General features: G+C 64.6%; 36 protein-coding genes (1 of these 36 running past the window's edge). 31 read left to right on the top strand and 5 right to left on the bottom strand.

What is annotated here, in order from left to right:
• From J7396_RS18370 to J7396_RS18345, 6 genes are all read left to right on the top strand, one after another.
• A protein-coding gene (locus J7396_RS18370; RefSeq protein ID WP_033478832.1) for a DUF885 family protein crosses the window boundary here: on the top strand, window positions 1–749 show its end. Its footprint begins 1,069 nt before the window's first position; 749 of the gene's 1,818 nt are visible here — the last part of the coding sequence; its start codon lies beyond the left edge, outside the window; the stop codon is at window positions 747–749.
• On the top strand, window positions 746–2,623 hold the full coding sequence (locus J7396_RS18365) for a DUF885 family protein (protein WP_008574360.1): 1,878 nt from the start codon (window positions 746–748) through the stop codon (window positions 2,621–2,623). Before J7396_RS18370 ends, J7396_RS18365 begins: the two co-directional genes overlap by 4 nt.
• A 62-nt stretch (window positions 2,624–2,685) precedes the next feature.
• Complete coding sequence (locus tag J7396_RS18360) at window positions 2,686–4,272, top strand: APC family permease (RefSeq protein ID WP_008574362.1); 1,587 nt, start codon at window positions 2,686–2,688, stop codon at window positions 4,270–4,272.
• Entirely contained in the window at window positions 4,262–6,601 is a 2,340-nt protein-coding gene (locus tag J7396_RS18355) for a S9 family peptidase (protein WP_209261868.1), read from the top strand. Before J7396_RS18360 ends, J7396_RS18355 begins: the two co-directional genes overlap by 11 nt.
• On the top strand, window positions 6,601–8,238 hold the full coding sequence (locus J7396_RS18350) for a DUF5597 domain-containing protein (protein WP_209261867.1): 1,638 nt from the start codon (window positions 6,601–6,603) through the stop codon (window positions 8,236–8,238). Before J7396_RS18355 ends, J7396_RS18350 begins: the two co-directional genes overlap by 1 nt.
• A gap of 90 nt (window positions 8,239–8,328) precedes the next feature.
• Window positions 8,329–8,625, top strand: coding sequence for a hypothetical protein (locus tag J7396_RS18345; protein WP_031423173.1), 297 nt, complete (start codon window positions 8,329–8,331; stop codon window positions 8,623–8,625).
• A gap of 296 nt (window positions 8,626–8,921) precedes the next feature.
• Here J7396_RS18345 and J7396_RS18340 read toward each other — a convergent pair whose 3' ends face one another.
• Complete coding sequence (locus J7396_RS18340) at window positions 8,922–10,493, bottom strand: S53 family peptidase (protein ID WP_071118340.1); 1,572 nt, start codon at window positions 10,491–10,493, stop codon at window positions 8,922–8,924.
• A 471-nt stretch (window positions 10,494–10,964) separates the two neighbouring features.
• Here J7396_RS18340 and J7396_RS18335 point away from each other — a divergent pair, with 471 nt between their 5' ends.
• The 7 genes from J7396_RS18335 to J7396_RS18305 all read left to right on the top strand — a co-directional run bounded on the left by J7396_RS18335 (window position 10,965) and on the right by J7396_RS18305 (window position 31,539).
• Window positions 10,965–13,322: a Tat pathway signal protein gene (locus J7396_RS18335; protein WP_209261866.1), complete on the top strand. Its 2,358-nt coding sequence runs from the start codon at window positions 10,965–10,967 to the stop codon at window positions 13,320–13,322.
• Between the two features lie 489 nt (window positions 13,323–13,811).
• On the top strand, window positions 13,812–16,628 hold the full coding sequence (locus tag J7396_RS18330; protein WP_209261865.1) for a TonB-dependent receptor: 2,817 nt from the start codon (window positions 13,812–13,814) through the stop codon (window positions 16,626–16,628).
• A gap of 396 nt (window positions 16,629–17,024) precedes the next feature.
• A complete protein-coding gene (locus J7396_RS18325) occupies window positions 17,025–21,383 on the top strand; it encodes an Ig-like domain-containing protein (protein ID WP_209261864.1) in 4,359 nt (1,452 codons plus the stop codon).
• Window positions 21,380–22,966 carry a family 43 glycosylhydrolase gene (locus J7396_RS18320; RefSeq protein WP_184420071.1) on the top strand — a complete coding sequence of 529 codons (1,587 nt, stop codon included), beginning with the start codon at window positions 21,380–21,382 and terminating at the stop codon, window positions 22,964–22,966. Before J7396_RS18325 ends, J7396_RS18320 begins: the two co-directional genes overlap by 4 nt.
• Before the next feature lie 342 nt (window positions 22,967–23,308).
• Window positions 23,309–25,630, top strand: coding sequence for a S9 family peptidase (locus J7396_RS18315; protein ID WP_209261863.1), 2,322 nt, complete (start codon window positions 23,309–23,311; stop codon window positions 25,628–25,630).
• Window positions 25,631–26,121: 491 nt separating this feature from the next.
• Entirely contained in the window at window positions 26,122–29,016 is a 2,895-nt protein-coding gene (locus J7396_RS18310; RefSeq protein ID WP_209261862.1) for a TonB-dependent receptor, read from the top strand.
• A 147-nt stretch (window positions 29,017–29,163) separates the two neighbouring features.
• Complete coding sequence (locus J7396_RS18305; protein ID WP_209261861.1) at window positions 29,164–31,539, top strand: glycoside hydrolase family 127 protein; 2,376 nt, start codon at window positions 29,164–29,166, stop codon at window positions 31,537–31,539.
• Between the two features lie 74 nt (window positions 31,540–31,613).
• Here the strand turns inward: J7396_RS18305 and J7396_RS18300 are convergent, their stop codons facing one another.
• The gene (locus J7396_RS18300; protein WP_083347918.1) at window positions 31,614–31,931 is read right to left on the bottom strand and encodes a hypothetical protein; all 318 of its coding nucleotides are present in this window, start codon (window positions 31,929–31,931) and stop codon (window positions 31,614–31,616) included.
• 457 nt (window positions 31,932–32,388) lie between these two features.
• Window positions 32,389–34,293, bottom strand: coding sequence for a molecular chaperone HtpG (gene htpG / locus J7396_RS18295; RefSeq protein ID WP_209261860.1), 1,905 nt, complete (start codon window positions 34,291–34,293; stop codon window positions 32,389–32,391).
• Between the two features lie 174 nt (window positions 34,294–34,467).
• On the opposite strand from htpG, the gene rsmD reads away from it, so the two are divergent.
• From rsmD to J7396_RS18260, 7 genes are all read left to right on the top strand, one after another.
• Window positions 34,468–35,157 (top strand): 16S rRNA (guanine(966)-N(2))-methyltransferase RsmD, encoded by a 690-nt coding sequence (rsmD, locus tag J7396_RS18290; RefSeq protein ID WP_209261859.1) that lies wholly within the window; start codon window positions 34,468–34,470, stop codon window positions 35,155–35,157.
• Window positions 35,154–35,660, top strand: a complete 507-nt coding sequence (gene coaD / locus J7396_RS18285) for a pantetheine-phosphate adenylyltransferase (protein WP_008574388.1) — start codon at window positions 35,154–35,156, stop codon at window positions 35,658–35,660. The genes rsmD and coaD overlap by 4 nt, the downstream gene beginning before the upstream one ends.
• A gap of 46 nt (window positions 35,661–35,706) precedes the next feature.
• Complete coding sequence (locus J7396_RS18280; protein WP_005931897.1) at window positions 35,707–36,204, top strand: hypothetical protein; 498 nt, start codon at window positions 35,707–35,709, stop codon at window positions 36,202–36,204.
• Between the two features lie 58 nt (window positions 36,205–36,262).
• A complete protein-coding gene (locus J7396_RS18275) occupies window positions 36,263–36,445 on the top strand; it encodes a hypothetical protein (protein ID WP_033478847.1) in 183 nt (60 codons plus the stop codon).
• Window positions 36,436–36,720 (top strand): YfhL family 4Fe-4S dicluster ferredoxin, encoded by a 285-nt coding sequence (locus J7396_RS18270; RefSeq protein ID WP_209261858.1) that lies wholly within the window; start codon window positions 36,436–36,438, stop codon window positions 36,718–36,720. Before J7396_RS18275 ends, J7396_RS18270 begins: the two co-directional genes overlap by 10 nt.
• Window positions 36,717–38,495 (top strand): gamma-glutamyltransferase, encoded by a 1,779-nt coding sequence (gene ggt, locus J7396_RS18265; protein ID WP_014090435.1) that lies wholly within the window; start codon window positions 36,717–36,719, stop codon window positions 38,493–38,495. The genes J7396_RS18270 and ggt overlap by 4 nt, the downstream gene beginning before the upstream one ends.
• Before the next feature lie 288 nt (window positions 38,496–38,783).
• Window positions 38,784–40,544 (top strand): glycoside hydrolase family 9 protein, encoded by a 1,761-nt coding sequence (locus J7396_RS18260; protein ID WP_209261857.1) that lies wholly within the window; start codon window positions 38,784–38,786, stop codon window positions 40,542–40,544.
• 149 nt (window positions 40,545–40,693) lie between these two features.
• Here J7396_RS18260 and upp read toward each other — a convergent pair whose 3' ends face one another.
• On the bottom strand, window positions 40,694–41,326 hold the full coding sequence (gene upp, locus J7396_RS18255) for a uracil phosphoribosyltransferase (protein WP_011347830.1): 633 nt from the start codon (window positions 41,324–41,326) through the stop codon (window positions 40,694–40,696).
• A gap of 151 nt (window positions 41,327–41,477) precedes the next feature.
• Between upp and J7396_RS18250 the strand changes: the two genes are divergently transcribed.
• The 4 genes from J7396_RS18250 (at window position 41,478) to J7396_RS18235 (ending at window position 47,608) form a co-directional block, all read left to right on the top strand.
• Window positions 41,478–44,036 carry a TonB-dependent receptor gene (locus J7396_RS18250; protein ID WP_029819668.1) on the top strand — a complete coding sequence of 853 codons (2,559 nt, stop codon included), beginning with the start codon at window positions 41,478–41,480 and terminating at the stop codon, window positions 44,034–44,036.
• Window positions 44,033–45,154, top strand: a complete 1,122-nt coding sequence (locus tag J7396_RS18245) for a phytase (protein ID WP_209261856.1) — start codon at window positions 44,033–44,035, stop codon at window positions 45,152–45,154. Before J7396_RS18250 ends, J7396_RS18245 begins: the two co-directional genes overlap by 4 nt.
• A complete protein-coding gene (locus J7396_RS18240; RefSeq protein ID WP_209261855.1) occupies window positions 45,151–46,530 on the top strand; it encodes a metallophosphoesterase family protein in 1,380 nt (459 codons plus the stop codon). Before J7396_RS18245 ends, J7396_RS18240 begins: the two co-directional genes overlap by 4 nt.
• 370 nt (window positions 46,531–46,900) lie before the next feature.
• Window positions 46,901–47,608: a glycosyltransferase gene (locus tag J7396_RS18235; protein ID WP_008574407.1), complete on the top strand. Its 708-nt coding sequence runs from the start codon at window positions 46,901–46,903 to the stop codon at window positions 47,606–47,608.
• Between the two features lie 351 nt (window positions 47,609–47,959).
• On the opposite strand, the gene J7396_RS18230 is transcribed toward J7396_RS18235, so the two are convergent.
• Window positions 47,960–49,456, bottom strand: coding sequence for an aminotransferase class III-fold pyridoxal phosphate-dependent enzyme (locus tag J7396_RS18230; protein ID WP_031423138.1), 1,497 nt, complete (start codon window positions 49,454–49,456; stop codon window positions 47,960–47,962).
• Between the two features lie 122 nt (window positions 49,457–49,578).
• Here J7396_RS18230 and J7396_RS18225 point away from each other — a divergent pair, with 122 nt between their 5' ends.
• The 7 genes from J7396_RS18225 (at window position 49,579) to J7396_RS18195 (ending at window position 57,536) form a co-directional block, all read left to right on the top strand.
• A complete protein-coding gene (locus tag J7396_RS18225) occupies window positions 49,579–50,010 on the top strand; it encodes an Lrp/AsnC family transcriptional regulator (RefSeq protein WP_008574410.1) in 432 nt (143 codons plus the stop codon).
• A 165-nt stretch (window positions 50,011–50,175) separates the two neighbouring features.
• Window positions 50,176–51,246, top strand: a complete 1,071-nt coding sequence (gene queA, locus J7396_RS18220) for a tRNA preQ1(34) S-adenosylmethionine ribosyltransferase-isomerase QueA (protein WP_209261854.1) — start codon at window positions 50,176–50,178, stop codon at window positions 51,244–51,246.
• An 81-nt stretch (window positions 51,247–51,327) separates the two neighbouring features.
• On the top strand, window positions 51,328–52,473 hold the full coding sequence (gene tgt, locus J7396_RS18215; protein ID WP_008574416.1) for a tRNA guanosine(34) transglycosylase Tgt: 1,146 nt from the start codon (window positions 51,328–51,330) through the stop codon (window positions 52,471–52,473).
• A 131-nt stretch (window positions 52,474–52,604) separates the two neighbouring features.
• Window positions 52,605–52,958, top strand: a complete 354-nt coding sequence (gene yajC, locus J7396_RS18210) for a preprotein translocase subunit YajC (RefSeq protein WP_003489768.1) — start codon at window positions 52,605–52,607, stop codon at window positions 52,956–52,958.
• 190 nt (window positions 52,959–53,148) lie between these two features.
• Window positions 53,149–54,993 carry a protein translocase subunit SecD gene (gene secD / locus J7396_RS18205; RefSeq protein ID WP_014090428.1) on the top strand — a complete coding sequence of 615 codons (1,845 nt, stop codon included), beginning with the start codon at window positions 53,149–53,151 and terminating at the stop codon, window positions 54,991–54,993.
• 59 nt (window positions 54,994–55,052) lie between these two features.
• Window positions 55,053–56,021: a protein translocase subunit SecF gene (gene secF, locus J7396_RS18200; protein WP_010372305.1), complete on the top strand. Its 969-nt coding sequence runs from the start codon at window positions 55,053–55,055 to the stop codon at window positions 56,019–56,021.
• Between the two features lie 681 nt (window positions 56,022–56,702).
• Window positions 56,703–57,536 carry a DUF4238 domain-containing protein gene (locus J7396_RS18195; protein WP_008571686.1) on the top strand — a complete coding sequence of 278 codons (834 nt, stop codon included), beginning with the start codon at window positions 56,703–56,705 and terminating at the stop codon, window positions 57,534–57,536.
• The last annotated feature ends 135 nt before the right edge of the window (window positions 57,537–57,671 follow it).

Here is a 57,671-nt window from a genome sequence, read left to right as displayed (position 1 = left end):
ACATCGCAGCGATGGAACCGCAGCTGCCGAAGTTGTTCGGCCATCTGCCCAAGACCCCGCTGGAAGTGCAGGCGATGCCGGCGTTCCGGCGTACCGCACCGGGCGCCGAATACTGGCAGAGCAATCCGGAAGGCACCAAGCCGGCGATCGTGAAGGTCAACACCAGCGACTTCGCCAGCCGCACGTTGATCAATATCGAAACCACCGCCTACCACGAAGGCGTGCCCGGGCATCACCTGCAGATCTCGCTTGCGCAGACATTGCCGTTGCCGCCGTTCCGCCAGCAGGCCGGCTACAACGCCTATATCGAAGGTTGGGCGCTGTATGCCGAGCGCCTGGGCAAGGAGATCGGTTTCTTCAAGGACCCGTACAACGACTATGGGCGCCTGTCCGGCGAATTGCTGCGCGCCAACCGGTTGGTGCTCGACACCGGCGTGCACTACAAGCACTGGAACCGCCAGCAAATGGTGGATTTCTTCCACGCACATCCGTCCGATGACGAGCCCAGCATCCAGTCCGAAACCGATCGCTACATCGTGTGGCCGGGCCAGGCGCTGGGGTACAAGCTCGGCCAGCTGCAGATCCTGGCGCTGCGTGCGGAAGCCGAGAAGGAACTCGGTGAGCGCTTCGATGTGCGCGCCTTCCACGATGCGGTGCTGGGCGGCGGCGCGATGCCGCTGGCACTGTTGCAGCAACGGGTGCGGCAGTGGATTGCGCAGGCCAAGGCGGCGCCGGAGGCACACCCATGAGCACCACCAGCGCGTTACGCGCGAGCACATTGACCCTGTTGATTGCAGCCTGCCTGGGCGGGCTGGCCCTGCCTGTGCACGCGGCCGAGGCTGCGGCTGCGGCCACGCAGAACACCGCAGCGGCACGCTTCAAGGCCTTGTACACACGCGAGTGGCGCTGGCGCCAGGCGCAGGCGTCGGGCGCGGTGGATGAAGACAACCAGGCCACGCAGGAGCAACAGGCCGACCATCTGCCCAAGGTCGATGTCGCCACGCAGAACCAGCGCACGGCGTATTGGCAACAGGTGTTGAAGGAACTGGATGCCATCCCGCAGGCACAGTTGTCGGCCGAAGATCAGGTGAGCTACCAGGTGTATCGGCAGCAATTGCAGGTACTGCTGGACCAGCAGCATTTTCGCGCCTGGGAAATGCCGTTCAACAGCGATTCGGCGTTCTGGAGCGATCTGGGCTTCAGCGCCGAGGCCACGCTGCGTACGCGCGAGGATTACCAGCGTTATCTGAAGATGCTGGCCGACATCCCGCGCTATTTCGCCGAGCACACCGACAATATGCGCGCCGGGCTGGCGCGCGGTTTCACCCAGCCGCGGGTCACGATGACCGGGCGCGACCAGTCCATCGCCGATGTGGCGCAGGCCAAAGGCGAGGCCAACCCGTTCTACGCGCCGTTCAAGCAGATGCCGGCGACGCTGCCGGCCGATGTGCAGGCGCAGCTGCGCCAGCAGGCAGTCAAGGCCATCGATACACAGGTGGTTCCGGCATACGCCAAGCTGCTGGATTTCATCCGCAATGACTACCAGCCGCGCGCACGCACCACGCTGGCCGGCGAAGCGTTGCCGGACGGCCAGGCGTATTACCGTGCGCAGATTCGCGAGTTCACTACGCTGGATTTGAGCCCTGACCAGATCCATCAGATCGGCTTGCAGGAGGTGGCCAAGCTGCGCACGCAGATGGACCAGACCATCGCGGCCAGCGGCTTCAAGCCGCCGGCCGGGCAGGCGGTATTCCCGGCGTTTCTGCACTTCCTGCGGACCGACCCGCAGTTCTACGCCAAGACGCCGGAAGAGTTGCTCAAGCAGGCGGCCTGGATCGCCAAGCGCGTGGACGCCAAGGTGGGCGATTACATCGGCCGGCTGCCGCGCCGTCGCTTCGCCATCGAGCCGGTGCCGCCGGAGCTGGCGCCGTTCTACACCGGCGGTCGCGGTGGGCCGGGCATCTATCTGGTCAATACCTACAACCTGCCGTCGCGGCCGCTGTACAACCTGACCGCGCTGACCTTGCACGAATCCTCGCCCGGTCACGCATTGCAGATGCCGCTCGCGGCAGAGGCGCAAGGCTTGCCGGAGTTCCGTCGCTACGGCTTCATCTCCGCCTACGGTGAAGGTTGGGCGCTGTATTCGGAGTATCTGGGCCAGGAAATGGGCATGTACGACACGCCCTATGACCGCTTCGGTTACCTGACCTACCAGATGTGGCGCGCCTGCCGTCTGGTGATCGATACCGGCATCCACAACAAGGGCTGGACGCGCGAGCAGGCGCAGGCCTACCTGCGCGACAACACTGCGCTCAGCGAGCACGAAGTCACCACCGAGGTGGACCGCTACATCGCCTGGCCGGGGCAGGCGCTGTCGTATTACCTGGGCGAGCTGAAAATACTGGAGCTACGCCGCAAGGCAGAAGCCGCGCTGGGCGAAAAGTTCGACCTGCGCAACTTCCACGATGCGGTGCTGCAGACCGGTTCGGTGCCATTACCGGTGCTGGAAGCGCGCATCGACCGCTTCATCGCCGATGGCGGCGTGTCGCCTTACCCGCCGGATGACCCGGCAGAGGCATCGGCAGAGGCATCGGCAGAGGCGAAGGCCTCTGCCAGTGACTGACACGTGTGCGCACGTGATGCTCTAAGTGCAGTAACCGCGCTTTCCACACTTCGGGGCGACGTATGACCACACACGCTGCGACTACGCAAGGCAAGTTCCACAAGCGCCTCAGCCTCACCGACCTGACCTTTATCGGGCTGGGTTCGATCTTCGGTTCCGGGTGGTTGTTTTCGGCCAGCCATGTCTCATCGATCGCGGGGCCGGCCGGCATCGTGTCGTGGATACTCGGCGGTATCGCGGTGCTGCTGCTCGGGCTGGTGTATTGCGAACTCGGCGCGGCATTGCCGCGCGCCGGCGGAGTGGTGCGCTACCCGGAGTATTCGCATGGCGCCTTGCTCGGTTCGCTGACCGGCTTCATCACCTTGATCGCATTCTCCAGCCTGATCGCGATCGAAGTGGAGGCGGCGCGGCAATACGCAGCGGCGTGGTTCCCGTGGTTGAGCCAGCCGCACAGCACCCATCCCAGCGTGGCGGGTTGGCTGGTGCAGTTGGCCTTGCTGGTGCTGTTCTTCGTACTCAACTATTTCAGCGTCAAGACCTTCGCGCTGGCCAACAACATCGTCAGCATCTTCAAGTTTCTGGTGCCGATCCTGGTGATCGTGCTGCTGATGCAGCACTTCGATGCCGGCAATCTGAGCGTGCATGGGTTCGCGCCCTCTGGCATGGCGGGTGTGGAAGCGGCGATCTCGGCCGGGGGCATCATCTTCGCGTATCTGGGGTTGACGCCGATCGTGTCGGTGGCCAGTGAGGTGCGCGACCCGCAGCGCAATATTCCGATTGCGCTGATCCTGTCGGTGGCGCTGTCCACGGTGATTTACGTGCTGCTGCAGCTGGCGTTCCTGGGCAGCATCCCGGCCGCGCAGCTCGCGCAAGGCTGGGCGGGCATCGACAAGGCCTTCTCGCTGCCGTATCACGACATCGCCCTGGCCTTGGGCATGGCGTGGCTGGCTGCGCTGGTGATCTGCGATGCGATGGTCTCGCCCAGCGGCACCGGCAACATCTACATGAATGCCACGCCGCGCGTGGTGTACGGCTGGGCGCGCAGTGGCGGGTTCTTGCCGGTGCTGACGCGGGTGGACCCGGCGTCGGGTATCCCGCGTCCGGCACTGTGGTTGAGCCTGGGGTTGTCGATCTTCTGGACGCTGCCGTTTCCCTCGTGGGAAACGCTGATCGGGGTGGTGTCGGCCGCCTTGGTGCTGAGCTATGCGGTGGCGCCGATCACGGTGGCGGCCCTGCGCCGCAGCGCGCCGGACTTGCCACGCCCATTTTTCGTGCGTGGCCTGCCGGTGATGGGGCCGCTGTCGTTCATGGTTGCGGCGTTGATCGTGTACTGGTCCACCTGGCCGACCTTGTCGTGGTTGCTCGGCTTGCAGGTGCTGGCGTTCGTGCTTTACGTGCTATTTCGCCTGCCTTCGCGCCAGGGCCGCGCGCGCCTGGTGCGGCAGGTACGCGCGTCGCTGTGGCTGATCGTGTTCTTCGTGCTGGTGATGCTGGTGTCGTGGGCGGGCACGTTCGGTGGACATGGCTGGATTGCGCATCCCTTCGATACGTTGAGCGTGGCGGTCATCGCGTTCTGCATCTATCACTGGGGCGCACGCAGCGGCTTGCGCAGCGACGAGCTTGCGCTGGAGGAGGACGATGGTGAGTGATGCGCGCCGCCGCGCATTTGGTTTGCGTCGATGGTCTGCGCTGGCCGGGTACATGATGGTGTTGTCGGGTGCTGTGCAGGCTGCGCCCAGCGTTGCCGATTACCAACGTTCGCTGGGTTTGCGCGAGCAGTGGATCACGCTGACGGAGAATGTCGCCTGGCCGGCGCAATGGCAGGACAATGGCAGGTTCTATTACCGCAAGACGGTGCCGGGCGGCTTTGCGTTTGTCAGTGCCGATGTGGCCACCGTGCAGAAGCAGCCGGCCTTCGATCAGGCACGCGTGGCGCAGGGCCTGAGTGCGGCAACCGGCAAGCCCTATGCGGCGCTGCGTCTGCCGTTCGAGCAGTTTTCGTTTTCAACCGAGGGCGAACGCAGCGATGGCGCCATTGTCTTCGCACTGGACGATGCGGCCTGGCGTTGCACGCTGACCACCTACCACTGCGCGCCCGATGCTCGGCTGCAGGCCACTTCACGCCCACGCGGTTTCGGCGTGGTGCGCGACCCGCTGGTGCCGGCCGACACCGCGCCGCGTCGCTCGCCGGATGCCAGGTGGGAGGTGTTGGCCGATGGTTGGAACCTGGTGTTGCGCCGTGTCGCCGACGGGCAGATCACCCGGCTCAGCAGTGACGGCCGTGCCGATGACTATTTCGATCTGGAAAGTGTTGCCTGGTCGCCGGATTCGCGGCAGCTGGCGGTGTATCGCGTGCGTCCGGGGCTGGCTCGCCGTGTCACCCGCGTCGAAGCCGCGCCTGCCGGCGCTGGGCAACCGGTGGTGCACACCCAGTTGTATCCCAAGCCGGGCGATGCGGTGGATGTGGAACGGCCGGTGCTGTTCTCCCTGGACGGAACACGTCGCGACGTGGACACGGCGTTGTTCGACAACCCGTATTCGTTGTCGCCGCTGCAGTGGCGCAGCGACGGGCGCAGTGTCGCGTTCGACTATGTGCAACGCGGCTTCCAGCGCATGCGCGTGATTGCGGTGGATGCACGCAGCGCGCGCGCGCGCGTGGCAGTCGGCGAAGACGCCCGCACCTTCGTGTATGCCGACCGCAGCTTTCGCCACGACGTAGACGGGCGTGGCGATGAGGTGCTGTGGATCTCCGAGCGCGATGGCTGGCGGCACCTGTATCTGTTCGATGGACGCAGCGGCAAGGTGAAGCGCCAGCTCACCCGCGGGCCGTGGGTGGTGCGCGAAGTGCTGCGCGTGGACGATGCGCAACGCCGCATCTGGTTCACGGCCAGCGGGATGGAGGCGGGCAAGGACCCGTACGACCGGCAGCTCTACAGCGTTGATTTCGACGGCCGCCGGTTGACCCGCCTGACCCACGCCGATGCCGACCACGACGTGGCCATTGCCGATGATGGCCTGCATTACGTCGATGTCTATTCGCGTCCGGACCTGCCGCCGGTGATGGAGTTGCACGCCATCGATGGCCAGCTGCTGCACACCGTGGAGTGTGGCACGATCGACAAGCTGCAGGCCGCCGGCTGGCGCGCGCCGGAGACCTTCGTGGCCAAGGGGCGCGATGGCACCACCGATATCTGGGGCATGGTGGTGCGTCCGCGCGACTACGATCCGCGCAAGACCTATCCGGTGATCGAAAACATCTATGCGGGGCCGCACGATTCCTTCGTGCCCAAGACGTTCTGGCCGTTCGGTTATCACTCCGGCGGCGACAAGCAGATCGGCATGCAGGCGCAGGCCGATCTGGGTTTCATCGTGGTGATGATCGACGGCATGGGGACCGCCAACCGCTCCAAGGCGTTTCATGATGTCGCGTGGAAAAACCTGGGCGATTCAGGGTTTGCCGACCGCATTGCCTGGCATCGTGCGCTGGCGGCCAAGGACCCGTCTTACGACATCAGCCGCGTCGGCATCTACGGTGCATCGGCCGGCGGGCAGAGCACGCTGGGAGCGCTCGAGCGTCACCCGGAGTTCTACAAGGTGGGCGTTGCGTTCGCCGGGTGCTACGACAACCGCATGGACAAGATCAGCTGGAACGAGCAGTGGATGGGCTGGCCGGTGGATGCCAGCTACGCCGCAGCCTCGGGCGTGGTCAATGCGAGCAAGCTGCAGGGCGACCTGCTGCTGATCGTGGGCGAGCAGGACAGCAATGTGGATCCGGCGTCCACCGCACAAGTCGTCGATGCCCTGATCAAGGCCGGCAAGGAATTCGACCTGCTCACCGTACCGGGTGGCGAGCATTCGGTTGGGCGCTCCAGCGGGCCGATCGATTACGTGCAACGTCGCCAGTACGACTTCTTCGTGCGCCACCTGCGCAACGAGCCTACGCCGCACTGGAATTCCCTGCCATCGGAGGCGCAATGATGCGTTTGTTTGCTCGATTCAAGCCGCAGCGGCGCAGCCGGGTGGCGGGTCTGCTGTGGTCGCTGGCATTGCTGGCTGGCAACGCACCGTTGCTTGCGGCCGCCGAAGAACTGCCGCGCCTCGTCACCAAGGATGGCCGCCACGCGCTGTTTGTCGATGGTGCGCCGTATACCATCCTGGCCGCGCAGTTGCATAACTCCAGCGCATGGCCGGCGGTATTACCCAAGGCATTGGACGATGTGGTTGCCCTGCACGCCAATACGGTGGAAGCGCCTGTGTACTGGGAGCAGTTCGAGCCGGCACAGGGCCGCTTCGACACGACCAATGTGGACGCGCTGATTGCCGGCGCCCGCAAGCGTGGCCTGCGTGTCGCGCTCCTGTGGTTCGGTAGCTGGAAGAACGGCCAGATGCATTACGTGCCCGAATGGATCAAGCGCGACGAGGCGACGTACCCGCGCATGCGCGATGCCAATGGCGAGCCGGTGGATGTGTTGTCGCCCCATGTGGCCGCCAACATGCAGGCCGATGCGCGTGCGTTCACCGCGTTGATGCAGCATCTGCGCAAGGTGGATGGCGACCGCCACACGGTGATTCTGGTGCAGGTGGAAAACGAGCCCGGCGCGATCGGCACCGTGCGCGATCACGGCCCGGCAGGCGAGGCAGCGTTTGCGCAACCGGTACCAGCCGCGATTGCGCGCGCACTCGGCAAACCGCAGGGCAGCTGGCAGCAACTGTTCGGCGCCGAAGCTGCCGAAGCGTTCAACGCATATGCAACCGCTGCTTACATCGAACAGGTGGCCGCCGCGGGCAAGCGTGTCTATCCGCTGCCGTTCTACGTCAACACCTGGCTGCGCTACAAGGGCAAGCGCTATCCGGGCATGGACTATCCGTCCGGCGGCGCGACGGTGAACGTATTCGCGTTGTGGCGCGCGGCCACGCCGTCGATCGATTTCATTGGTACCGACATCTACACCAGCGACTACACCGAATACACCAAGGTCGTCGGCCAATACGCGCGGCCCGATAATCCGGCCTGGGTCTCGGAAACCGGCTTCGAAGCTGCCACTGCGCCGTATCTGTTCCATGTGCTGGGGCAGGGCGGGGTCGGCTTTTCGGTGTTCGGCATGGATGGCAACCACGACAGCGAGGCCAACCGCGCAGCGGTTGCAGCCCATGCGGCCAACTTCACGCTGCTGGCGCCGATGCAGCGGATCGTGGCGCAGGCCGCCTTCGACGGCCGCCTGCAGGCGGTGGCCGAGCAGCCCGGCGCGCCACAGCGCACGCTGCGCTTCGGCGAGTGGGAGGCCAAGGTGTCGTTCGGTGCGCCCATGTGGGGCGATGCGCCGCCCATTCTGCCCGGCAACGACGACCACGCCGGCCGGCTGCTGGTGGCCCAACTGGGGCCGGAGGAATTCCTGGTGACCGGTATGGCTGCGCGCATTGAATTTTTTCGCGACGCGGCCGATACCCGTCATGGACAACTGTTGCGGGTGGAGCAGGGACGGTATGTCGACGGGCGCTGGCAGATGGAAAGGCAGCTCAACGGCGACCAGACCGACTACGGCCTCAACTTCGGGCGTGTGGATGCAAACGGCAATGTGCCTGTGGTGTTGCGGGTGCGGGTCGGGACTTACTGAGCCTTGCTGACCGTGTCGCTGCTGCCTTCGGCCTGTTGTCTGCAATGGGTTGAGCCTTGTTCGAATCTTCACCGCCATGTCGGAGCCACCATGAGCATCAGCAGCATCGCAAGTTCCGGAATGCAGGTCGCCGCGCTGCGCCAGCAGGTGGCGGCCAGCAATGTGGCCCGTCAGCCAGTGGACGGCAGCCCACGTCAGTCTGTCGCGGCCACGACCCAGGCCAATGGCGGCGTGGCGGCCAGTGTGGTGAATGCCAACGCCGATCCATCTGCGCCAGCCGGCGATCTGGTCGAAGGTCTATCGGCACGCAACGATTTCCAGGCGAATGCCAATGTGCTGCGGCGCGCCGACGAGATGCTGGGGAGCTTGCTGGATGTGGTGACCTAAGCAGTTCGAAGTGGATGAAAGCTGCCACCGACCCGTTGCCCCAGGGGCACGGGTCCCCGTTTGATGGCCCGCCCGGTACCACCTGGTGCCACCTGGTGCGGCCCGGCCGCCATGCCGCCGTCGTTTCGCGTCGGGATGCGCTGCGCATACCTTGCTTGTAACGCCACCGCCGTTCGCGTTTCCAATGCAGCGCCTTCATGCGACTGCGCAGTGGAGCGGTGCCCTTGCGGCCGGTACATCGGCATTCAACGCCAACCCGCATATGGCCCCGGCCGGTCACACGATGTGCGCGCCGGTCAATCGGGTCGCAACACCTCCGTCAGGCGTGCACCGTCGGGCACGCCCAAGCCGGTATTGGCGTCCCAGCCGGTGGATGCACGGAAGCCGGCGTTATCGCCGGCAACGATGTCGCGGAATGCGTCCGGTCGACCGTACAGGCGCGGCAATACGAAATGGGGTTGCATGCGGTTTGCGCCGTAGATGCGTGCCAGCAAGGCCGCCCATAACGGCGCGGCGGCGCTGGTGCCGCCCATCACGGCCGGCTGCCCATTGATCGACAGGTAGTAACCGGTCTGCGCGTCGGCATTGGCCGCCACATCGGGAACGCCGCGCATGCCCAGCTGGCGCGACTGGTGCCGTGCATCAGTGATGCGCAGATCCTTCTGCCAGGCAGGGCGTGCAAAGAACCTGCTTTCTCCCCCGCCGCCGTTCGCCCAGGCTTGTTCGTTGGCGCTGTCGGCCGTGACCTGGAGCCGAGTGCCGCCGCAGGCGAGCACGAACGGGCTGGATGCGGGAAAGCAGACATTCAATCCTGGCTGCCCGTCGCTGGCGCCATCGTCGCCAGCGGCAATGCATACGGTGATGCCCATCAGTGCAGCGGCCTGAAACGCACCGTTGTAGGCCTGGCGCGATTGCGGCGTCCATTGCGATTCGGTGAAACCCCAGCTGATGGCAATGACGCCGGGAGAATGCTCTGCATCGTGGATGGCGGCGTTGATCGCTTCCAGAAAGCTGTTGTCGGTGTTGGGCGCGAAATACACCACCAGTTTGGCGCCCGGCGCGATTGCCCCGGCAATCTGGATATCCATCTGCGCTTCGACATCGGCATCTGCATTGCCGCGACTGACGTTGTTGGTGGCCCCGGGCAACAGCACATCGACCAGTGTCGGCATGGGGACGCGCAGCTGCGCGAAATAGGCGGCCATCTGCGCGCGTGCATAGCCGCCGCCCAGCACGATGATGCCGATGCATTGACCCTGCCCGTCGTGCTCGGGAAAGCCGTAGAGCTGCGCCAGCTGCGGCGGGGTGTATTGCATGATCGGACCATCTTCACTGCCGGCCGGTGCAGTGGCCTGTAGCGCAGGCGGCGAGGATGCAGTCGCCTCGGGCGCGCTGGGCAGCGTCTGAGCCTGCGGGCGTGCGTCCAGCCCGAGCACGGCGGTGACGATGCCGCCCAGGGTCTGTGGAATCGATACCGGGCCGGTGCGTCCGCGATAGCGCATCGCACCATCGACATAGTCGCGCAAGCTGACCTGGAATGCGGCCTCGCATTGCTGCACGGTGCCCTCCAGGATCACGTTGCCGCTGTCTGCGTGCGCGTGCTCCATCGTCAAACCATAGCGGGCGGCAAAGTCGGCAACGGCCTGCAGATCTGTCGCACTGGCGGCGAAGCGTTCGCTGAACTCCGCGCGCGTGAGCGCAATCGGTAGCGTATTGGGCTGCAGGTGCAGCAGCGCATCGGCAGCGGCATTCAATGCCGGCATCCGCACCGCGAGCAGGACGCGCAGGCGTTCGTCCTGCGGCGGTTGTCCGGCCTCGATGGTGGAGGGGGCGATACGGCGCTCACTGCCAGCCAGGATCGTGTGCATGCGGGGGAGAACTCCATCGAAGTGGTGAGCCAAAGTGGGTTGGTGCAGATCCAAATGTAGCCGGCGCGTGCTGCGCGACCACCGCGGCACGCGCGGCTGCCAGTAGCACGGCAGTGTGCATTCAATGCCATGCGCGAGCTGTCTGTGCAGCGGGGTACCGCGTGCGATGGACTGCAATACGAAGCACGGACGCATCGATTGGTGGGCCACCGGCCAATGGCACGCAACGGCAAGCGGTTGCAGCAAGATCAGCATCGCCTGCCTGCGCCTCAGATCCTGCGACAGCGTGCCGCGTGGCCGCGTGGCTTGCGGCGCTGGCGGCCTGGCGCATCCAGGCGCCGGCGCGGACGGCGGCAGGCAGTCACCGCCTGGGCGTGATGTGCGGATTTCCGCACGGGTGTCCGACCGCTGTCACAAGACGTCGTGCATGAACGCGCGCACGATGGGCCACGATCATTCGAGGGAGCAACGATGGACCGTAGAACCTTTCTGCGTCAGGGCATGGCGGCCACCGCGGCGGTCGGTGCAGGTGCCGCGCTGGCAACGCCGGCCACGGCGCCGGCTGCGAGCACGCCGCCGGCGCCGGCACTGCCCCGCCTGGAACCGCTGCCTTCGGTCGCGCATGTCGGTAGCGCGTTGTGCAGCTTCACCCACCTGCAGCAGCATTGGACCGTCTACGAGCATCTGGACGATGCGCAAGGCCAGCTCACGTTGTGGAGCGACAGCGGCATGCTGCGGCTGGACAAGCGCACCGAGCCGGCGTATCCGGCCGCGGGCACGCCGTATTTCGGGCTGCCGCTGGCGCAGGTGGCCATGGCCGAAGCCGACCTGCTGGCCGACCGCCTGCTGCACGATGGCGACCCGGACGAGGCACAGGTGCGCGAGGTGGCACCGCCGCCCGCCTCCTTGCTCGATCCCAAGGACAATGGCGGGCGCTGGCCGTGGACCACGTTCGTCGGTACACGCGAAAGCCTGGACACCATGCCCATCCTGCCCAACGGCCGCAGCCGCACCTCGCGGCCGGAACACGCGTTTGCCGAACTGGGCGAAGAGGCGCTGATCAAACGCCGCGAAGAAGGCATGCTTGGCGGCTGGATGCCGGCGGTGCGCAAGGTGATGCGCCGCGAGGGCGAGCCCGACAGCTGGTACGACGTGCTGGTGTTTGCCGACGTGCGGGCACGCGATCGCTTCGTGGTGCAAACCTGGCACCGCACGATGAGGGTGAAGGCCGGCGCCATCGTCGCGGTGCACTACACGCATAGCTACCCGGAATTTGCGCCCTCGCGCAGCGCCGCCACCGCCGAACAGTTCTACGCGGCACTGATCGATTTCGCTGCGTATTGGCAGCAGGCGCTGGACGGCACCGTGCAGGCGCAATTTCCCGATGCCAGCTGGAACGACATGGCGCAGTTCGCGTTTGCGCGCGAGCTGGTGGTGCGCCCCGGCGGCGATTACCCCAAGTATGGCGCAGTGGAACGCGACTACTACGGCAACGAATACGACGGTTTCCAGGACACGTTGACCAGCTCGCTGTATGCCAATCTTGAGTGGGGACGTTTTGCACAAGCCGCGGCGGTGCTCGATAACTACTTCGATGAGTTCGTGCAGGACGATGGCCTGCCGAACATGCGCGGGCCGGAAGTCGGGCAGTTCGGGCTCACCTTGTCGTTGCTGGCGCGGTATCTGCGTTACACCGGCGATGCGCTACGGCTGCGCCGTCTGCTGCCCAAGATCGCCGCCACCGCGCAGGTGTTGTGCGCCTTGCACGACCAGGCGCTGGCATTGCCGCGCACGGCGCATGGGCATGGGTTGCTGCACGGCTGGAACGAATCCGATGCCTGCCTGTTTCCCGATCCATCGCGATGGTGGAAACCGTATTACGCCAACAGCGCGTTGACCATCCGCGGCTGGGAAGACATCGCACAGGTGTGGAGCGCACTCGATGGAGATGCTGGCCAGGCCACGCAATGGCAACGCCGCGCCAAGCAGCTGCGTACGCGGCTGGAAGCCAGCCTGCGTGCCAACGTGCGTCGCGACCTCTCCCCGCCGTACGTGGGCCCGTTGCCCGGGACCACATTGACCTTCCGCCAATCGTTGCTGCAGGAAAAGCCCAGCGAACAGCAATGGCCGCACCGTGCATATGCCGAACTGCTGCAGGCCGATGTGTTGCCGGACGATCTGGCCCACCTGGTGATCGATTGCCTGCGTGGCCACGGCGGCACCAGCATTGGCGTGGTGGCCAACATCGCACCGCCGGAGCCGGGCAGCCGCGATCTGCTCGGTTTCATTTCCTACGGCTACGCGCAACAGCTGCTGCGGCTGGATCGCATCGAAGAATATCTGTTGTTCGTCTACGCGCATCGTTATCAGGTGCACACGCGCGGCAGTTGGACGGCCGGGGAAGTCAGCGGCATCACCGGCGGCATGCCGTTGTTCTGCATACCGGCGCAGATGACCATCCCTTTGCTGCTGCGCTGGATGCTGGTCAGCGACGATGGCGCCGGCGATCAGTTGTTTCTCGCGCGTGCGCTGCCGCGCGCGTGGCTGGGCAGCGGTGCGCCGGTGGGCATCACTGCAGCGCCAACGCGCTGGGGCACGGTCACCTTGACGCTGCGCACCGAGACTGCGGCGCGTTGCATCCGTGCCGATGTGCAGTTGCCGGAACGCGCACCTGCACGTACCTGGCTCACCTTGCGCACACCCGCAGGCACACGCCTGCAGCGCGTGCTGGTCGATGGTAGACCGGCGCGAGTGCAGGGCCCGCATGCAGATCGGGTGGCCTTGCCTGGCGCTGCTGCACTGGTGAAGGTGCAGGCGTGGTACGCCTGACAACGGCGATGCGATGATCAGGCGTTGCCGTTGTTGCCGTTGTTGCCGTTGTTGCAATGTTGCTGGACAGCGCGCACCGCAGTGCCGCTTCGCTGTTCGCATGCAGGTGCTGTGGTCGATCACAGAGACCAGGGCACATCGCATGATCGTGCCGAGATGTCGCTGTTTGGGCAATGCAGGCATGCCCGAAAGCAGGCGCAAGCACGCGATTTTCCGCATGCGTCCCGCCTAAATTCGTCAAGACGGCGCAGTGGCGTTGTCGCAAGATTTTTTTAACGTTACGCGTGTGCCAAGCATGCGCTCTCAGGGGAGAGCGGTGTCGTTGCAGTTGCCGTCCTTGCATGCGGAGAGACCTGCCGTTGAGACGGCAGGCCGGTGCAGTCTCTGTCGTGATCGTTCCCTCCATCTGTGCGCTGCGGCGGTGCGGCTTGGCCGTGCGCGGTCATGCAGGAAGGTGGGCCGTACCCTGTGTCAGTACAAGGATTTCCGATGTCGTCCAGCCGCCATGCTGTTGTTCCCAAACGGCGCGTCTTGCAGACCACCCGGCTCGTCAACGCGCTGCTGTTTGCACTGGCGGTCGCCGCCGTGCCGGCTGCCGCGCAACAGCGTGGCGATGGTGCAGGCGAAGCCACCCAGACGCTGGATCAGATCAACGTCACCGGCACCCATCTGCGCCGCGTCGACGCCGAAACCGCCAGCCCGGTCGTGGTGATCGACCGGCAGCGTATCGAAGACAGCGGGCAGAACACGCTGGGGCAGCTGCTGCAGCGCTTGCCGATGATGGCCGGCTTCCAGACCGGGCCTGCGCTCAACTCCAACTTCAGTCACGGCCGCGCGCTGGTGTCGCTCCGCAATCTCGGGCCCGAGCGCACGTTGGTGCTGGTCAACGGCCATCGCATGGCAGGGCCTGCCAGCAGCGTGGCGTCGGCGCCCGGCGTGGACGTCAACGCAATCCCCGCCGCGATGGTGGAGCGCGTGGAAGTGCTCACCGATGGAGCGTCGTCGGTATACGGCTCCGATGCGATCGGCGGCGTGGTCAATGTCATCCTCAAGGACAAGTACGACGGATTCGCCGCCACCGCGGACTACGCGCAGAGTACGCATGGCGATGCCAATCGACGCACGCTCGGGCTGGAATGGGGCAAGACCTGGGACCGCGGTGGGCTGATCGTGGGGCTCAGCCAAAACTCGATGAACCCGGTGTTCAATCGCGACCGCAGTTATGCGGCCAAGGCGGTGGAATATCTCGATGGGCAGGTCAGCGAGGTTCGCGGCGCCAACACCCGTGCCTTCCTGACCGACGGGCGCGTGCTGACGCCGGTGGACGGCGTCGCGCCGGGTCCGGTCGGCGAAGAGGCTTTTCGCCCCTACAATCGCGCCACCGACAGCTACAACGTCTACGACGCGCAGTACCTGATCACCCCGATCAAGCGCACCAATGCCTCGCTGCACGGCAGTTTCGACTTCACCCCCAGCGTGCAGGGCTACATGGACGTGTTCTGGACGCGCAGCAAGACGGTCTCGCGCTTGGATGCCTACGGGCTGGAAATGCCGGACGCGGTAGACAACTACTACAACCCGTTCGGCGATCAACTGGACGCCTACTATCTGCGCTCGCCGCAGGCCAACACGCGCGTCTACACCTCCACCATGTTCCAGACCAATGTCGTGGCCGGCGTGCGCGGGCGCGTGGATGGCACTAGCTGGCAGTGGGATGCGGCGGCTGGCTATGCGCGCTACAAGGACACCTTGGTGCGCACCGGTTTTTCGATCACCTCGGCGTTGAATAACGCGGTAGGCGCTTCGTTCCTGGACAGCGACGGGGTCGTGAAATGCGGCGCGCCGGGCGCCGTGATCGTCGGCTGCACGCCGATCAATGTTTTCAACCCCAGCGACCCGGCCACCATCGCCGCATTGCGTGGCACGCAGCGGCCGGTGGATCTGATCGACGAAAGCCAGATGCGCTTTGTCGATATCAGCGCCAATGGCGATCTGTTCAAGCTGCCGGCCGGAAGGGTGCAGGCGGCCGTCGGCCTGGTGTATCGCACCAACAAGTTCGCGCAGGGGACGACCAGCGACGTGGCCGCTGCCGATGCCGATGGCAATTGCGACTACAACGATGGCTGCATCCTCAAGCAGGGGCGCGAGGAGTCGGTCAGGGAAGCCTATGCGGAATTGCTGGTGCCGCTGTTGAAGGACGTGCCGTTCGCAAACGTGTTGAACCTGAACCTGGGCTCGCGCTATTCCAACTACGACGCCTGGGGCAACACCACCAACAGCAAGGTTGCGATCGAATGGCGGCCGATTGCGAATCTCTTGGTGCGTGCCACCGGCTCGCAGGTGTTCAGGGCGCCGGCGCTGGGCGATTTGTATGGCTCGCCCTACAACAGCGTGATCGACAACACCGGCGATTTCCAGGACCCGTGCACAGGCTTTACCGGCGCACCCAATCCGGCCTGCGCGAACGTGCCCAACGATGGCAGCTTCACCAACACCGCGCAGTTCAACGTGGTGACCTCCGGCGCCAATAACGTGGGCTTCAAGCTCAAGCCCGAGCGTGGCCGCTCCTACAATGTCGGGTTGGTCTATGACCCGGATCAGGTGCGCGGGCTGTCGCTCAACGTCGACAGCTGGCGGGTCGTGCTGGACGACATGCTGACCGGTGTCGGATATCAGCAGGTCGTCAGCGATTGCTTCGACGGCAGCGAAGCGGCCTTCTGTCCGCTGATTCAGCGCGATGCCACCGGACAGCTGACGCGGGTGTCGGTGCCGTTCGCGTACAACAGCGGCAAGGTCGATATTCGCGGCTACGACGCCGGCATTCATTACACGTTGGCCGACACCGCCTGGGGCACGTTTGCGACGGGGCTGGATGCAACGTTCTTCTCCAGCTATCGCTTTGCAGGCGATCCGCATAATTACGTCGGCGAAAATTCCAGCTGGGGCAACATGCCGCGCTGGCGTGCCGTGGCCAATTTGACCTGGGACAGCGGCCCGTGGCATGCAAGCTGGAACACCCGCTATCTGGGCCGCACGGTCAACGGTAGCCAGTACGAAAATTTCTGCGTCGACACCAATGCCGATGGCAGTTGCGCGTATTTCCCGATTGGCTCGGTGGTGTATCACGACGCCTCGTTGAGCCGGAAGATCGCATCGCTGCATAGCACGCTGGCGGTAGGAATCGACAACCTGGGCGACCGCAAGCCGCCACGGTTCTACAGCTACTCCAATGCGGCCAATACCGAAGCGAGCACCTACGACACGCTCGGGCGCTATGTCTGGAGCCGGCTGCGAGTGGAGTTCTAGCACGTCTAGAAAGGCAGCCGGCAGGGGTTAGGCAGAGTAGACGGTGCATCTGCAACGCAGTGGACGCGCGGGACATGCCGCATCGAGCGACGCTGCGTGGACCTGGCGGAGAGCTTCAGTTGACCTGCACGGCCTGCGTCAGCCGGCAGGCGCGGCCGGCGGTTCGCGTCATTTGCAACAGTCGGTGCGTGTGGTGGCGAAGCACGCACAGCGAGGTTCGCTTTGCATCGCTGCACTTCGTGTTGACGCGGGTGTCGCCAGCGCAAACAACTATGGTGAGACGGCTGCATCACATCGGTTTGCGATGCAGCGGGGAGTACCGCAGCTGTCTATCGTCCGATGCGCGCCAGCCGCCGCATCGATCGCGCTGTCTTGCACGTTAATGGGATGGATGTCATGAGGGAGTTACGCTGGAAGTCGTTTCTGGCGCGGCACCGGCGCTGGTTGCGCGTGACGCGGCGCACCGGCGTGGCTGGGCTGTTGTGGGCATGCATCATGCTGGGCTGGTCACTTGCAGTCGCACAGGAAGCGCCGATCGCCCAGCCCAACGCAATGATCGGCGAGCCGCTCTTCCGCGGCCTGGACCACCCGATGCCTCCCACCGCGGTGCCGTTTGCGCCCGGCGGACAACTGGCACGCATCTACGCGGCCGATGTCGCGCACGGGGCAGGGCAGGCGCCCGGCAACGATTTCTGGATCGACCGCCTGCTGGCCCGCGAGGGAACTGGCGGTGGTTTCGACGATCACAACGACTGGTTGTTTACCCGTGGCCGCGCCGCATACCTGAGCTATCACGCGCCAGATGCGCCGGGATTCGTCGGGCAGGTGGCGTATTGGCACTCCACCGATTACGACGCGCTGTTCCACATCCATGCCACGCTGGGCAAGCGTCATGTGCAATGGAAGGAGCGTGCGCAGCAGCGGCGGCAGACGCCGAGTTATTTCACGACGGTGTTCGAAGACGCCGGCGCCGGCGTGCGCATGCAGCTGGTCAAGTACATCACCGAGCAGAACGTGGCGGTGGCCAGCGTGGTGCTGTCCAGCCTGGACGGTGCGGCGCATACGGTATCGCTGCAAGCAGTCTCGCCGATCGCCCCGCACGCCGACGGCAATGAGCTGACCGGTGCATTTGACGCGTACAACCACATCACGACGGTCTTCCCCCGTCTGTCCGGCGATGGCTTCCATGTCGAGGGGCAGCGTCTGGTACGTGATATCGACATCCCCGCGAGCGGCGAAACCGCGCCAGTCAAGGTGCAGCTCGGCATGCTCACCCGCGAGTTGCCCGAAGCCCGCGCCGAGTACACGCGCATTGCCGCGCAAACGCCGCAGCAGGCCTACCAGCAGCACGTGGCCAGCTATAACCGCTGGTGGGTGGACAACCTGCCATACCTGGACACGCCCAACGAGAACATCAGCAAGAGCCTGTTCTATCGCTGGTGGGTACTGCGCTTCAACTTCCTCGATGCCAATGTGCCCGGCAACGATTACCAGTTCCCGGTCGCCATCGAGGGTGTGCTTGGCTACGACAATTCCATCGTGCTGACCGCCGGCATGTTCCTGGACGATCTGAAATACCTGCGCAATCCGCTGTATGCCTATGGCACCTGGCTCAGTGCGGGCGAAACCGCCGGCGGTGGCAAGTACACCGACAACCCTGGCTCGCCGGAGAACTGGTCCAATTCCTACGCGCAATACATCACGGCCGCAGCATGGCGGTCGATGCAGATTCACGGCGGGCCGGCGACGCTGGCGGGCAAGCTGGCACGCTATGGCAGCGGTGACGTGGACGGCGTGCTGGCGGCCTACGATCTCAACCACAATGGGCTGATCGAATACGACTGGGCGGCAATGACCGGCAACGATGCCGATGCGGTGTCGTTCGATTGGGCCGACCAGCACGGCCAGATCCGCATGGACCGCACCGAGAGCGCCTACGTGTACGCCAATGCGCAGGCAGCGGCGCAGGCGGCGACGCTCGCGGGCGATACGGCGACCGCACAGCGCATGCAGGCCACCGCGCGCCGCATTCGCAAGGCGGTGCTGGAGGTGTTGTGGCAGGATCGCAGCGATGCCCCCGACTCGGTCGGCCTGTACGGCGATCTGCTCAAGCATCGCCAGGCCGACGGGCCGCGGCTGGCGGTCGATTGGAAGGAAACCAACAACTACTATCCCTTCAGCGTGGGCTTGATGCCCAAGCAGGGCGATGCCGACTACGATCCCAAGTACGTGCGCGCGTTGCGGCTGTTTGCCGACGCGGCGCAATACCCGCTGTTTCCGTTCTACACCGCCAACCAGGTGGACATGCAGGCGCGCGGCAGCGGCGCCGATGTGGGCAGCAATAATTTTTCCACCATCAATGCCACCGTGGCGTTTCGTCTGTTTGGCTCGGCCTTGCGCGATTACCCCAGCCCATATCTGAACGCGCAGAGCTATCGCAAATTGCTCTACTGGAACGCCTGGGCGCCCTTTATCAACGGCGACAACCGCTATCCGGACCAGAACGAATTCTGGGCCAAGGGCACTGCCGGCCGCGGCGGCAAGATCGGTTATCGCTCCTGGATCCACCATACCCAGCTGGGCGCGACCAACTTCAGCATGATCGAGGATGCAATGGGTTTTCGCCCGCGCAGCGACGACAAGATCGAGCTGTATCCGATCGATATCGGCTGGGACCATTTCGCCGCCGACAATCTGCGCTATCGCGACCGCAACCTGAGCATCGTCTGGGATCGCGATGGCAGCCACTACGGTGGTCGTGTGCCGAAGGGCTACAGCGTCTATCTCGATGGCCGCCTGGCGTTCTGCGTGGATCGGCTGGCACACGTGATCTACGACCCGGCCAGCGGGCAGGTCAGTGCCGCGCCGGATGCGGTCAATCGCAATGGCGCAGCGCAAGTGCTCCAAGCCCATCCCGCGGCACTGGCGTCGATGACGCAGGTACCGTTCGCTGCGGGCACGCGGGTGGCGCAGATCCTGGCCAAGGCCGGTGTGGATGTGACGCTGCCGCCAGCGCATAGCCGCAACCTGGCGCAGGGGGCGCGTGTCAGCGCCAGTTTTGCCGCCGCCGGGTTGCCGGCAACGGCGGCGGTGGATGGCAGTACCGCCAGTACGCCGTTCTGGGGCACCGCGGGCTCGCCATCGGCCAGCGACTGGATCGCGCTGGACCTGGGCGGCACGCGCACGCTGGATCAGGTAGTGCTGTACTTCTATCGCAGTTCCTCGCCGGGCGGGGATCAGAATGGCTTTCCGTCCGGGACGCGGCCTGGCTACGCGGCACCGTGGATCTACGCCGTGCAATACCGCGATGGCAGCGGTGTGTGGAAGAACGTTCCCGGGCAGGTACGCGATGCCACGATGGCGGAGGGCAATCGCAACCGGGTGCGCTTCCCGGCAATCCATGCGGCAGCGCTGCGCGTGGTGGTGACGCATGCCGGTACGGCGCGCACCGGCATCAAGGAAATCCAGCTGTTCGACAGCGGTTTGCCGGCACCGGCGTCCGTGGGCAACACGCCGCCGCAGGTACAGGCATGGCAGCTGGATACGCCGGGCGCCGATGGCGCGGTGGTGGTGCAAGGGCGCGTTGGCGATGACGGCTTGCCCAATGGCACGCTGCAGGTGCGCTGGCGCGTGCAGCAGGCGCCGGACGGCGGCGATGCCGTGTTTGTAGATGCCGCTGCGCTGCAGACATCCGTGCGTTTCACCCGTGCCGGGCACTACATCTTGCGTCTGGCTGCGAACGACGGGGCGCTGATGGGGCATGCCGATGTGCAGGTCAGCGCGCCGGCCTCGCGCCCGCTGCAGAGCATTCCATTGCAGGCCATGGCCAGTGTCAGTGCGCAACTCACCGGCATGCAGTACCGCGTGCAGGCCTTGAACGATGGGTTCATCCCGCAGGCAGGCAGCTTCCCCAGTGGCAGCCTGCGCTGGGGCAGCTATGGGCTCGACCAGCCGGCAACGGTGTGGTTGCAGTATCAGTGGCCGCGCCCGGTGCGGCTGTCCTCCAGTGCGCTCTACCTGTGGAACGATCAGCCCAACGGCGGAGTCGCCGCGCCTGCCGGCTGGAAGTTGCAGATGCTGCAGGACGGACGTTGGCAGGACATCGTCAGCAAGAGCGGCTACCCGATTGCGGCAGCGGCGACCGGCGCGGCGAGCACCGCCAGCTTTGCGCCGGTAGTCACCACCGCGCTGCGCGTGGTGTTGACGACCCAGACCACCGCCAACGGACACGCCGCCATTGGGGTGGACGAATGGCAGGCGCTGTCCGAGCTGCCCAAACAGCTGGAGGCGATCCATCTGCGCACGGCCCCCGGGCAACTGCCGACGCTGCCGCAGGAGATCACCGCCTTCTTTGCCGATGGCAGTGTGCTGCCGGTGGCCGTGCAATGGTCCGAGGTTGCCGCCAGCCGCCTGGGCCGCGAAGGTGCAGTGGAACTGCAAGGCCTGGTCGAAGGTGCGATTCTCGTCAAGGCCACCATCTGGGTGCGCGCAACGCCACCGGGGCAGATCAATACCGTGCAGCCGTTGCCGACGGTGACCGCGGTGGTCGGGCATGCACCGACGTTACCGGGCTTCGTCACGGTGCAATACAACGACGGCTCGCGTGAACGCTTGCCGGTGCAATGGCCCACGTTGCAGCCCGCGCGTTACGCACAGCCCGGCGAACTCCAGCTCACCGGCACGGCGCAAGGGCGTGCACCCACCGGTAACGTGTCGGTGCCGCTGGTGGTGCAGATCAAGGCGGCCGCGCCATGACGCGTACGTTCTCACGGTTGCTGGTGCTGACGTGCGGGTTGTTGCTGGCTGCCGCTCCGGCCTGTGCCATGCAGCCGCCGCAGGGAACGTGGTTGCATGCGCCGGGCAATCCCATCCTCGCCGATGGCAGCGAATATTCCGCCGACCCTGCGCCGCTGGTGGCCGATGGCAAGCTGTACATCATTGCCGGCCGCGACACCGCGGCTCCCAATCTCAATGCGTTCGTCATGCCTGGCTGGCAACTGTTCGTCAGCAGCGATCCGGCCAGCGGCGACTGGATCCACTACCGCGATCTGCTGCGACCCCAGCAGGTCTTTGCCTGGGCAGACAAGCGCTATGCCTACGCGTCGCAGATCGTGCAGGGCCCGGATGGGCGCTATTACCTGTATGCACCAGTGCAGCAGCGCGATTCGCCCAATGCCGACCCATTCGCGATCGGCGTAGCGGTGGCCGACAGTCCGCTTGGCCCGTGGACCGATGCGCATCCGCAAGGTCCGGTGGTCTCGCAGTCGGTGCCGGGCCGCAACGATATCCAGAACATCGACCCGACCGTGATGGTCGACGATGACGGACGGGTGTATCTGTATTGGGGCACCTTCGGCGCGTTGTACGGCGTGGAGCTGCAGCGCGACATGGTCACTTTCAAGGGCACGCCGGTCCTGGTGGACACGCTGGACGGGTATTTCGAAGCGCCCTGGCTATTCAAGCGCAAGGGCACCTACTACCTGGCATATGCGGCCAACAACGCCGGACGTCTTTCGCCATGCACGCCCACGCTGTATCACGCCTGCATCGCCTACGCGAGCGCACCCACTCCGCTAGGGCCATGGACGTACCGCGGCATCGTATTGCCGCCGGTGTCCTCGACCACCTCGCATCCGGGCATCGTCGAATTTCAGCGGCAGTGGTATCTGGTGTATCACACCGCCGACGCACAGGGCGGCGGGCATTTCCGCCGCAGCGTGGCGATCGACCGGCTGGAATGGGACGACAGCACGCAGCCGGCCAGCATCCGCACCGTGGTGCCGACGCGGCGTCCAACGCCTCCCGCGCCGCCCACGCGCAATCAGGCGCCATCGGCCTACGCCACCGCGTCCAATGGCCCGGACATTCCGGTGCAGTACTGGATTGCCGCGCTCAACGACGGCGTGGTCAAGGCCAATCCATTGCCACCGGAGATGTGGGCCAGCTGGACGGACAACAATCCACCGCAGCAATGGCTGCAGTACAGCTGGGCGCAACCGATCACCGTGGATCGCACGCGCATCGTGTTCTGGGCCGACCACCCGGCCGGTGCCGACGTCGGCGTGGCACCGCCAGCGCGTTGGCATCTGGAATATCGGAACGCTGGGCGATGGCAGCCCGTGCAGCCGCGCGATGGGTATGGCACGCGTCCCGATCACGAAGAAGCGGTGTCGTTCGCGCCGGTGACAACGCGCTGCGTGCGTGTGGTCATGGACGCCTCTGGCAACGCGGCCAGCTATGCCGCGCTGGCAGTGCAGGAATGGGAAGTGCTGGCACCACAGCCACACCGCCTGCCCTCTGCCACGGCCGCTGACAGCCAGCGTTGCGATGCGCCGTGAAGCAGCCGACAAAGCGCCGCATGCGGCAGTCGAACGTTGGCTGACGGTGCGCAGGCAGTGGAGTGCACCGGTGGGGGTGACACATCGGCTTTTGCGTGCTGGCCGCGCGTGCCTTGCGAACGTGTCCAAGTGTTTCAGTCGCGCTGACGTGAATGACCACGCATGGCCAGGAGATGTGGCGCACGTGTGCAGCCGTCGCGTCTGCTCTACCCGACGGCCTGCCGCACCGTCCCTGGTGTGTGTCTGCGCAGCGATTGCAGTCAGCGGCCCAGCCATCGTCCATCAACGCCACGCTGTCTTCTCGAACCTTCGGTGAGGTCACAGGTGCCACACATTCCTTCCATGCGCTTACGCACCATCGCAATCTGGTGCGTGTCTCTCGCACTGGCGCACATCGTGCCGGTGACCGCGGCGCCACTCTCCGCTCCCACGCCGGCGCAGTACACGCAGGCAATGGGCTTGTCCGATCACTACGCCTCGCTGGTGGACCGGCAGCCTACGGCGCCGGTGTGGGTGGATGCCGGGCATTTTCTCTATCGGCGTGGAGTGGCGCGCAGCGAGCAGCTGCCGGCGATCGAATACCGCCTGGTGGAGGCGGCCAGTGGCCGCAACACACTGGCCTTCGATCACGCGCGGTTGGCCGCAGCATTGACGCAGGCCGGTGCCAAGGCGGTCGACGCAGCGCGACTGCAGCTTGACGAGCCCACCCTGGAACGGCAGCGCCTGAGTTTCCAGTTGGCGAAACTGGGCTGGCAATGCGATTTGCTGCGCTATCGCTGCGCGCACCTGCCCGAACGCGACCTGCCGGCCGAATCGATGGACATGCGCCTGCCGCTCAAGCAGGGCGAACGCCAGGCCAGGACATCGCCGGATGGCCGCTGGCGTGCCTGGGTGGAGCAGGGCAATCTGGTCATTGCGCCGGTTGGCAGTCACGAGCGCAGCGTGCTCAGCCACGACGGCAGCACGGATGACTACTACGCACTCGACAGCGTGGTGTGGTCGCCGGATTCGCAGCATCTGGCGGCGTATCGGGTCAAGGCACCGCCGCCGCGCATGGTTTATTACATCGAGTCGGCGCCCGCCTATCAGGTGCAGCCGAAGTTGCATCAGCAGGTCTACCCCAAGCCGGGCGATGCGTTGCCGGTGATGCAGCCGGTCTTGTTCGATCTCGCCACGCACGCAGCGCATCCGGTGGCGATGACCTTGCTGCCCAATGCCTTCACCTTGAGCGAAATGGTCTGGTGGAAGGACAGCCGCGGCTTCACCTTCGAATACAACGCACGCGGTCACCAGCTGTACCGGGTGATCGAGGTGGATGCACGCACAGCCGCCGCGCGCACGCTGATCGAAGAGACATCGCCCACCTTCATCGAATACTCCGAGCTCAGTGGCGAGCATGAGAACGGCGGCAAGCACGCACGCCAGGATCTGGAAGATGGCGCGCAGATCGTGTGGGCATCCGAGCGCGATGGCTGGGAGCATCTGTATCTGTATCTGTACGACGGCCACAACGGCGAGGTGATTCGCCAGGTCACCCGTGGCGACTGGGTGGTGCGCAAGCTCGATCGCATCGACCAAGCAGCAGGGCAGGTGTATTTCACCGCCTCGGGTATGCAGCCTGGCGAGGACCCGTACTATCGCCATGCCTATCGCATCGGGCTGGATGGCCGCGGACTTACCGCATTGACGCCGCTGGCTGCCGATCATGAGGTGCGCTATTCGCCGGATGGAACCTGGCTACTGGATCTTTACTCGCGCGTGGATCTGGGCCCGGTGCTGGAGTTGCGGCGCAGCGCAGATGGCAGCCTGGCACGCACGGTGGAGCGCACCGACCTGACCCGCCTGCTGGCGGCAGGGTGGCAGGCGCCACTGCCGTTTCACACCACCGGGCGCGACGGCAGGACCGAGATCTGGGGCGTCATCCATCGCCCGCAGCAGCTCGATCCGCAGCAGCGCTACCGGGTCGTCGAAGACATCTATGCCGGACCGCAGGGCTCGTTCGTTCCCAAGAGCTTTAGCACCGCCACACCATCGCTCACCGGGATGGGGTTTGCGGTGGCGTCCATCGATGGCATGGGCACCAACAACCGCTCGCGCGCCTTCCACGATCTGGCCTGGCGCAACCTCAAGGACGCCGGGTTGCCGGATCGTATCGCCTGGCACAAGGCAGCCGCGGCGCACTACCCGTGGTACGACATCGGCGGCGGTGTCGGTGTGTACGGCACCTCGGCAGGCGGGCAGAACGCGTTGGGGGCGCTGCTGTTTCATCCGGAGTTCTATGTGGCGGGTGTGGCCAATTCCGGCTGCCATGACAACCGCATGGACAAGATCTGGTGGAACGAACAGTGGATGGGCTGGCAGGTCGGCCCGTGGTACGCCGCATCGTCGAATGTGGAGAACGCCGCGCGCCTGCAGGGGCATCTGTTGCTGGTCACCGGCGACATGGACATGAATGTCGACCCGGCCAGTACCTTCCAGGTGGCCGACCGCCTGATCAAGGCCGGCAAGGATTTCGATCTGCTGGTCGTGCCGGGCGGCGATCACGGTGCCGGTGGCGACTACGGCAGGCGCCGCCTGCTGGATTTCTTCCTGCGCTGGATGCAGCAGGCACCAACGCCGGAGTGGAATCGCAACGTCGCAGCGCCAGCCGCATCGGTGCGGTGATGCGCGCGCTGCCGGTCGCGTGCAGCGAGTTGACGTGCGCGGCACATCGGGCCCAATGCCCCCGTCCGCGCATCGATCGTTGTCAGCTTCATCTGCACTCCCATCGCCGCAAGCGGTGCCAATGCGTGCGGGCTCGAGCGCGCTCATGCCGCCACACGTGATCGTTCAGTTGCGAACCATGCTGTTTTCCGCATGCGCGTTCGCCAAATGCGACAAGACGTGGCGTCTGCGCACAGGCACATTGTGACCAGCTGATGAAAACTGGAGCGCATAAGCGCATCCAGTGAGGAATGCACCACCTTTCCGGTAACACGCGTTGCTGCGCGACTGTTCGGTCGCCTGCGTCGCACGTTGTCTGCGCCTCTGCAACACGACCGTGCCAGCGGTTTGTTGCAGCGTGCGTCTGCCATCTACGTCGCTCTGCGCCGCTGTACGCCGGCACGGGCAGGTATTGCCCACGGTTTGTCTTTCGTCACACTCAGGAGCCTTGCATGCCGATGTTGCCGTTGCCTCTGACTCGCACGACCAGCGCCACCACGCGGCCGTTGCCGAGCATGCTCACCACCGGGCTGCTGCTGGTGCTGTCGGCAGGTGCGGTTGCGCCGGTGGCTGCGCAGCAAGCTGCCGGTGGCGATGCGACGCAGACGCTGGACAGCGTGGTGGTCACCGGCTCGCGTTTGCGCCGGGTGGATACCGAGACCGCCAATCCTGTGGTTACCGTCAGCCAGGAGCAGATCGCTGCCACTGGCAAGGCGACCGTGGGCGATCTGTTGCAGGAACTGCCGTCCATCGCCGGCAATGCGACCAACCCGTATACCAACAACGGCGGCGGCACCGGCGCCTCGGCGATCTCGCTGCGCGGCTTGGGCGACAAGCGCACGCTGGTGCTGGTCAATGGCATCCGCCTGGCTTACAACGACGTCAACGCCATTCCTTCCAGCATGATCGAACGCATCGAGGTGCTCAGCGATGGCGCCTCTGCGGTGTACGGCTCCGATGCGATTGGCGGTGTGGTCAACTTCATCCTGCGTTCGCGCTTCGATGGCGTGCAGTTCAGCAGCGACTTCGGCACCAGCAGCGAGGGCGACGGCAACCGCCGCAACTTCACCTTGACCGCCGGCAAGACCTGGGAGCGCGGCAGCCTGATCGGCGGCCTGTCGTATCACAACATCGATGCCGTCTCGGCAGGGGCGCGCGATTACTCCAAGGACGCGCTCGCGCTGACCAATGGCCAACCGGTGAAGCAGGGCTCCTCCGCCACGCCCACCGGCACGCTCAACTTCAATGATGGGTCGGACCAATCGCAGCTGCTCGCACAATCCAATGGTTGCGGGCGCGTCACCCTCAACAGCGGCGTCAGCGGGCGGGCGAGTCCTGGCGATTTCCACTGTTATGACGCTGCTGCAGATTCCTACAACTACCAGCCGTTCAACCTGTTGCAGACCCCGCAAAAACGCACCAATGCCTTCCTGCTGGGCACGTATCGCTTCAGCGACAGCGTCGAGGGCTACGTCAATACCTGGTTCAGTAAAACCGAATCGGCCTCGATCATTGCGCCGATTCCGATCTTTTCCAACGGCGACAACATCCTGGTCTCGGCGCAGAGTTACTACAACCCGTTCGGCGTCAATTTCGGCACCGATCGCACCACCGGCACCTCCTACAACGACCTCAATACGCGCGCCACCGTGTTGGGCAACCGCCGCTACCAATACAACACCTACAACTTTCAGATCAGCCCGGGTCTGCGCGGCCGTTTCGGCGACAGCTCCTGGCAATGGGATGCCACCTTCAATTACGGCAAGGTCAAGCAGAAGTCGATCAACAACGGCTTTCTCGACTATGCCGCGTTCAATCAGGCCATCGGTCCCTCGTTCCTGGATAGCGATGGCGTGGTCAAGTGCGGCAGCGCGGGTGCAGCGATTGCCGGCTGTACGCCGTTGAATTTCTTCAACCTCAACGACAGCGCCAACCTGGCCACGTTGCAGGGCATGGTGGTCAACCCCATTGTCACCAGCGTGTACACGGTCAAGCAATTCGAAGCCAATGCCAACGGCACATTGTTCGAGTTGCCGGCGGGCGAGGCCAGTCTGGCGGCTGGCATTTCGTACCGCAAGGAACGCTCCACCACCGCCTCGGACCCGCTATGGACCGGCGATGAAAATGGCCTGTGCGGCGTGATCGAATTCTGTTCGTCCAGCTTGAGCGGCAGTTTCGATGTCAAGGAGGCCTATGCCGAAGCGCTGTTCCCGCTGCTCAAGGATCTGCCCGGCATCAATGCATTGAACATCACCGTGGGCACGCGCTTTTCCGACTACAGCTCGGTGGGCAGCAAGACCAATAGCAAGCTGTCGCTGGAATACCGCCCCGTCGAAAACCTGTTGTTGCGCGGCACCGTCTCGCAAGTGTTTCGCGCACCCAACATCAACGAGCTGTATGCCGGCGTGGCCGGCGACGCGGCCACCGTCAACGACCCGTGCAACGGCTACACCGGCGGCAACACGGTGGCCTGCGCCAATGTGCCCACCGATGGCAGCTACCAGCAGTCGGACGGGCAGGTTTCGGGCAAGGTCTCCGGCGCGGCAGTCGCCGGCTACCAGCTCAAGCCGGAAACCGGTAAGTCCTACGACGTCGGATTTGTGTACGACCCGCAGTGGATCGACGGCCTGTCGTTGAGTGCGGACTGGTGGCGCATCGATCTGGAAGACACCATCACCACGGTGTCGGCGCAGACGGTGCTGAATCAATGCTTCGCCAACTCGGCCAGCGCGTTCTGCGCGTTGATCCATCGCAACGGCAACGGCACCATCAATTACATCGCCGAGCCCACCGTCAATCTGGGCAAACTGTGGGCCAAGGGCATGGACTTCAACCTGACCTACCGCTTGCCTGCCATGGCATGGGGCAATGTCACCGCCGGCCTCAACGGCACCTATCTCACCCGTTACGACGTGTTGCCCGACACCACCGACCCCAGCTCGGTCACCATCCACAACGTGGGCCGCTACACCCAGGCCTACGGCAACTTCCCACGCTGGCGCGCACTGGGCACGGTCAGCTGGGCATTGGATGACTGGAGCGCCACCTGGCGCATCCGTTATGTGGGGCATACCGCCATCGGCAACTCGGATCCGGACCAGAGCCTGTCGGCCGATTCCAGCGAACCGACCGTGGTGCGCAATATCGGTGCCTACGTCTACAACAACCTGCAGCTTGGCTATAACGTTGAGCCGTGGCATACGCGCTTTGAGGTCGGCGTGGACAACATCGCCAACAAGCAGCCGCCGCTGTACTACGCCAACAATGTGGGCAATGCGAACACCGATGTGGCCACCTACGATCTGCTCGGCCGCTTTTATTGGGCACGCGCGACGGTGAAGTTCTGAGTGCGCGGTTGTCTCGCTGCGCTGCGTGGCCGGGTGCGATCGGTTGTGCAAATGCCACGTCACCGCAAGCGTTGCCAGGGCAGTTGCGATCGCATTGTTGCGACCACGCGCGCGAGCATGCGCGCTCTCAGGAGCTAAGCTGATCCCATGACGGAAGCACACCTAGGCGAATCGACCTGCAACCACACGCCGTCGTTGTCGCGGCGGCGCTTTCTGGCCTGGAGCAGCCTGGCGGTAGCTGCCGGCTTCCTGAGGTTCCCGGCCCAGGCCAGCGCTGCACAACCGGGCAGCGTGCGCGCGGTGCCGCTTGCCCAGGTCAGGCTCACGCCATCGCTGTTCCTGGATGCGCTGCACACCAACCGGCGCTATCTGATGCGGCTGCAGCCGGACCGCTTGCTGCACAACTTCGTGCTGTATGCCGGCCTCGACCCGAAGGCGCCAGCCTATGGCGGTTGGGAAGCGGACACCATCGCCGGGCATACGCTCGGCCACTACCTCAGTGCGCTGGCGCTCATGCACGCGCAAACCGGCGATGCGCAGTGCCGCACACGCGCCGGGTATCTGGTCGGCGAACTGGCGCGCTGCCAGGCGCATGCCGGCGATGGCTACGTGGCCGGCTTCACGCGCAAGAACGCAGCCGGGCAGATCGAAAGCGGGCGCGCGGTCTTCGACGAGCTCAAACGCGGCAAGATCGACCCGGCGCCGTTCTATCTCAACGGCAGCTGGGCACCGCTGTACACGTGGCACAAATTGTTCGCCGGCCTGCTCGACGTGCATGCGCATTGCGATAACGCGCAAGCGCTGCAGGTGGCGGTGAGCTTGGCTGGATACCTGCAAGGCATCTTCTCCGCGCTAGACGAGGCGCAATTGCAAAAAGTGCTGTCGTGCGAATTCGGCGGCCTCAACGAATCGTTCGTCGAACTGCATGTGCGAACCAATGATGCGCAATGGTTGGCGCTGGCGCAGCGCCTGCATCACCACGCCGTGCTCGACCCGTTGGTCGCCCAGCGCGACGAGCTGGCCCACCAGCATTCCAATACCAATATCCCCAAACTGATCGGCCTGGCGCGCGAGTACGAAGTCACCGGCGATGCCGCATCCGGTGCCGCAGCGCGCTTCTTCTGGCACACCGTCACCGACCACCACACCTATGTGATCGGCGGCAATGGCGATCGCGAATATTTCCAGCAGCCGGACAGCATTTCAAAGTTCCTCACCGAGCAGACCTGCGAGCATTGCGCCAGCTACAACATGCTCAAGCTCACCCGCCACCTGTATCAATGGGGCCCGCAAGCGGAGTTGTTCGACTACTACGAGCGCACCTTGCTCAACCACGTGATGGCGCAGCAGCACCCACGCAGCGGCATGTTCACGTATATGACGCCATTGCTGGCCGGCGAAGCGCGCGGCTGGTCGTCGCCGTTCGACGATTTCTGGTGCTGCGTTGGTAGCGGCATGGAAGCGCACGCGCAATTTGGCGATTCCATCTACTGGCAGGACGGGCAGGGCGTCTTCGTCAATTTATATGTGCCCTCCACGGTGCGCGATGCCGCCGGCCTGGACATGACCTTGCACAGCGCCTTGCCGGAGCAGGGCAGCGCCTCGCTGCGCATCGATGCTGCGCCGGCCGAGCAACGCACGCTCGCACTGCGCGTGCCAGGTTGGGCGCAACAGCCGCGCCTGCAACTCAATGGTCAGCCTGTCGATACCGCCGCCAGCGATGGCTATCTGCGCATCACGCGCGTCTGGCAGCGCGGCGACACCCTGAGCCTGGCGTTCGACATGCCGCTGCGCCTGGAAGCGACCCCGGACGATCCCGCCTGGGTCTCGGTGCTGCGCGGGCCGCTGGTGCTTGCCGTGGATCTGGGCGATGCCGCCAAGCCCTGGTCGGGCAAGACCCCGGCATTGATCGGGGGGCAGGACATCCTGCAACGCCTGCAGCCGGTGCCGGGCAAGACAGCCTTCGTCTACAACGATGGCGTGCAGCAGTGGCAGTTGTCCCCGTTCTACGCCCAGTTCGACCGCCGCAGCGCGGTCTACCTGGAACACCGCGACGCCGCCGCATGGCAGCAACGCCAGACCGAACTGGCGGCAGAAGCGGCGGCGCAACACGCACTCGACACCCGCGCGCTCGATCGCATCGTGCTAGGCGACGATGCCTCGGAAAAGGCGCATGCACTGCAGGGGGAAAATTCCAACCCGCTCAGCTACCGCCGCCGGCCCGGCCGCGACGTGCGTACTGGCGGCTTCATGGCCTTCACCCTGCGCAATACCGCCCAGGCCCGCATCCTGCGCCTGCGCTACTGGGGCGACGAAACCCGCCGCCGCTTCCGCCTCCTCGCCGACGACGAACTCATCGCCAACGAACGCCTTGACGGCAACCGCGGCCTGGAGTTCGTCGATGTGGACTACGCATTGCCAGCAACGATCGCCGGTCGCGACACCCTGCAGATTCGCATCGAACCGGAGACCGGTTATTCGGCGGGGCCTGCATTTGGGTGTTGGGTGCTGGAGTCGGCGTGAGCGCTGTAGCTAGCGCGTGTTATTCGTATGACGAGCTTCTACGAGGCGTCGGAAAGCAGGAAGGCTGTACGAATTTATTCGTACCCCTGAAAGCTTATAACTTTCGCGTCCTTTTTGCTCAGCGTGTATTCTCCGCCGCCGCCTATGATTCCTAAGCGCCTATCCACTAAAAAGACGATGACTATTTTTGAAGGTGTTCGGGCAATCCCCATGGAATAGGACTCGAGGTCTCGCAGAGCCGAGTATTCGCCGCTGGCTGGATACATTGCGACAATTCGATTCTTAAAATCTTTGCTTGCCGCCTCAATTGCTTTGAAGGTTTCTGCGTTATCGGGTTCCGCGGCAGAAGCGCCTGTGAAAGATAGAAATAGCAACAGTGATATAAATTTCATGGTTGCCATCCTAAAGCATTGCTGAGAAATTCCGAAATCCTGCTATTTTCTCACCGCCCCCCTGCGTTAGATGCTCACACGCCTGGGAAACTCGGCTTTGTTCGGAGAGCAAACTAGGTGGCGAACTCAGTCGATAGGATATTGCTGATCGAAGGGGTGGTGGGAAATGAGTATCACTGACCCTCTAGTCTTTGAACTTCTGATGTGCGCTGTCTAGTGGCTGGAGCCAATGTGTGTTGAGACACGCATACTGGCTGTCATGAATGACTCGATGAAGTGATTGTCTGTCGGTTTGCCTTGCCGGGAATAATTGATGGTCATGCCGTTATCCAGGGAAATATGGCGAGAGACGACCAAGAGATCAACGAGAACTTGAGTTGCTGGATGTGGATGCCAACATTTAAACGCAAAGACCGGCGATTAGGCCGGTCTTTGCGTTGCGCAGAAGTAGTGCGGCTTACGCCGACAACTCCAACAACAACTTATTCAACCGCCGCACATACGCGGCCGGATCCTTCAAACTATCGCCCGCAGCCAACGCAGCCTGGTCGAACAACACACGACTCAGGTCGCCGAAGCGATCCATATCCTGTTCCGCGTCGAGTTTCTCGATCAGCGGGTGGGTCGGATTGAACTCGAACACCGGCTTGCTTTCCGGCACCGCCTGGCCGCTGGCTTCTAGCAGCTGACGCATCTGCAGGCCCAGGTCGCCCTGGCCGATGGCCAAGATCGCCGGGGAATCGGTCAGGCGATGCGAGACGCGTACTTCAGCCACGTCGTCGCCCAGCGCTGCCTTGATGCGCGAGGCCAGGCCTTCCTTGGATTTTGCGAGGTCTTCCTGCGCCTTCTTGTCTTCTTCCGAATCCAGCTTGCCCAGGTCCAGGTCGCCGCGCGCCACGTCCACGAACGACTTGCCGTCGAATTCGGTGAGATAGCTCATCAGCCATTCGTCGATGCGGTCGGTGAGCAGCAGCACTTCGATGCCCTTCTTGCGGAACACCTCCAAATGCGGGCTGTCCTTGATCTGCGCGTAGCTTTCGCCGGTGAGGTAGTACAGCTTGTCCTGGCCGTCTGCCAAACGGCTCACGTAATCGGCCAGGCCCACGCTTTGTGCGCCGGTGGTGTCGTGCGTGGAGGAGAAGCGCAGCAGGCCGGCGATCTTTTCGCGGTTTGCGTAATCCTCGGCCGGGCCTTCCTTCAGTGCCTGGCCGAAGTTGCGCCAGAACGTGGCGTAGTCGTCCGGCTTGTCCTTGGCCAGCTTTTCCAGCATGTCCAGCGAGCGCTTGGTCAGCGCCGACTTCATCGAATCGACCACCGGGCCGGATTGCAGGATTTCGCGCGAGACATTGAGCGAGAGGTCCGACGAATCCACCACGCCCTTGATGAAACGCAGGTACAGCGGCAGGAACTGCTCGGCCTGGTCCATGATGAAAACGCGCTGCACATACAGCTTCAGGCCCTTGGCCGAGTCGCGGTGGTACAGGTCGAACGGGGCACGGCCGGGCACGAACAGCAGCGAGGTGTATTCCAGCTTGCCTTCGACCTTGTTATGGCTCCAGGCCAGCGGGTTGCCCGCGTCGTGGGCGATGTGCTTGTAGAACTCCTGATACTCCTCGTCCTTGATCTCGGACTTGGGGCGCCTCCACAGCGCGCTGGCGCGGTTGACCGCTTCCCATTCGGGCTCTGCCGGCTTGTCGGCGGCTTCGCCGTAATGCTCCTTGCGCATCTCGATCGGCAGGCCGATGTGGTCGGAGTATTTCTTGAGGATGCCGCGCAGCGTCCAGCCATCGGCGAACGATTCTTCGCCTTCCTTCAGGTGCAGCACGATGCGGGTGCCGCGCTCGGGCTTGTCGACGCTGGCGATCTCGAATTCGCCTTCGCCACGCGAGGACCAGTGCACGCCTTCGCTGGCCGGCAGGCCGGCGCGGCGCGAATACACGTCCACCTGGTCGGCGACGATGAAGGCGCTATAGAAGCCCACGCCGAACTGGCCGATCAGGTTGGCATCCTTCTTCTGGTCGCCGCTGAGGTGCTTGAGGAAATCGGCAGTGCCGGACTTGGCGATCGTGCCCAAGTGCGAGACCGCCTCCTCGCGGCTCATGCCGATGCCGTTGTCGTCGATGGTCACAGTGCGCGCGTCCTTGTCGTAATCGACGCGGATGCGCAGCTCGCCGCTGCCTTCCAGCAGCTCGGGCTTGACCAAGGCTTCGAAGCGCAGCTTGTCGGCGGCATCGGCGGCATTGGAGACCAGCTCGCGCAGGAAGATTTCCTTGTTCGAGTACAACGAATGGATCATCAGCTGCAGCAGCTGCTTGACCTCGGTCTGGAAGCCGAGCGTCTGCTTGTCGGTTTCAACGGTCATTGGGGTCGTGCTCCGTGGTGGTCCAGGCCGCAACGCGGCCGATGGCCTGGGGGATGCGGCCGTCTGCCGATTTTTCAAGGCGGGCCTGCGCGAATGTGCCGCGCGCGGCGGCTGGTGCGGGGCAGGGCGGCTGCGGCGATGGCGGCGGTATCATGGCCGGCCATTCGTCCTGCCTTGAGCCATGTCGCCAACTGCACTGCTGCCGCGCTGCACCCGCCCGCCCTCGCCAGGTGCGGGGCGATGAGCCGCCTGCAGCGCCCGGCCTCGCGTGGCGCGGAAGGCCAGGTGCGTATTGTTGGCGGGCGCTGGCGCAATACGCGGCTGGCGGTGCCCAGCTTGCCCGGCCTGCGCCCCAGCAGCGACCGCGTGCGCGAAACGCTGTTCAACTGGCTGATGCCGCGCCTGCCCGGCGCGCGCGTGCTGGATCTGTTCGCCGGCTCCGGCGCGCTGGGCCTGGAGGCGGTGTCGCGCGGCGCTGCGCATGCCACCCTGATCGAACGCGACCCCGGCCTGGTGCAGCGGCTGCGCGAGCACGTGACCCGGCTGGATGCCGCCACGCAGGTGCAGGTGCTGCAGGAAGATGCGGTGCGCTGGCTGGAGCGTGCGCCCGCAGCGCTGGCTGATATCGTCTTCGTCGACCCGCCGTTCGCGGCCGGGCTGTGGCCGGCAGTGCTGGAGCACCTGCCGGCGCATGTGGCGGCCGACGCCTGGCTGTACCTTGAAGCGCCCGCCGATGCGCCGCCGCTGCTGCCGGCCGGCTGGCATCTGCACCGCGAGGGCGCCACCCGTGAGGTGCGCTATGCGCTGTACCGCCGGGCCGCTGCTACACTGAAGAGCGATCCGACCCCGGTAGTCTCCGTATGAGCGTTGCCAACAGCCGCACCGCCGTCTATCCCGGTACCTTCGACCCGATCACCAACGGGCATATCGACCTGGTGAATCGCGCCGCGCCGTTGTTCGAGCGCGTGGTGGTGGGTGTGGCGTATAGCCCCTCCAAGGGCCCGGCATTGTCGCTGGAGCGCCGCGTGGCGCTGGCCCAGGAAGCGCTGGCGGCGCATACCAATGTGGAAGTGCGCGGCTTCGATACCCTGCTGGCGCATTTCGTGCGCGAGATGGGTGCCGGCGTGCTGCTGCGCGGCCTGCGGGCAGTGTCCGACTTCGAATACGAATTCCAGATGGCCAGCATGAACCGCCATCTGATCCCGGAGGTGGAAACGCTGTTTCTTACCCCGGCCGAGCAATACAGCTTCATCTCGTCCTCGCTGGTGCGCGAAATCGCGCGGCTGGGCGGGGATGTGTCCGGCTTCGTGCCGGCATCGGTTGTCGAGGCCTTGCGGCAGGTGCGCCAGTCCCGCGCGCAGGCCTGATCATCTGCAGTTACATCACCACATGCATTTCAAAGGGAGGAGTTTCATGAAACACACCATGCGCGCTCTGGCGCTCGCTTCGATCGCCGCTCTGGCGGTCACCGCCTGCAAGAAAGAAGAGCCGGCACCGACCGCTGCCGCCGCACCGGCCCCGTTGACCGCACCGGCCAAGGACGACAACGCCGGCTGGAAGAAGTACCTGCAGGAAGTGGTCGGCCAGAACCTGGGCACCACCACCAACAGCCCGTTCCTGTACTACTTGCCGCCAGAGTCGGACGCCGAATTTGCCGGCAGCTACGAGCGTCAGCTGGAAAGCGTCAAGACCGCGCTCGCGCGTGGCGTGCAGCCGGGCAACATGCTGGCCTTCGGTTCGTCGGCGTCCAGCAAGATGGCCGACCTGATCGATGCGGCGTTCAAGGACGTGGCACCGGACTCGATGAAGGGTGTGCGCGTGCTGTTCATCGGCAATGCTGCCGACAACGCGCGCGTGCAGACCATCGTCCAGCCCAAGGGCGCGGAATACATCTTCGTTGAAGCCAAGTAATGCCGTAGCAGGCCGGATGCGCGGGAGGGCGCATCCGGCCGCAGCCTGGGAATGCACCATGCTGCCGAGTTCGCACTCCATCGGAGCCGGCCGCACCAGGCCGGTGTCCGACAGCGCCCAGGGCGCTATCTACCTGCCGCTGCGCGCCATGGGCGCCCGGCTGCAGCAGCACATTGCGTTCCAGCGCCTGCGGTTGCAGCGCGTCGCGTCGCGTCGCATCGTAGTGCCGATATGTCTCTGAAAATCAACGAGCTCTGCGTCAACTGCGACGTCTGCGAGCCTGCGTGCCCGAATCACGCCATCTCGATGGGCGAAACCATCTACGTCATCGATCCGGCACGTTGCACCGAGTGCGTGGGCCATTTCGACGAAGCGCAGTGCGTGGTGGTGTGCCCGGTCGAATGCATCGATCCGGATCCGGCCATTCCGGAAACCCATGACCAGTTGCTGACCAAGCTGATGCAGTTGCAGCGCGATCACCCCGAACTGTACGAACAGGAGCCCCCCGCCCCGTGAGCACTTTTTCCCGTCGTTTTTCTTCGCGCGGCGTGTTGCTGCTGGCCTTTGTGCTGGCGCCAGCGGCCTGGTGCGCCGATGCCGCCAAGCCGGCGACGGCCACCACCGCAGCGGTCGCCGCGCATCCACCCGGCGCGGCGATCGCCAGCGGCCATGCGCTGGCCACCGATGCCGGCCTGCAGATCCTGCGCGAGGGCGGGAATGCGTTCGATGCCGCGGTGGCGGTGTCGTCCACGCTGGCGGTGGTCGAGCCGATCAGCTCAGGGCTGGGCGGCGGCGGTTTCTTCCTGTTGCACGACGCCAAGACCGGCAAGGACGTGATGCTGGACGCGCGCGAAACCGCGCCCGCGTCGGCCACCGAAGCGCAGTTTCTCGACAAGAAAGGCGAGCTGGACCGCGACCGCTCGGTCAATGGCCCGTGGTCGGCGGGCATCCCGGGCTTGCCCGCAGCGCTGGTGGAGCTGGCTGCCAAACACGGCCGGCTGCCGCTGAAGCAGTCGCTGGCACCCTCGATCCGCATCGCGACGGAGGGTTTTCCCGTCTACGCGCGCATGGCCAAGGGCTATGCCTCGCGGCGCGAGGTGATGGAGCGTTACCCCGGTACGCGCGAGGTGTATCTGCGCGGCGGCAAACCCATTGCCGAAGGCGACACCTTCAAGCAGCCGGAGCTGGCGCAGACGCTGCAGCTGCTCGGCGACAAGGGCTTCGACGGGTTTTACAAGGGCGAGACCGCCAAGAAGTTGCTGGCCGGCGTGAAGCAGGCCGGCGGCCAGTGGAGCGCGGCCGAGCTGGCCGGGTACCGGGTCAAGGAGCGCGCACCGATCCAGTTCGACTACCGCGGCTGGAAGATCACCACTGCGCCGCCGCCGTCGTCCGGTGGTATTGCGCTGGCGGCGATGCTGCAGATCCTGGAGGGCTGGGACTTGAACACGCTCGATGAGGTGCATCGCACCCATCTGGTGGTGGAGTCGATGCGCCGCGCCTACCGCGATCGCACCTTCTTCCTGGGCGACCCGGACTTTGTGGACGTGCCGCAGCGCGTGCTCACCAGCAAGGACTACGCGCAAGGCCTGCGTGCCACCATCAATCCGGACAAGGCCACGCCCAGCGATCTGCTGTCGGGCAACCCCACGCCGCTGGAAGACGACGAGACCACGCACTTTTCCATCATCGATGGCGAAGGCAACCGCGTCGGCGCCACCCAGACGGTGAACCTGCTGTACGGCTCGGGCCTGATTCCCAAGGGCACCGGCGTGCTGCTCAACAACGAGATGGACGACTTCGCGCTCAAGCCGGGCACTCCGAATGCGTTCGGCGTGATGGGCTACGCCGCCAACGCGCCCAAGCCGGGCAAGCGCATGCTCAGTTCGATGACGCCCACCTTCATGGAATCGGCCGACAAGGCGATCGTGCTCGGCACCCCGGGCGGCAGCCGCATCATCACCATGGTGCTGCTGGGGATCCTGGGCTACGACGCCGGCCTGGATGCGCAGGCGGTCAGTGCGCTGCCGCGCTATCACCACCAGTGGTTGCCGGACGTGATCGACGCCGAGACCGACGCGTTTTCGGCGCAGACCGCCAAGGGCCTGCAAGCGATGGGGCATGCATTGAAAATGCCTGGCGACACCGCCGAAGGCGGCCGTGGCTCCAGCCATGTGTGGGGCAACCTGCAAACGGTGGAGTGGGACAAGCGCCGCAACGTGCTCAGCGGCGGCAGCGACCCGCGCAACCCGGTGGGCAAGGCGCAAGTGCAGTTGGACGCGACGGCACGCTGAGGCGTGAACCCGATTGCGTCGACGCCCGGTAGCCGGCAAGGCGGCCGGGCGTTGTTCGTTGTTTCGATCAAGCGCCATCGATGCAATGCGACCGTGGTTGCCTGGGCTGGCGCGTTTGCTGCCGCCCAGCATGCGCTTGATTGCTGACATGCAGTGATGATGAGCGCGGCATGGCTGCGTGCGAGGCGATCCGCGCAAGGGGCGCATTGCTGCAGCGATGCGGATTGACGCATCGGCTATGCCGGCATTGGACTTGTCGCTGCAAGATAATGCGGCGACCATCGTGGCATGACTATCTTCAAAACTCTGCTCACCAGCCTGATGATCGTTTCGCCCGTGCTCGCCTGCGCTGCAGAGACAACCGGCAGGCAGGAGGCCGTGGCGGCCAGCGACGCCATCCACGTCAACCAGCTGGGCTATCTGCCGGGCTCGGCAAAAATGGCGATCGTCGGGCTGCCGCCGCAGGGCACCGCGCAGCGTTCGGACCGCTTCACCGTCGAAGATGCACAGGGACGCAGCGTGTTGCAGGGAACCCTGCAGCCGGCCGCGATGTGGTCGCCGGCCGGACAGCAGGCGCGGGTGGCGGATTTTTCCGGGCTGCGTGCGGTCGGAACCTATCGGTTGAAGGTCGACGGGCTGCCGGCATCGGAGACCTTCGCCATCAACGCGCATGCCTATCAGCCCCTGGTCGATGCAGCGTTGAAGGCGTTCTACTTCAACCGTGCCAGCACCGCGCTGCCGGCACGCTACGCCGGGCGCTATGCGCGCGCGGCCGGGCACCCGGATACGCAGGTGCGCATCCATCCGTCCGCAGCGTCTGCAACGCGTCCGACCGATAGCGTGATCAGCGCGCCCAAGGGCTGGTACGACGCGGGCGACTACAACAAGTACATCGTCAATTCCGGCATCAGCACCTACACCTTGCTGGCGGCCTACGAGCAGTATCCGGCGTTCTTCAGGTCCAAGCCGCTGACCATTCCCGACGATGCGCCCGGCGTGCCCGGCATCCTGCAGGAGGCCTGGTGGAATCTGGACTGGATGCTCGCCATGCAGGACCCGGCCGATGGCGGCGTGTACCACAAGCTCACCGACAAGCAGTTCGATGGCTTGGTGATGCCGGATCAGGCCACCCAGCAACGCTACGTGGTGATGAAGACCACTGCCGCGACCTTGGACTTCGCTGCGGTGATGGCCGTCGCCAGTCGCGTATATGCGCCATTTGAAAAGCAGTATCCGGGGCTGTCGGCGCGCATGTTGAAAGCCTCGCGGGCTGCGTGGGCGTGGGCGAAGCAGCATCCGGACGTGATCTACCAACAGCCCAGCGACGTACGCACCGGCGGTTACGACGATGCACACCTGGATGACGAATTCGCCTGGGCGGCGGCCGAGTTGTACATCGCCACCGGCGAGGATGGGTTCTACGACGCGATGATCGCGCGCAACGTGCCGGCCACTGTGCCCTCATGGGGCAATGTCGGTGGGCTGGCCTGGATGTCGTTGGCCGCGCATCGCGACCGACTCACGCCGCATGCCGATCGCGCGCGGATCGCACGGGAGATCACCGGGCTGGCACAGCGGTTGGCCGACACCTGGCAGTCATCGGCATGGCGGCTGGCGATGAACGACAGCGATTTCGTGTGGGGCAGCAATGCAGGGGTGCTCAACCGCGCGATGATGCTGCTACAGGGCTACCGGCTGACGCAGCAGCGGCAATTTCTGGATGCGGCGCAATCGCAGCTGGACTACATCCTGGGCCGCAATCCGCTGGGGCTGTCGTTCGTGACCGGGATAGGCAAACGCACCCCGATGCATATCCATCACCGACCCTCAGAGGCCGATGGGATCGAAGCGCCGGTGCCGGGTTGGCTGGTCGGCGGCCCGCAGCCGGGGCAGCAGGATGCCAAGGAGTGCAAGGTGCCGTACCCCTCCAAACGGCCGGCGTTGTCGTACCTGGACAACTTCTGCAGCTACTCCACCAACGAGGTGGCGATCAACTGGAATGCGCCGCTGGTGTATGTGAGCGCGGCGATCGAGGCGTCGACGCGCTAAAGCGTCGCTATCAAGCCGATGCCGCGGCTGTTCCTTTTCCCGTCGGGAGAAGGTGGCGCGCAGCGCCGGATGAGGGTACGGCGTCGGCAGGAATACTGATACACCGTACCCTCATCCAACCCCTCTCCCGGGGGGAGAGGGGCTTAAACTCACTCCAGCCGCGTCCCAAAAATCCGGTCGCCTGCATCGCCCAGGCCGGGCAGGATGTAGCCCTTGTCGTTGAGGTGGTCGTCGATGGCCGCGGTATAGACCTCGACATCCGGGTGCACCGCTTCGAGCGCCTTCAGGCCTTCCGGCGCGGCGACCAGAAAGATGCCTTTGATGCGCCGTGCGCCGGCGCGCTTGAGCATGTCGATGGTGGCCATCAGGGTGCCGCCGGTGGCCAGCATCGGGTCCAGGATCAGGGCGTCGCGTTCTTCCAGGCGGCCAGTGAGGCGTTCGAAATAGGGCACCGGTTGCAGGGTCTCTTCATCGCGCTGCAGACCGACCACGCTCACGCGTGCGGCAGGAATCAGTGCCAGTACGCCGGGCAGCATGCCCAGACCGGCGCGCAGGATCGGTACCAAGGTGATCTTTGCGCCGGCAATGCGCTGCACCGTCACCGGGCCGGCCCAGCCCGGCTGGGTGTGCGATTCGGTGTCCAGATTGGCGGTGGCCTCGTAGGCCAGCAGCGTGCCCAGTTCGGTGACCAGTTCGCGGAAGCCCTTGGTGCTCAACGCGGCATCGCGCAGCAGGCCGATCTTGTGCTGGACGAGGGGGTGGCGGACTTCGACGATTTTCATGGGCAGCGGCAGGCGGGAGAGGGGCACAGTGTGCCGCAGCCGCGCGGTGTGTCGCCACACTTCGGGTGTGATCGCTGATGCATATGTCATGTCAGTGAAACGTCGTAGACATAGTGTGCCCACCCATTCTTAACCGATTGGGGAAGCACCCGTGTTGAACAAGACTCCGCTCTGCCTGGCGATCACGCTGACGTTGGCTGCGGCCACGTGGAGTCCGCTGGCGCACGCGGCCCAGGGTGCGGCCACGGGCGGCGCTGCCAGCGCTGCGGCAATCGACCTGGAGCGGCTGGAGGTGCGCCCGCAGCTGGAAGCGCAGGAGCGCGCAGTCGATCTCAAACGCGCCTCCGATGCCATCCAGGACGCCGTCGCCTCCGATGCGATGGGACGTTACCCGGACAAGAATGTTGCAGAATCCTTGCAGCGCCTGCCCGGCGTCAGCGTGACGCGCGACCAGGGCGAAGGCCGCTTTGTGGTCATCCGCGGACTGGATTCGTCGCTCAACAGCGTCACTATCGACGGCATGACCATGGGCACGCCGGAAGACGGCACGCGTTCGGCACCGCTGGACGTGATTCCTTCCGATTCCACCGAGCGCCTGAAGGTGGTCAAGTCGCCGACCCCGGACATGCCGGGCGATTCCATCGGCGGCGCGATCCAGGTGGAATCCACCTCCGCCTTCGATCGTGACGGACGCACCTTGCGCGGCTCCATCGAAGCCAGCCACCAGTCGCTGTCGGGCAAGACCAGCCCGAAGGGCGCCTTCAACTACAGCGACATCTTCAATGGCACCTTCGGAGTGGCAGTGGGCGTGAACTATCAGGACCGCGAGTTCGAATCGGACAATACCGAAGTGGCCTACGACACCTTTGACGGTGGCGCGGACGACGATCTGTTCGCCGGCGAAGTGCAACGCCGCAAATACTTCATCGAACGCACCCGCATGGGCGCGAACCTCAATCTGGACTGGCGCCCGGACGCGGATAATCGCTACTACCTGCGCACGCTCTACAGCCGTTTCGACGATGCCGAAACGCGTCAGCGCACCATCTTCGGGTTGAGCGATGGCGAGGTCAGTGCCAATGGCGACGGCACCTATCGCGTGGACGACCTGCCGGCCGACAGCATTTCCAAGCGCGTGCGCTACCGCACCAAGAAGGAAGACACCATGGCGTTGAGCGTGGGTGGCGAAAACCGCCTGAGCGCCGCCACCGTGGATTACAAGCTGGGCTACACCAAGACCCGCGAGCGCGTGAACGATGAAAAGGAGGCGCGCTTCAATTACGACGGCGACGATCTGGCGGCCACGGTGGATCAGCGCAGTGGCATTCCGAAGCTGGGCTTCTCCGACAACGGCTGGCAGAGCAACGATGATTTCGTGTTCGATCGCTTCGTGATTGCGCCCACGCAGGTGGACGACAGCGAGCGCAGCGCGCAGATCAATGTGCGCTTTGACGGCGAGCATTCCAGCCTGAAGATGGGCGTGCTGGGCCGCTGGCGCGAGCGCGGGGTGAACGTGGACGAAAACGAGCTGCGTCGTGGGCCGGCCATCGACCTGAGCGACTGGACCACTCCCGCGCCCGAGCACCGTGGCGGCACCTTGGGCCAGAGCATCGGCTCGGACGGCATGCGCCGCTACTGGAACACCTCCGGCGATCTGTACAGTGCACGTCCGCAGGATGTGGGCGGCAATCTGCAGACCTCGCTGCAGGACGATTACACGGCCACCGAAGATGTCTTCGCCACCTATGCGATGGGCACCTGGGACATCGGCGCACTGCGCATGATCGCCGGCGTGCGCGTGGAAAATACCCAGTTCGATGCCACCGGCAACCAGGTGGACGTGGCAGCCAATGGCCGCACCGCCACGGTGACGCCACGCGAGGCTTCCAGCAGCTACACCAACGTGCTGCCCGGCCTGCATCTGCGTTACGACAGTGGCAACGACTGGGTGCTGCGCTTTGCGGCCAACAAGACCTTGTCGCGCCCGGCATTCGGCGATGTGTCGCCACGCGTGAGCATCAACCGTGGCGATAACGAGGTGAGTCTGGGCAACCCCGATCTCGATCCGTACCGTTCGCAGAACCTGGACCTGTCGTTCGAAAAATACCTCGGCAGTACCGGCGTGATCTCGCTGGGCGTGTTCCACAAGTCGATCGACGACTACATCGTGCAGACCATCAACACCAACGATGCGGAATTTCCGGGCCTGCAGGTCACACGCTCGATCAATGGCGACACCGCAAAGGTGCGCGGCGCGGAATTCAATTGGCAGCAGACCCTGGACTTCCTGCCCGAGGGCTGGAATGGCTTTCTGGTTGGTGCCAGCGCCACGGTGCTGGACAGCGATTTCAATCCGGGCCTGGAAAATCGTGCCGGCGACGACTTCACCCTGCCGCGTTCGTCCAAGCGCATCTACAGCGGCCACCTGGGCTACGAAAAATACGGGTTCAGTGCGCGCGTGGCGGCGGTGTATCGCAGCCAATATCTGGACACCATCGGGCAGAGCCGTGCGTACGATATCTACGTTGCCCCACACACGCAGCTGGATTTCAGCATGAACTATCAATTCAACAGCCACGTCAGCCTGTATCTGGAAGCGCAGAACCTGTTGGACGAGCCGTTGGAGCTGTATCAGGGCATCCGCTCGCGCACCCTGCAAAATGAAGAGTACGGCCGCACCTACGCGCTTGGCCTGAAGGTGGCGCTGTGATCGCACCACGCACCGTCGTGCAGATCACGCTGCTGTCCGCTGCCGCCGCATTGGTCGGTTGCGCCAGTGCCCCGGCCGGCCGCGAAGCCGACGAAGCGCTGCTGAAGGATCCCTTGCTCAGCAAGGCCAACGTAGCGCACGAAGTGGTGCCGGAAGCCTTCATTACCGCGCTGACGCCAGCGGACAACCTGGATTCGCCGGCCAGCTGGATGGCGCCGGATGGTCGCCGTTGGGTGATCGCCACGGCCAAGGACACGCATGCGCTGGTGGTGTTCGACGGCGACAGCGGCAAGCGGCTGCGCGTGGTCGGCGGCAAGGGCAAGGCCATGGGCAAGCTCGACCGCCCCAACGGCATTTCGGTGGTCGATGACCTGGTGTTCGTGGTGGAGCGCGACAACCGGCGCGTGCAGGTCTTCTCCTTGCCCGATCTGACGCCGGTGACGGCGTTTGGCCAGAACCAATTGCGCGAGCCCTACGGCCTGTGGGTGCGCAAGCACGAGGGCGGCTACGAGGTGGTGGTCAGCGACAACTACATGTCGCCGGCCAACAAGGATCTGCCGCCGCCGCTGGCCGAGCTTGGCCAGCGCTTTCGGCGTTATCAGCTCGATGCTGCAGGGCAGGGCTGGCAGGCACGACTGACGCAGAGTTTTGGCGACACCAGCGAAGCGGGCGCGGTACGGATTGCCGAATCGGTGTTCGGCGATGAAGCCAATGCGCGGCTGATGATTGCCGAAGAAGACGTGGCCGTGGGCACGCAGTTGCGCGACTACGGCATGGACGGGCGGTATCGCGGCCGCAACGTCGGCGCCGGGCTGTTCAAGGCGCAGGCCGAGGGCATCAGCTTGTTCGCATGCAGCGACGGGAGCGGCTACTGGATCGCCACCGATCAGTTCAAGGACCGCAGCGTGTTCCAGGTCTTCGATCGCAAGACGCTGGCGCATGTCGGCGCCTTTGCCGGCCGTGTGACCGCCAACACCGATGGCGTGTGGCTGGATCAACGCAGCGATACGCGCTTTCCGGGTGGCGTGTTCTATGCGTTGCATGACGACCAGGCAGTGGCCGCGTTCGATTGGCGCGATATCGCGCGGACATTGCGCCTGAAAGAGTGCACGCCATGATGGCCGCGCGCAGATCGGTCTCTGCGTTGCTTGCGGCGATCGCAACCATGAGCGTTCCCGCCTCGGCTGCCGACCGTGCTGCCGAACCCAATACGCAGGTGCCGGCGGGTTCGACGCATTATGTTGCCGATGGCTTCCCGGACCGCATCGTCGCCACGCCGGCGCAGGACGCGGCCACAGGGTTTGCGGTGGCCTGGCGCACCGATGCCAGCGTCGACAGACCGTGGCTGGAACTGGTGGTCGCCGGCGATTCGCCGGATGTAGGCACGCCACGACGCATTCGGGCGAGCACGCTGACGCTTGCCAGCGAAAACGGCAGTTCGCATCACCATCGCGCCGATGTCGACGGGCTGCAGCCGGACACGATGTACGCGTACCGCGTGCAGGGGCAGGGGACCTGGGGCGCGTGGAATCACTTCCGCACGGCTGCCACAGCCACCACGCCGCTGACCTTGCTGTATTTCGGCGATACCCAGAACAAGAATCTCAGTCTGGTCTCGCGGGTGATCCGTCAGGCCTGGCGCTCGGCGCCGGACGCGCGGCTGGCCTTGTTCGCCGGCGACCTGGTCAGCGGCAAGGACGGCCAGGACGACAACGAATGGGCCGAGTGGTTCGAGGCCGGGCGCTGGCTGCTGGAAGGCACTGCAGTGGCGCCGGCGCCGGGCAATCACGAATATCACGAAGAGGGCGAAGACACGCCGCAGGCAACCCGCGTGCTCGGCAGTCATTGGCCGGTGACCTTTGCGTTGCCGCGTAACGGGCCTTCGGCCACCGCGCGCACCAGCTATTGGTTCGACTACCAGGGCGTGCGCATTGCCGTGCTCGACGGCACCTCGGCGCTGGACCTGGGGACCGGCCCCGCGCAGGCGCAGTGGCTGGACAGGGTGCTGGCCGACAACCCGCATCCCTGGTCGATCGTGCTGATCCACCAGCCATTCTTCTCGCCGCGTGCCGATCGCGAAAACGAAAAGTTGGTCGCACAGGTGCTGCCGGTGATCCGACGCCACAAGGTGGATCTGGTGTTGCAGGGCCACGACCACACCTACGGCCGACGCGGCGATGCGGCCGGGCAGGCGACGCCGGTCTTCGTGGTCTCGGTCGCCGGGCCCAAGCAATACCGCCTGTCGGACATGGCGCGCACCACCATGCGCCCGGTGGGCGAAGACACCCAGCTCTATCAGGTGCTGCGTCTGGACAGCCAGCATCTGGTGTACGAATCGCGCACGGCCACCGGACGTCTCTACGACGCGTTCGAACTGCAACGCGACAGCGACGGCAGCAAACGTTTGATCGAACGCGAGGCGGGACGCATCGCGCCACGCAATTGCCCGCGCAGTGCAACGCTCAAAGGGCGTGCGGATCGATGCTGGGAATGAGCGAGGGCAGGCAACAGCCTGCCCAAGCAATACCGTGCTACTGGTGGCTGGGCAGCAGTGCGCAGACGATCTGCAAGCTGCACTTGGTTGCGTGTCCGCTGCCAGCTTCTTCGAGGTGCCCGACCGCCGCCTTGAATATGACAGGGCAGCACGCGGTTTAATCCGGATTTCGACTGTATTTATGCGTTGTTTCAAAACTTCGCATTTGCATAGATTGTTTCTATGAGCTTGCAGTTGATCATCATGTACTGCGATTTATGTCACGTCGATAGTGCGACTACGGTTGGTACGGCCGGGCCAGCGACCAGGTAGCCGAATCGATGCGGCACTGCGGTGGCGGCTCGGTTCCCCCACCGCCCGAGTCGCCCCCATGATTCCCCAATTGATTCACCTGACCGCACCCACCAAGCAGCTGCTGTGGGAAGAGCGCAGGATCTGCGATCGCCTGCAGCGCCTGTTGCCTGGATGGACCTGTTACGTCTGGGACGATGCCGATAACGCAGAACTGATGCGGCGTGCGTTTCCCGAGTTTGCCCAGCGCTACGAGCAGATCCGCTTCGGCGTGATGAAAGCCGACATCGCCCGGTGCGCGTACATGCACGCACATGGCGGCTTCTACTTCGACACCGACTACAAACTGCTACGACCGCTCGATGCGCAGGTGCTGTCGCAGCATTGCGTGTTGCCCGTCGAGGAAGGTGCGCCGGGCCAGGAAGACTTCAAGATCGGCAATGCCGTGTTTGGCTCCGAGCCCGGGCATCCGTTCTGGCGCGCGTTCATCGAGCACATCTTTACCGCGCATGCCCCGGAAACGCTGCAGGATCACCGCGAAATCCCCATGATTTCGGGCCCGCGTGGGCTGACGCGCTTCTACAACGCGCATGGTGGGCAGTTCGCCGACATCCTGTTCCCGCCACGCGACGCCTTCCATCCGGACCGCACCTGGTTCGGGCTTGGCCATCGTGGCGGCAAAATCGCGGTCGGCTCGCACCTGTGCTGGGCATCGTGGCGCGGCAAGTCGCCGCGGCGTGCGCTCACCAACTACCTGCGCCGCAAGTTGAATGCGGTGCCGATCTGAGTGGCAGCGTGCACGGTGATACGGCAATCGACCTGGGGCAGGGCCGCTCAGGTCGAATCTGGGTGAGGTCATCGCCCTGCATGCTGCAGGCGATTTATGCAAGCGCAAGCTTGCATGTTCTCGTGACTTCGCATCGTGTGTTGCAGGTATTGCGCAAATTCAGACCAGGCAACGCAGTCGGGACAATGGCTGATGACCCACCCTGGATCGGCTGGACGCAACCGAAGACTTGCGCCACTGTCGCCGGCGCTGATCGCGGTTCCAGGGCGCCGCGCAGAGCGCCGGTGGAAGACCTGTCAGCCATCTGCCGCACGCCGACGACATGCGCGCCGGCGTGCCGCGTGGAGCAAATCAGGCCGCTGCGGCCTGCACCTGACGCGGGCCTTCCTTGAGCGCACGTGCGATCAGGCCGACCAGCAGATCGAGTTCGTCTTCATCCATCGCAAAGTGCGGGGTGAAACGCAGCGAATTCTCGCCGCCGTGGATCACGTTGACGCCGCGGTGGCGCAACCACTCCTCGGTGGAACCGGCGCCGTAGCACTTGAATTGCGGTGCCAGTTCGCAGGAGAACAACAGGCCGGTGCCTTGCACCTTGGTGATCAAGCCGCCGAGTTCGGCCTGCAGCGCCTCCAGCTTGGCAATCGCCTGCGCACCGCGGATGCGGATGTTGTCCCGCACCTGCGGGGTGAACAACGCCAGGGTGGCGCAGGCCACATCGAGCGCGCGCGGGTTGGTGGTCATGGTGTTGCCGTAGGTGCCCTTGCGATACACCTGCGCGGCGTGCTCGGTCACCGCCAGTACCGACAGCGGGTACTGCGCCGCATTGAGCGCCTTGGAATAGGTTTCCAGGTCCGGCGGGTCGAGCTGCTCGAATCCCGGGTAGTCCACCACCGACAGCACGCCATGCGCGCGCAGCCCGGCCTGGATGGAATCGACCAGCAACAGGCTGCCATGGGTACGGGTCAGCGCGCGCGCCGCGGCGTAGAACTCGGCCGGCAACGCACGCCCCGGGTCGCCTTCGCCCATCACCGGCTCCAGGAACACCGCCTCGATAAACCAGTGATTGCGCGCGGCCTCATCGAAGGCGCGTTGCAACGCGGCCACGTCGTACGGGGCGATCGCGATGACCGAATCCTCGTCGCGATAGCTGGCCAGGTACTTGGTGTAGGTCTTGCGGCTGGAATCCGAATACAGGCCCGGGCGATCGGTGCGGCCATGGAAGCTGCCCTTGACCACCAGACGCTTGATGGTGGCACCGGCGTGCCGCGCGCCGGGGTCGGTGTGCAGCTTGGCGTTGGTATCGACGATGCGGGCAGCCAGGCCCACCGCTTCGGAGCCGGAATTGAGACACATGAAGCGTGCAAACGGGCAGCCGCCGCGGCTATGGCCGATCTCGGCACGCAGGGCGCGATCGAGCCGGCGCTGCGCCAGGCTGGGCGTCATCACGTTCGCCATCACCTGCGGGCGCGCCATGGCCTCGAGCACCGCGGACGGCGTATGGCCGAAGCCGAGCATGCCGTAGCCGCCGGCGTCGTAGAGCACTGCGCCCTTGAGCGTGACCACCCATGGCCCGCGTGCGGCCAGTGCCACGTAAGGCGTCACTGCGTCGTCGGCGTAGAAATTGATGAAACCTTCCTGCACCGCGCCGATCTGGGCTTCTTCGTCCAGGTCCAGCAGGTCGGCGGCGTCATCGCGCACCAGCGCGTACTCGGCTGCTGCCGCATGGATGGCCTGCTGCAGGTCAGGGTGGCTGCCGGCCAGGCGCGCGATGGTCGCATCGTCCAGGCCTTCGGTCAGGCGGCGGCCGGCATGGGCACGCAGCGGGGCGAGCGGGGCAAGGACGGACATGGCGCATCTCCTTCAAAGGTGGCGTTCCCTTCCTATTATCGGCAGAAGATCGGCGTTTGGCAGCGTGAATCTGGGCAGGAAGTACGGTATTTTCGTCGATTCGCCGAAACGAATGCGCAATAGTGAAGATCACCCCCTCCGACGAACGCCTGTTGTCGCTGCTGCGCGAGGACGCGCGCGCGTCCACCGCCCAGATCGCGCGGCGACTTGGGCTCTCGCGCACCACCGTGCAGAGCCGCATCGAAAAGCTCGAGCGCGACGGCGTGATCAGCGGCTACACCGTGCGCACGCATGACGACTACGAACAGGGCCGCATCCGTGCGCACATCCTGATCACCGTGTTGCCCAAGAAGATGCCGGCCGTGGTGAAGGCGCTGCGCGATATCCCGGAAGTGCGCCTGCTGCATTCGGTCAGCGGTGCCTACGACCTGGTCGCCCTGGGCGTGGTCGGCGGCGTCAACGAGATGGACGTGCTCACCGACGCCATCGGCGCCATCGACGGCGTGGAGCGCACGACCAGCGCGATCATCCTGTCGACCAAGTTCGAGCGGTGAATGAGCCGGGATTGGGCATTCGGGATTGGGGATTAGTAAAAGCTGGCCAGCCCACGTAGTAAAGCTGCCGGCCGCTTGGCCTGGATGTTACGAATCCCCAATCCCCAATCTCAATTCCCGGCCGCAGTTACACTATGCGGCTACTCCGCCAACGATCCTGCGGCCTTGAAGAAGTCCGATTTCCATTACGAGCTGCCCGAAGAACTGATCGCCCAGGCGCCTCTGGCCGAACGTGCCGCCAGCCGCCTGCTGGTGGTGCCGCCTGCGCCAGCGGCCTTCGGCGACCGCCAGGTGCGCGATCTGCCCGAGCTGCTGCAGCCCGGCGATCTGCTGATCTTCAACGACACCCGGGTCATTCCGGCGCGCTTGTTCGGGCAGAAGGCCAGCGGCGGGCGAGTGGAGATCCTGATCGAGCGCCTGCTTGGCGAGCGCGAGGCGCGCGTACAGATCGGCGCCAGCAAGTCGCCCAAGGCCGGCAGCGTGATCGCGCTCGATGCCGGCGGCCAGGCCGAGGTGCTGGGCCGCGATGGCGAGTTCTATCTGCTGCGTTTCCAGATCCCGACCCCGCTGGAGCACTGGCTGCTGGAGGCTGGCCGCCTGCCGCTGCCGCCGTATATCCGCCGCGAGCCGGGTGTCGAAGACCGCGAGCGCTATCAGACCGTGTTCGCGCGCGAAGTCGGCGCGGTCGCCGCGCCCACCGCCGGGCTGCACTTCGACGAGCCGCTGCTGGCGCGCCTGCGCGAGCGCGGGGTGGAGTTCGGCCACGTCACCTTGCATGTGGGCGCCGGCACCTTCCAGCCGGTGCGGGTGGACAAGCTCGACCAGCACGTCATGCACACCGAATGGCTGAATGTCGGTGCCGCATTGGTGGAACAGGTGCGCCGCACCCGCGCCCGCGGCGGCCGCGTGATCGCGGTGGGCACGACAGTGGTGCGCTCGCTGGAAAGCGCCTGGCGCAAGACCAAGGCCGCGCCCGAAGGCGAATTGCAGCCATTTGCCGGCGAAACCCAGATCTTCATCCTGCCCGGCTACCGCATCCGCAGCGTCGACGCGATGGTCACCAACTTCCATCTGCCCGAAAGCACCTTGATGATGATGGTCTGCGCCTTCGCCGGCCGCGAGCGCATCTTCGCCGCCTACCACCACGCCATCGCGCAGCGCTATCGCTTCTTTTCGTACGGCGATGCGATGTTGTTGTGGGGCGGGGAATCGGGAGTCGGGAATGGGGAATCGTAAGGCGGGACCCGCCGAACGATCAGCCACCTGCCAACCGCTCTTCCCATTCCCGATTCCCGACTCCCCATTCCCGGCCCCTCAATGTCCCGACTCCAGTTCCAGCTCCAAGCCACCGACGGGCATGCCCGACGTGGGCGCCTGACCTTTCCGCGTGGCACGGTCGAAACCCCTGCGTTCATGCCGGTCGGCACCTATGGCTCGGTCAAGGGCATCCTGCCCGAGCAGATCCGCGCGCTGGGTGCGGAGATCATCCTGGGCAACACCTTCCACCTGTATCTGCGCCCGGGCCTGGAGGTCATCGGCGATCACGGCGGGCTGCACGGATTTGCGCGCTGGGATGGGCCCATCCTCACCGATTCCGGCGGGTTCCAGGTGTTTTCGCTGGCGCATCGCCGCAAGATCACCGAGCAGGGCGTGACCTTTTCCTCGCCGACCGATGGCGCGCGGGTGTTCCTGGGCCCCGAAGAGAGCATGGAAATTCAAAAGGTGCTCGATTCGGACATCGTGATGATCTTCGACGAGTGCACGCCGTACCCGGCCACCGAGGACGTCGCGCGCCGCTCGATGGAGCTGAGCCTGCGCTGGGCGCAGCGCTCGCGCGACGCGCACGACGGGCTGGGCAACGATGCGGCGCTGTTCGGCATCGTGCAGGGTGGGGTGCATCCGGACCTGCGCAGCCGCTCGCTGGATGGCCTGCAAGGCATCGGTTTCGACGGGTATGCGATCGGCGGGCTGGCAGTGGGCGAGCCCGAGCACGAGCGCAACGCCATGCTCGAACACCTGCATCCGCGCCTGCCGGCCGAGCGCCCGCGTTACCTGATGGGCGTGGGCCGCCCGGAAGACCTGGTCGAAGGCGTGGCACGCGGGGTGGACATGTTCGATTGCGTCATGCCCACCCGCAATGCGCGCAACGGCCACTATTTCACCTCCTTCGGCACCGTGCGCATCCGCAACGCAAAGTACGAACGCGACCTGGACACCATCGAGCCGGGCTGCGGCTGCCATGCCTGCAGCAGCGGCTATACGCGCGCCTACCTGCGCCATCTGGACCGCTGCAACGAAATGCTGGCGCCGATGCTGGGAACCCTGCATAACCTCTGGTATTACGAAAAACTGATGGCCGACATGCGTGCGGCGATCGCTTCGGGAACCTTTGTGGAGTTCCGGCGGTCCTTCTATGCGGCACGCGGCGCCACCACGCCGCCGTTGCCGGGGGAAACCAGCTGAGACCGGCCGTCCGCGCCCCGGCGCGGACGGCGTGGAACCTGCGTGGCATAATTCCCGGCTGTTCCGCCCCGGCGGTACCTGAATAGCGAGCGGGCCCATGGGCGCGCTGGCACCAAACTAGGATGCACTGAATGAATCTGCTCGATTTCCTGATCCCCGCTGCCCAGGCGCAGGCCGCCGGCGGCGCGCCGGCACCCGGCCCGATGGGAGGCCTGTCCACCTTCGCGCTGCCGATCATCCTGATCGCCGTGATGTACTTCCTGATGATCCGCCCGCAGATGAAGCGTCAGAAAGAACACAAGGCGCTGCTGGACAAGCTGGCGCGCGGCGATGAAGTGATCACCTCCGGCGGTGTTGCGGGCGTGATCACCGACATCGGCGACAACTTCATCAGCGTGGAAGTGGCCGACAACGTGCGTATCCGCGTGCAGAAGAGCGCCGTGGGCCATGTGCTGCCGAAGGGCACGCTGAAGTCGGCAAGCTAAACGCGTCTTGCCACGGCTGCGCCGCTGTCAGGCAGGCGCAGTCGCCAGGTGGAACCGAAGGTTGTGACCCACCGGTTCCGCTGTACCGCCCGTATCCATCTGAAGACCATTGGCGACGTTGTACCGGTCGCTTGAAGTCGTTCTCACTGCTAGGCGCGGCGCCGGGATGGTGCCACGCGGGACTGTCGCAATGCTCGAATTTCCTCGCTGGAAGTACTTCCTGATCCTGCTGGTACTGGCCGTCAGCGCGCTGTATGCGTTGCCCAACGTGTACCAGAAGGACCCGTCCGTGCAGATCACCGCCAGCCGCGGTGCGCAGCTCGACGACGCATTGCGCAGCCGCATCGACGGTGAGCTCAAGAGCGCCGGCATCACCCCGAAGGCGATCACAAAAGAAGGCGACAGCCTGATGGTGCGGTTGCCTTCGCTGCAGGCGCAGACACGCGCCAACGACGTGTTGCGTCAGCAGCTGGGCGAGAACTACACCGTGGCGCTGAACCTGGCCTCCACCGTGCCGGACTGGCTGGCCAAGCTGGGCGGCCGGCCGATGGTGCTGGGTCTGGACCTGGTGGGCGGCGTGCACTTCGCCATGCAGGTCGACCAGAAGGCCGCGCTGGAAAAGCGCCTGGACGGGTTTGCCGAAGACATCCGCACCACCTTGCGCGATGCGCGTATCCCGTATCGCTCGGTGGAACGTCGCGCCGACAACAGTATCCAGGTCAACCTGGGCGAGGGCGCCAATGCCGACGCCGCGCGCGTGACGCTGGCCAAGGCGCAGCCGACCCTGACCTACGACGTCAGCGGCCAGAACATCGCCGTGAAGGTGCCGGAGGCCGAGCTCAAGCAGATCGCCAGCGGTGCGATCGAGCAGAACCTCACCACCTTGCGCAACCGCGTCAACGCACTGGGCGTGTCCGAGCCGACCATCCAGCGCCAGGGCGAGGACCGCATCGTGGTCGAACTGCCCGGCCTGCAGGACACCGCCGAAGCCAAGCGCCTGATCGGTGCCACCGCCTCGCTGGAATTCCGCGCCGTGGTCGACGGTAATGCCGACGATGCCGTGCGCAGCGGCAACATTCCGCCGGAGGCCAAGGTCTATCGCCTGCGCGACAGCAACGCGCCGGTATTGTTGAACAAGCGCGCGCTGGTGACCGGCGACCAGATGGTCAGCGCATCGGTCAGCACCGACCAGAACGGCATGCCGGCAGTGGCGGTGACGCTCAACAACGTCGCCGGCCAGCGCATGTTCGACTACACCAGCGCCAACGTCGGCAAGCTGATGTCGGTGGTCTACATCGAGCGCATTCCCACCGTGACCATGGTCGACGGCAAGGAAGTGCGCAGCGTACGGGTCAAGGAAGAAGCCTTGTCGCCGACCCGCATTGCCGGCGTGTTCGGCAAGAACTTCCAGACCACCGGTCTGGAAAAGACCGAAGCCGAGAACCTGGCCAAGCTGCTGAAATCGGGCTCGCTGGCCGCGCCCATGGACTTCGTCGAGGAATACGTCATCGGACCGAGCCTGGGTGCGGAGAACGTGGAGCGCGGCGTCACGGCGGTGGTCTACTCGTTCCTGTTCACCCTGGTGTTTTTCACCATCTACTACCGCGTGTTCGGCGCGATCACCTCGGTGGCGCTGCTGTTCAACCTGCTGATCGTGGTGGCGGTGATGTCGCTGTTCGGTGCCACCATGACGTTGCCGGGCTTTGCTGGCCTTGCCTTGTCGGTCGGTCTGTCGGTGGACGCCAACGTGCTGATCAACGAGCGTATCCGCGAAGAGTTGCGCCTGGGCGTGCCGGCCAAGTCGGCGATCGCGGCCGGTTACGAAAAGGCCGGCGGCACCATCCTCGACGCCAACCTCACCGGCCTGATCGTGGCGGTGGCCCTGTATGCGTTCGGTACCGGCCCGCTGAAGGGCTTCGCGCTGACCATGATGATCGGTATTTTCGCCTCGATGTTCACCGCGATCACGGTCTCGCGTGCGCTGGCGGTGTTGATCTACGGCAGCCGCAAGAAGCTGAAGTCTGTCGCTATTTAATGCGAGTCCCTCGCAAGAGCCCGCACATCCATGTGCGGACTGCTTAGGAAGATCTTTCGATGAAAATTTTTCCGCTTCACCTGATCCCGAACGACACCAAGATCGATTTCATGAGCTGGCGCAAGCCGGTGCTCATCTTGATGCTGGTGTTGGCAGTCGCCTCGGTCGGCATCATCGTCGGCAAGGGTTTCAACTATGCGCTGGAGTTCACGGGCGGCACGCTGGTGCAGACCTCGTTCCAGAAGACCGTGGACGTGGACCAGGTGCGCGAGAAGCTGTCCAAGGCCGGCTTCGAAAACGCCCAGGTGCAGAACGCCCGCGGCGGCAATGAAGTCATGATCCGCCTGCAGCCGCATGGCCAGAACAACAATCGCGACGATGCCGCGCGCACCGTTGCCGAAGATGTGCGCAAGGCGGTGACCAGCGATGAGAATCCGGCCACCGTGCAGCCTGGCGAATTCGTCGGCCCGCAGGTCGGTAAGGATCTGGCGTTGAACGGTGTGTATGCCACGGTGTTCATGCTGGTAGGCTTTTTGATCTACATCGCATTCCGCTTCGAGTGGAAGTTCGCGGTGGTCGCCAGTCTGACCGCGTTGTTCGATCTGCTGGTCACCGTGGCCTTCGTGTCGCTGACCGGCCGCGAGTTCGACCTGACCGTGCTGGCCGGCCTGCTGTCGGTGATGGGCTTTGCGATCAACGACATCATCGTGGTGTTCGACCGCGTGCGCGAAAACTTCCGCGCCCTGCGCGTGGAGCCGCTGGAAGTGCTTAACCGCTCGATCAACCAGACGCTCTCGCGCACGGTGATCACCGCGGTGATGTTCTTCCTGTCGGCGTTGGCGTTGTACATCTACGGCGGCGAGTCGATGGAAGGCCTGGCCGAGACCCACATGATTGGCGCGGTGATCGTGGTGATCTCCTCGGTGATCGTGGCCGTGCCGATGCTGAGCATCGGGCCGTTTGCGGTGACCAAGCAGGACCTGCTGCCCAAGGCCAAGGACGTGGAGGCGCTGGCGCGCCGTCCTTGATGGGTTGGCAAAGGTGTGACGAGAAAACCGCGCATCGCGCGGTTTTTTCGTTTCTGGCGTTGGGCGTCGTGACTGCACGGTTATGCGCTGTGACGCCACTACTCAAGATTGTGAACGCCAGGGATTTCGTCGGACAAGTGATGCCGATCGATACGCGATAGTTCGCGGGAGAGAAACACCAGCACCGCCTACGTCTGCGTCCTTGCTGGATAACACTCCAAGCATCTGCATGGCCGAGGCTGCTCTCCATCATGCTATCCCGTGATCGCGGCCAGGATTTTTCCCATTCACAAAGTGCTAGCGATCGAAGATACTCAGTGCAACACCGCATTTCGGCGGTCCAAGAGTAGTTAGGCCGCACAAAGGAGATCCGCAGATGCCCAAGCCCAAGTTCATGTACAACTGCGATTTGTGCGGCTCTTCGTTCCAGTTCGGGCCGCATATTTATGCTGGCAAGTTTATTCCTAGCTACCAGCTAGCCGTATGCCGCACGTGCTGGGAGAGCAACCATGACGGATGGCGTCCGATCGTAGAGGATCGATTTGTCGAGCACTTGCATAGCAAAGGGGTGCCTTTGCCAGAACGCAACAAAGACGGTTGGTACCCGCGCGAGTAAGGGCCTAACAATTCATTCAAGCCGTGTCGCTTCGCGGCACTGCTTAACTCAGGCGTTAGGTGGCTATGGGACACCATTACTTGCCCCAGCATTACCTGCTCGGATTCGCTGATGGAGTCAGGGTGTGGGGACATGACGTTCGGGCGCGCCGATCTTTCCGTACACAGGTCAAGTCGCTAGCTAATGAAACCGTCATGTACACCGAGGAGCTAGAAAAGCACCTAGCAAACGTTGTCGAAGGGCCAGCCCAAGACGTGATCGACCGAGCGCGTAAGCGGCTCAAGCTCAGAGACGAGGATCGTGAGGTACTTGCCGCCTACATCATCGCCATGTGGCAGCGCGTGCCTGCTGGGCGCAAGCGAGTGGCAGGGTACATACCGAGCCTAGCTGAGACGATCAAGATGCAGGTCGTGCAGCAATTGGACGCAATAGCCGCGTCTGAACCGGATCTCGCAGAGTCCGCAACTAGGCGCAAGGAAGAAGTAGGTCGGATCATCTCCGCATACAAGGAAGACCCGCCGGACTACTTCTGGCACCACACACTGAAAAGCGGAGCGACACCCAGAACTGTGCAAGGGCTCTTATCAATGAATTGGCACTTCCTAGTCAGCCCTGGCGAAAGCTTCATCACCTGTGACAATCCGACTTTTTTCTTCAGGTCAGTGGGCATCGCCGCGCACGAATCCGAACTGAGCTTTCCGCTTAGTTCGGAGGTTTGCTTTTGGGCAAACAGGGCTAATTCGGAAAGACCCCAATACTTTACGACTGACCGCTCCATTGTTCTGGAACTCAACCGCAGATCCGCGCACAACACGCAGCGCTTTATCTACACCCGTGAGGAGGCGCCTTGGGTACTCAGCTTTGCAGCAAAGAAACATCCGCTGCATCGGTTGTTGTGAGGTCGCCGCCTAACCACTCCTTCAACGAGACGCCACTTCATGGCGCGACTTAATTCAATCATTAGGCGGCACAGGGGAGTTCAATGGACATTGACCTAATAGCAAAGATCGCCGTGTCGACTCCCCGTAAACTTG

It is taken from the genome of Xanthomonas sp. A1809 (genome assembly GCF_017746015.1).
Taxonomy (GTDB): domain Bacteria; phylum Pseudomonadota; class Gammaproteobacteria; order Xanthomonadales; family Xanthomonadaceae; genus Xanthomonas; species Xanthomonas euvesicatoria.
The sequence above is the reverse complement of the archived record's forward strand: the minus strand, read 5'-3'. Positions and strand labels throughout refer to the sequence as shown.

What these genes read in the sequence shown, in the direction of transcription:
- secF (WP_010372305.1), top strand. Translation starts at nt 55,053, where the DNA reads ATGAAAATTTTTCCGCTTCACCTGATCCCGAACGACACCAAGATCGAT.
- J7396_RS18275 (WP_033478847.1), top strand. Translation starts at nt 36,263, where the DNA reads ATGCTGCCGAGTTCGCACTCCATCGGAGCCGGCCGCACCAGGCCGGTG.
- J7396_RS18325 (WP_209261864.1), top strand. Translation starts at nt 17,025, where the DNA reads ATGAGGGAGTTACGCTGGAAGTCGTTTCTGGCGCGGCACCGGCGCTGG.
- J7396_RS18340 (WP_071118340.1), bottom strand. Translation starts at nt 10,493, where the DNA reads ATGCACACGATCCTGGCTGGCAGTGAGCGCCGTATCGCCCCCTCCACC.
- J7396_RS18345 (WP_031423173.1), top strand. Translation starts at nt 8,329, where the DNA reads ATGAGCATCAGCAGCATCGCAAGTTCCGGAATGCAGGTCGCCGCGCTG.
- J7396_RS18335 (WP_209261866.1), top strand. Translation starts at nt 10,965, where the DNA reads ATGGACCGTAGAACCTTTCTGCGTCAGGGCATGGCGGCCACCGCGGCG.
- J7396_RS18355 (WP_209261868.1), top strand. Translation starts at nt 4,262, where the DNA reads ATGGTGAGTGATGCGCGCCGCCGCGCATTTGGTTTGCGTCGATGGTCT.
- J7396_RS18235 (WP_008574407.1), top strand. Translation starts at nt 46,901, where the DNA reads ATGATTCCCCAATTGATTCACCTGACCGCACCCACCAAGCAGCTGCTG.
- J7396_RS18315 (WP_209261863.1), top strand. Translation starts at nt 23,309, where the DNA reads ATGCGCTTACGCACCATCGCAATCTGGTGCGTGTCTCTCGCACTGGCG.
- J7396_RS18230 (WP_031423138.1), bottom strand. Translation starts at nt 49,456, where the DNA reads ATGTCCGTCCTTGCCCCGCTCGCCCCGCTGCGTGCCCATGCCGGCCGC.
- upp (WP_011347830.1), bottom strand. Translation starts at nt 41,326, where the DNA reads ATGAAAATCGTCGAAGTCCGCCACCCCCTCGTCCAGCACAAGATCGGC.
- J7396_RS18310 (WP_209261862.1), top strand. Translation starts at nt 26,122, where the DNA reads ATGCCGATGTTGCCGTTGCCTCTGACTCGCACGACCAGCGCCACCACG.
- J7396_RS18305 (WP_209261861.1), top strand. Translation starts at nt 29,164, where the DNA reads ATGACGGAAGCACACCTAGGCGAATCGACCTGCAACCACACGCCGTCG.
- yajC (WP_003489768.1), top strand. Translation starts at nt 52,605, where the DNA reads ATGAATCTGCTCGATTTCCTGATCCCCGCTGCCCAGGCGCAGGCCGCC.
- J7396_RS18195 (WP_008571686.1), top strand. Translation starts at nt 56,703, where the DNA reads ATGGGACACCATTACTTGCCCCAGCATTACCTGCTCGGATTCGCTGAT.
- htpG (WP_209261860.1), bottom strand. Translation starts at nt 34,293, where the DNA reads ATGACCGTTGAAACCGACAAGCAGACGCTCGGCTTCCAGACCGAGGTC.
- J7396_RS18330 (WP_209261865.1), top strand. Translation starts at nt 13,812, where the DNA reads ATGTCGTCCAGCCGCCATGCTGTTGTTCCCAAACGGCGCGTCTTGCAG.
- J7396_RS18365 (WP_008574360.1), top strand. Translation starts at nt 746, where the DNA reads ATGAGCACCACCAGCGCGTTACGCGCGAGCACATTGACCCTGTTGATT.
- J7396_RS18320 (WP_184420071.1), top strand. Translation starts at nt 21,380, where the DNA reads ATGACGCGTACGTTCTCACGGTTGCTGGTGCTGACGTGCGGGTTGTTG.
- coaD (WP_008574388.1), top strand. Translation starts at nt 35,154, where the DNA reads ATGAGCGTTGCCAACAGCCGCACCGCCGTCTATCCCGGTACCTTCGAC.
- J7396_RS18240 (WP_209261855.1), top strand. Translation starts at nt 45,151, where the DNA reads ATGATGGCCGCGCGCAGATCGGTCTCTGCGTTGCTTGCGGCGATCGCA.
- secD (WP_014090428.1), top strand. Translation starts at nt 53,149, where the DNA reads ATGCTCGAATTTCCTCGCTGGAAGTACTTCCTGATCCTGCTGGTACTG.
- J7396_RS18300 (WP_083347918.1), bottom strand. Translation starts at nt 31,931, where the DNA reads ATGAAATTTATATCACTGTTGCTATTTCTATCTTTCACAGGCGCTTCT.
- J7396_RS18350 (WP_209261867.1), top strand. Translation starts at nt 6,601, where the DNA reads ATGCGTTTGTTTGCTCGATTCAAGCCGCAGCGGCGCAGCCGGGTGGCG.
- tgt (WP_008574416.1), top strand. Translation starts at nt 51,328, where the DNA reads ATGTCCCGACTCCAGTTCCAGCTCCAAGCCACCGACGGGCATGCCCGA.
- J7396_RS18260 (WP_209261857.1), top strand. Translation starts at nt 38,784, where the DNA reads ATGACTATCTTCAAAACTCTGCTCACCAGCCTGATGATCGTTTCGCCC.
- J7396_RS18280 (WP_005931897.1), top strand. Translation starts at nt 35,707, where the DNA reads ATGAAACACACCATGCGCGCTCTGGCGCTCGCTTCGATCGCCGCTCTG.
- J7396_RS18270 (WP_209261858.1), top strand. Translation starts at nt 36,436, where the DNA reads ATGTCTCTGAAAATCAACGAGCTCTGCGTCAACTGCGACGTCTGCGAG.
- J7396_RS18360 (WP_008574362.1), top strand. Translation starts at nt 2,686, where the DNA reads ATGACCACACACGCTGCGACTACGCAAGGCAAGTTCCACAAGCGCCTC.